This is a genomic window from Bacteroides sp. AM16-13, from assembly GCF_003602705.1.
Lineage (GTDB): Bacteria > Bacteroidota > Bacteroidia > Bacteroidales > Bacteroidaceae > Bacteroides > Bacteroides xylanisolvens.
Window position 1 is genome coordinate 1 of record NZ_QTLK01000026.1, and the last position, 57671, is coordinate 57671.

Genomic DNA, 57671 nt, shown 5'->3' on the forward strand with positions numbered 1-57671 from the left:
ACGTACAGTTCTTAATGGGGAATGCGGCGGTAACGCCGCAAACCTACATAACATTTAAAAACGAATCAAAGATGAATAAAATTGGTGTATTTTATGGTTCCACAACCGGAACAACAGAAGACCTTGCCCGTCGAATTGCAGAGAAATTAGATGTACCATCGGCAGATGTATTTGATGTATCCAAGCTAACAGAGGCATTAGTCAATGAATATGACGTATTGGTGCTCGGCTCTTCCACTTGGGGAGCAGGCGAACTTCAGGACGACTGGTACGATGGAGTAAAAGTTTTAAAGAAATGTGATTTATCTCATAAGTCTGTAGCCCTGTTCGGTTGTGGCGATTCTGACTCGTATAGCGACACCTTCTGTGACGCAATAGGCATTCTTTATGAAAACTTGAAAGATACCCATTGTAAATTCTGTGGAGCAACAGACACCGCAGGTTACACATTCGACTCTTCTATCGCTGTTGTAGATGGCAAGTTTGTAGGCCTTCCGCTTGACGAAGTCAACGAAGATAGCAAAACAGACGGACGTATCAACGCATGGGCTGAACAAGTGAAACAAGAAATTAGCTAATTTTACCTTAACATAAAAAGAATACTTTGCATCATGGCAACTGAAAGAATCATCCCCGGCGAAATCCGAATTTTTCTTAATCATATTTATGAGTTTAAGAAAGGCGTACGCAACATGGTACTTTACACAATGAGTAAAGAGCACGAAGAATTTGCCATCCGCCGATTGAAAAATCAAAAGATCAGTTATATGATACAGGAAGTAGGTACCAATAAAATCAACCTGTTTTTTGGAAAGGCAGAATGTATGGAAGCCATGCGGCACATCATCATCCATCCTTTAAATCAACTGACTGCCGAAGAAGATTTTATTTTAGGAGCCATGCTGGGATATGACCTATGCCAGCAATGCAAACGATATTGCAGTAAAAAAGAAGGTATAAAGATGGCAGTTTAAGCGATAACCTTAGCATAAGTTTAGCTTTGTTTGTATGTAGTTTGTCTTGAGTGGAATCGTTTCTTTAAAAATAGGTATCCATTAAAACATTTTCCAATGGAAACTTGTTGTATAAGAAACGATTCACTCAATTATAACAAAATCAAACATTGCAATGAAGCAGCAACAAGAACAACTTACCGCCTATACACTGGCCGGTATTTTCACCCTTTCATTACGACTTATTGTTGGTTGGACTTATTTTTCAGCCTTTTGGCGGAGACTCGTCCTCGAAAACAAACTTATCCCGGATTCTACCGGATACATTGGAGAGAAGTTCAATCATTTCCTACCTAATTCCATAGGAATCAAACCCATCATCGAATATCTCGTCAGCACCCCCGATTTACTTTGGTGGGCGATGGTTATCTTTACTATCATTGAAGGTGTTGTCGGATTACTCTATATGCTTGGTTTCTTTACCAGATTAATGAGTATCGGCGTATTCAGTCTTGCATTCGGCATTCTGTTGGGTTCCGGCTGGTTAGGAACAACCTGTCTTGATGAATGGCAAATAGGTATTTTAGGCGTATCCGCAGGATTCACCATTTTCCTGTCCGGCGGCGGAAAATACTCTTTGGATTATCTGCTACAGCCCCAACTATCCAAAAATAAATGGCTGGTATGGGTTACTTCCGGCGAACTTCCATTGTCTATCAAGCGATTCAGTAAAGTAGCAATCGGCGGTGCAGCCATATTGTTCATACTCACCCTATATACCAACCAGGTTTTTCATAATGGCGTATGGGGACCACTACATAACAAATCAGTAAAACCCAAAATTGAGATATCAGATGCAAATGTCAATAACGGAGCCCTGTCTTTTAAAGTATATCGTGTTGAGGGTGCCGATGTATACGGCTCATTTCTTATTGGCATTACTCTTAAAGACACAAGTGGAAAAGTGATACTTCAAAAGAATGGAGAAGACCTTGCATTATTCCCTCTCACTAATATAAAGAATGATTATATAGCTAAGGTAGTCCCTGGTAAACATAGCCTTATCATCCCATTGGGCAGCAAAGCTACTTTAGCAATTAGAGATAACAGTTTGCAAAATCTTCCCGAAGGCCAGTATGAATTAATATTGACCGACATTAGTGGAATTACTTGGAATAAAAACATCACAATCGAGTAAATCCGGCCTACTCTACAAACGGATCATAGACAAAGGTGTATATCAGCAAAATTTATTCGGCTGGCATACACCTTTATTCTTTCATTTTACCAAAATAACAGGTTTTATCTTCTCAAGCACTCAAAATTACCTACATATACTGAATTTTAGAAATTACTATGCCTAGTATTGGGTATTGCCATATCTTTTAACCTCATATAACTTTGCAGCCGATAAAATTATTAAAAAAATGAGAAAAATAACTGCAATCATTATTCTTTGTTTCCTACATTCTCTCACACTTCCGGCACAGGAAACTAAAGAAAAGTCTAAAAAACGTAAAACTTCTTCCACAGAAGAATATACTAAATTCCGTTTCGGAGGGTATGGAGAAATGGCGGCGAGCTATAAAGATTATAATTTCAATCGTTTTACTCCCAATGGTTCCGGTAAACTTAATCGTGGAGAGATTTCCATTCCACGTTTTGTATTAGCCTTTGATTATAAATTCTCCTCCAAATGGGTATTGAGTACCGAAATCGAATTTGAATACGGAGGTACGGGATCTGCTCGCGAAATTGAATGGTTTGAAGAGAACGGCGAATATGAAACAGAGATTGAAAAAGGCGGTGAAGTAGCTTTGGAACAATTTCATATCACCCGTCTCATTAATAAGCACATCAATCTGCGTTTCGGACACATGATTGTACCGGTAGGATTGACCAACAACCATCATGAGCCTATTAATTTCTTTGGAGTTTACCGCCCGGAAGGTGAAACAACGATATTGCCTTCCACCTGGCATGAAACAGGTATCGCCGTATTCGGTGAAATTGGACGGTTTGATTATGAACTTCAATTAGTCAATGGGCTTGATCCACAAGGATTCCGCAGCGAAGACTGGATAAAAAACGGCAGACAAGGAGCATTCGAAGTCAACAATTTCACCAGTCCGGCTTTTGTAGCCCGCGTAAACTACCATGGGGTAAAAGGATTAAGAGTAGGTGCTTCTTTCTATTATAACCAGACAGCAAAGAACGGAACTAAGCCTTGGAGAAATACAGGTTATAAATTTCCGGTAACCATTGTAACCGGTGATTTGCAATACAAAGGCTTTAATAACAACCTGATTGTACGCGGAAATGCCGTTTATGGAAACCTAGGAGCGAGCGGAGCTTTAACCACAATCAACAACAGTTCTTCAGCAGCTTCCGGTTACCCTAACACAACAGTAGCACAAAATGCAGTCAGCTACGGGGGTGAAGCAGGATATAATATAGGTTCTTTCTTCCATTCTAAAGCTCCCCGTATCTATCCTTTTATTCGTTATGAATATTACAATCCGATGGAAAAGACAGAAGCTAACACAGGTTTGTTGGCCGACAAACGTTTTCAGGTATCAGCCGTAACAGCTGGATTGAATTACTACGCTCTACCCAATCTAGTAATTAAAGCAGACTACACCCACCGCTCCATAGGAGGTGGAAAATATAATGACGAAAACTTAGTCTCTGTAGGCATAGCCTATATTGGTTGGTTTATCAAAAAATAAATATAATTTTTAATAGCAATGAAAATGAAAACATGGAAATTTCTGCCTATAATGGCAATGGGAGTATGTATGGCGATGACCTCTTGTAGTGAAGATTCTAAAAAAGAAGATGTTTCACCCAACCCATTTGCGGGTTTTAATACCCCGGACAGTGGCACTGCAACAGATGATGAATTAAAGGCTGCGGTTGCAACGTATGTAGATGATGTAGTGATTCCTACTTATCAAGATATGTACAATAAAGTAACCGCATTAAACACGGCAGTACAAAAGTTATCAACGTCCTCCAGTGATAATGATGTAGCCAATGCAGCAGACGCTTGGGTTGCAGCACGTAAACCCTGGGAAAAAAGTGAAGCTTTTCTATATGGTCCGGCAGATTTGAATAAGCTCGATCCTAGTCTGGATAGCTGGCCTTTGGATAAAGGAGGTATTGATGCAATTCTACAGTCCGGAAATTGGGAAGACGCTGTCGGAGGAGACGTAGACGACGGTGATGATGCACCAGCCGATGCACCACAGAACTTGCGTGGTTTCCATACTGCCGAATATTTATTGTTTGAGGATGGTGAAGCAAAAAAAATCACAGACCTGGATGCTAATAAAATAGGATACCTCAAGGCTGTTGTCGGACGTATGTCAAAAGACACAGAGCTTTTGTTAAAAGGTTGGACAGAAGGTAAAAATCTGGAGAACGGTGCCTATAAAGATGCAATGAAAGCACCTAACGGAACTTACTCTATAAGCAATATCAAACAATCTGTTGCAATGATACTAAACTCTGACAATGGTGCAGAAGGAATTGCCAATGAAGTAGGTGCAACGAAAATCGGAGATCCGGTAGATAAGTGGAACAGCGGAGATAAAGAAGGTGGTGTATTAGCCGTAGAATCCTGGTATAGCTGGAACTCTTTAGATGATTATACTGATAACATTTACAGCATCCGTAATGCTTACTATGGTAGTTTAGACGGAACTGTTGCCAGTGCAAGTCTGTGCTCTATCATGAAAAAAGTGAACCCGACATTGAACGACATGGTTGTTAAGCAGATTCAGGAAACAATCACAGCAATCAATGACATACCTCACCCCTTCCGTAACAATTTAGGCGCTACTACTGAAGTTAAGAATGCTCAAAACCAATGCGCATTTTTATGCAGTGGTCTGGCTTTAGTCCGCGGAAAATTAGCAGGAGAATAAACAATATTAATTATGATGACTAAGTTCTTTCTTTTAGGAAAGCCGGTTATCAAAGCATTACGAGGAGGACTCCCAAGGCGATTGGGAAGAATCCTCTTTGTTGCGATAAATATAGGCTTCCTGCAAGGTTGTGATCATGATGCTTTCGACGGCATTATTTATAAGCCAAACGGAGAAATAGCAAAACCGGAGGAATTATCAGCCGGTATTTCCACTATTTTTTCTACCGTAAGTGGCGCTTATGACACCAATGCAGACTGGGTCACCGGTGAATTATTAACACGTTTCAATCGTGGCGATGGTTTGTATGACAATTCTCGTGGAGTAGGTACAGGCAGCGGTAATGGATTAGGACCTATTTTTGGAGGCTATTCCTGCGGAGCTTGCCATAGAAACACAGGACGTACTACTCCGGCATGGGTCACAGGTGGTTCCGGTGCAGGCTTTTCATCTATGCTGGTTTATATTACACGCAAAACCGGAGGATATTTCCCCGAATATGGCCGTGTATTACATGACCAGTCCATTTATGGCGTAAAAGCCGAAGGCAAAATAAAGATAACCACTACTACCGAAAAGTTCAAGTTTCCCGATGGAGAAGAATATGAATTAATAACTCCTCATTATGAAATAACAGATTGGTATGATTATGAAATAAAGCCCGAAGATCTGATTATTTCGGTACGTGCCCCCTTGCGGCATGTCGGCATGGGTCAGATGATGGCACTTAACCACGATGAATTGAAACAGTTGGCAGCTCAAAGTAACTATCCCGAATACGGCATTAGCGGACGCCTGAATTATGTGACGGAAAAAGGAAAATATGACATTGGAATATCCGGCAACAAAGCCAACCATCAGGATTTAACAGTAGAACTGGGATTCTCTTCGGATCTGGGGGTAACCAATGACCGTTTTCCACATGAAGTGGGCGAAGGACAATCACAAATGATGGGATTTGCCAACCAAGGTGTAGAGATTTCGACCCGTGACATGGAAGATGTCGATTTATATATGCAGACATTGGGAGTTCCTGCACGCCGCAACGTGGATGACGAAACCATCAAACATGGAGAGCAAATGTTCTATCAAGCAAAATGCCATTTATGCCATACCGTTACTTTACATACCCGCCCGCGAGGCAGCGTATTACTGAACGGAACTCAACTACCCTGGCTGGGCAATCAGATCATTCATCCCTACTCCGACTTCTTATTACACGACATGGGACAAGGATTAGCTGACGATTACCCTAGCGGCCTGGCACGCGGTTGCGAATGGCGTACTACTCCATTATGGGGAATCGGCCTGCAGGAAATTGTCAACGGACATACCTATTTCCTGCATGACGGACGGGCACGTAACCTGACAGAAGCCATCATGTGGCATGACGGCGAGGGAGCCGCTTCACGTTCCATTTTCTCCCGCATGTCGAAAGAAGATCGCGCAGCCTTACTAACATTCTTGAACAGTTTATAATATAATCAGCAACAACAATGAAAAAAAAATATCTAGCACTCGCGCTCACTGCATTTCTGTGCAGCCACTCTTATGCTCAAGATTCAAATGCAAAAGAAATCGATGATAAATATGTAGAGAATGATGTTGTTTCGCTGGCAGGAAAGAAAGGTTTTTCTTTTTCTACCAAAGCCGGTGATTTCTTATTCAAGCCCTATGCCTTAGTTCAAACCAGCCTCTCTTTCAACCGATATGACGATCAAGGTTTGGAAAGCCTTTATGCACGTAACTGGGCAAACAGTGGTTTTGCTATTCCGAACGCAATACTCGGATTTACAGGCAAGGCATTCGGGAAAGTTACATTCAATTTATCACTGAATGCGGCAAAAAGCGGTGCCGCCTTATTGCAACAAGCCTGGTTTGATGTAGCGCTCAAAGAATCATTCCGTATTCGTGTCGGGAAGTTTAAAACGCCGTTTATGCATGCCTATCTGACCACACTGGGGGAAACATTATTTCCGGTGTTGCCCAGTTCCGTGGCAGGTGGCGTATTAATGCCCTATGACATCAATGCTGTGAAGCCGAGCATAGCTACCGGCTTCGACCTAGGTGTTCAGATACATGGTTTGATTAACGGAAAATGGAATTATCAGTTAGGTATTTTCAATGGCACAGGGATTGATGTCAATTCGGCAACCAAAGGAATGTGTGATGATCATAAATGGCTGCCCCAACTGCTTTACTCCGGTCGCCTGGTATATATGCCCAAAGGTGAAATGCCAGCCACACAAGGTAATCCGAACAATCTGAAAGAAGATAAAATGCAATTCGGTGTATCTACATCTTATAATGCCGAGGCCGAAGATCATAGTAGCAGCGATTGGCGTATAGGTGCAGAGTTTGCCATGGTAAAGAACCGTTTCTACTTTGCAGCCGAAGGTTATTACATGAATATGCATTTCACAGAAATCATGCATAAAGACAAAGACCTGAATTACTGGGGAGCTTATACACAGGCCGGTTATTTTGTAACTCCTAAATTACAGGCTGCTCTCCGTTATGATATATTCGATCGCAACGGGACAGACGAAGGCGGTTTGTTGAATATGCCTGCCATCGGAGCCAATTACTACTTTGTCGGTTCTAATTTAAAACTTCAGATGATGTACCAATATCTGGGCAGAACCGGTCATGACACGCAGACTGATCGTGATAATGATGGAGTGGGACTATCACGCCATAGCGTTACCGCTATGTTACAATTCACTTTCTAATGTATAGGAGGAGGAATCTGTCTATGAATAAAAGACTCAACTATTTATTGATAACCTGTGCCTGCCTAAACCTGTGTTCAGCTTGTGATGAAGGTAAAATCTATCCGGATGACACGATTGACAGTGGACGTACGGCTACTGTAACACTTCATTTCACCCATCTGGATGCTTGGCCGCAGAAAAACAATATGTCATTAATCTCCTTAGGTGAGGACGGAGTTACTCCCATATTGGTTAAGCGCATTCTGGAACCATCTAGCGAGGCAGAAGCTGTAACTGTAACATTAAACAACTTAAACGGAAACACGCGTAGTATTGCCGTAGCCGTTATCACGTCCGGAATGTCTTTGGTGCATGCGTATCAGTCATTTCCCGTAAATGCGTCGGATGAATCGCTGACTTTACCAGAGACAACAATCGAAGTGGCTTCATTCAGCCGCATCCAAACGCAAGTTTTCAATGCCAAATGTGTGATGTGTCATGGAGGAAGTACAACAACAGCCGGAGATTTGGATCTGACGGCAGCCAAAGCCTATCAATCACTGATTAATGTAAAAGCTCCCCATTCTGCGAAAGGAAAGAATTATGTCACTCCTGGAGATTTAAACAACAGTTATTTATTAGATGTATTAGAGCACGATAATCACATCGATATATTCAATGGAGCTGAACAACGTGAAGTTCGCGCTTTGATTCGGACATGGATCAAAGCAGGAGCCGAAAACAATTAACTTGTAACAGAAATTTTTGATATGAACAGCAAAAAACAACAACCCTTGAAATCAGAAAAGACTTTAGCAGAAATATTTAAATACGAAGTGGCAGACGGTGTTTCCGAGTATCATTTAATGATTCACGCAATCCAGCCGGAATCCACTTATGAAGAACAATTAAACGCCATTATAGATACATACTACCAATTACGGGAAAAAGAACTGCAAGGGACCGTCGCCATTTTCAAACGATACTTTTTGAGCGACGCTTCCAATCAGGCAGATACCTTGTTGGCACTTACTGCTGAAAGCTCGGATTGCGCACTTTCTATCGTAGAACAGCCACCATTGAATGGAACCAAAGTAGCAGTATGGATTTACCTTCAGACGAAAGTACAGACACAAATGCTGCATAATGGTCTTTTCGAAGTCAAGCATGGACCCTACCGTCACCTTTGGGGTGGCAGCTCTTTCAATCGGGCAGCCAACTCCGAATACCAAACCCGGCTACTATTAAACGACTATGTTATGCAGCTCATTGAACAAGGTTGCAAACTAGCCGCCAACTGTATTCGTACCTGGTTTTTCGTACAGAATGTGGATGTGAATTATGCCGGAGTAGTAAAGGCACGTAACGAAGTATTCGTTACCCAGAACCTGACGGAAAAGACACACTATATCTCCAGCACAGGTATCGGCGGACGCCATGCTGACCCCAAAGTACTTGTACAAATGGACACGTATGCCGTTGGCGGAATCAAACCCGAACAAATTCATTTCCTTTATGCGCCAACACATTTGAATCCCACCTATGAGTATGGTGTCAGTTTTGAACGTGGCACGTATGTAGATTATGGAGACCGGCGCCAAGTATTCATCTCCGGAACAGCAAGTATTAATAATAAAGGCGAGGTGGTATATCCGGGAGAGATCCGTAAACAGACAGAGCGGATGTGGGAAAATGTAGAGGCTTTACTGAAAGAAGCAGAATGTACATTTGATGATATGGGACAAATGATCGTGTATCTGCGTGACATAGCAGATTATACCATCGTCAAAGAAATGTACGACAAACGTTTTCCTTGTACCCCTAAGGTATTTGTACATGCGCCGGTATGCCGCCCGGGATGGTTGATCGAGATGGAATGTATGGGAGTAAAAACCTGTGAAAATAAGGAATACGCTCCCTATTAATATCATTAAAAAGATATGCCGTTGAAAAGATTACTTATCATTTTATACATCTGTCTGATAGGATTACTTGCCGCAGCCACTTTCATAGAGCAAGCATACGGGACAGAGTTTGTAGAAAGAAATATATATCACACAATCTGGTTTTGTTGTTTGTGGGGAGTTATTGCTGCAATAGGGGTTGTTGCCCTCATCCGACGTTCCTTATGGCGGCGACTTCCCGTTTTGCTGTTTCATGGCTCCCTCCTCGTTATCTTGGTGGGGGCCATGATTACATTTATCTATGGCGAACAAGGATATATGCATTTACGTCCGGATACAGTAAAAAGCAGCTTTCATTCGCCACAGGGCGACAAGAACATTCATCTGCCATTCACGATGAAGCTAGATAGTTTCCGGGTAGAGTATTATCCGGGGACAAAAGCTCCCGCCGATTATGTCAGTCATATCAGCTATTCACTTCCCGGTCAGAAAGATTCCGTGCACAACGAATGTATCTCAATGAACCGTATCTTTACTACACAAGGCTTCCGATTTTATCAGTCCTCATTTGACGAAGACGGTCAAGGAAGTTGGCTGACAGTAAATTATGATCCATGGGGTACAAGAGTGACCTATAGCGGCTACATTCTACTGGGCATCTCTATGATTTTACTACTATTTTGCCGTCAGGGAGAGTTTCGTAAGTTACTAAATCATCCCCTATTGAAAAAAGGAGGATTATTTATCTTATTCCTTTTCTACCTGACAGGAACAATGCAGGCACAGCAAACACCTCTTCGTGTATTAAACAAAATACAAGCAGACAGCTTGGCACAACAACAGGTTATTTACCATGACCGGGTAGTACCATTCAATACACTGGCAAGAGACTTCGTCAAAAAACTGACAGGAAAAATCTACTATAAAGGATTGACTCCCGAGCAAGTTATAAGCGGTTGGATTCTTTACCCGGATTCATGGAAGAATGAACCTATGATATACATCAAAAGTCCCGAACTGCATCATTTACTCGGTTTGGAATCTTCTTACGCACGCTTGACCGATTTATTTGACGGTCCAGTCTACCGTCTTCAGAAAACCTGGCAACAAGAACAGGGAAAAAGTAGCAAACTCGCCAAAGCCATCCAGGAAACGGATGAAAAAGTGGGACTGATCCTGATGGTGGAAAAAGGAACATTCATCCAGCCATTACCCACTGATGGTAGCGTGCAACCTCTCTCCGAACTGGAAGTGAAAGCCGAATTACTCTACAACCGGATTCCGTTCAGCAAGATTCTTTTTATGATAAATCTGTCATTGGGAGTGTTGTCTTTCATGCTTCTACTTCATAACAGCCTGCAAAGAAATACACCCTCGCCCAAAGCCAAAACGATTTCCCGCACAGCAGGAACGATCTTTTCTGTTGCACTCTATCTTGCTTTCATATTCCATTTAGCAGGATATTGCCTGCGCTGGTATATTGGCGGACGTGTTCCTCTTAGCAACGGTTATGAGACAATGCAGTTCATGGCACTCTGCATCCTCTTGATAGCCTGTCTGCTCCATCGAAGATTCTCATTTATACTTCCATTCGGATTCTTGCTCTCCGGCTTTGCGTTGTTAGTCTCTTATCTGGGACAGATGAATCCCCAGATCACCCCATTAATGCCGGTGCTCGTCTCTCCGTGGCTAAGTATTCATGTTTCATTGATTATGATGTCTTATGCCCTATTGGCATTCATCATGCTAAACGGAATACTGGCATTATGCCTCCGAAAAAAAGAATCGGAAAACAATGTCTCCGGAAACGACGCTGTACAAGACAACCGGATAGAACAGTTGACGCTAGTCAGCCGTTTGCTACTCTACCCTGCTACGTTCTTTTTAGGGGCAGGCATCTTTCTGGGAGCAGTTTGGGCAAACGTTTCCTGGGGAAGATACTGGGCGTGGGACCCGAAAGAAGTATGGGCGCTGATCACTTTCCTGGTATATGGAGTAGCATTCCATTCACAAAGCCTGCGCATTTTCCGCAAACCACTATTCTTCCATATCTATATGATTCTTGCTTTCCTGACTGTCTTAATGACCTATTTCGGAGTAAATTATGTTCTTGGGGGGATGCATAGTTATGCAAATTCCTAAACCACTATATATAGCTAGTAACCGATAGAAGAATACCCATTTTAGGGGATTGCGGGAAAAGCGGAAAGCCCCTATCTTTGCAGTATCAGAATTAAATTAATTAGTCATAATTATATTACGTAGCCACATTAAAAATACATAGAAATCGGCCGAAGTGATTCACCCGCATTTCTTTTATTTGGTTGTTAAGTTAGAAAAAACCATATAATGTATTCATTTTGGAATATGAATAGATGACATATTCTAAAAGAGGCAAGGACGTCCGGCTTGTGAAAGCCGGACGTTTTTTTATATCAGTAAGAGAATAAAGTAAGAGAGCTCATGCATTCATGAGCTCTTTCCAACCAGCCGTTTCGAAAACGATATACTCCGCTATAAATTTCTCCATCTCCTCCTTCTTCACAGGATGCAACACCAACTCTTCGAGTAAGGCAAACAACCATACCGTATTCAAGTGAATGAAAAAATTGGTTATTGCTATATTGATATGCGGATATTTCTGTTTCATTCCTTGAAAAAAGACAGAAATCGTACGCGTCATCAAATCCGTATATTCGGAACGGAAGTTCTCCAAAACAGAACCTTGTGCCTGAAAAAGCAGCAGCCGTAAACGGTCACGATGTTCAGAGACTAATCTGATATATTCCCGTACAGATGTTTTCTGGTAATCCGAATCCATAAAGACATCGATTGTCATCTGATCGGCATCATGATTATAAATCATAGCATACAGATCATTCAATACCGGTTTCAGAATCGTACGGAATATCTCATCTTTATTGGTGAAATAATGATAGATATTACTCACCGTCACCCCTGCCCTCGAAGCTATTTCACGCATAGAGGCATCCTTGTATCCCTTTTCCAGAAACACTTCTTCGGCTACCTTCAAGATTCGCTCTTGTATATCTCCCTTCAAAAACTGCATAGTATCACTGCTATTTATCCATTCATATTTGTAACCTGTCTGTTCACCATCCGGGCAAATATACCATTTTTCTTTTTCAATTCCTCCGGTGTTCCCATTTCAGCAACACTTCCATTCTCCAATACTACAATTTTGTCGGCATTGGCAACGGTTCGCATACGGTGCGCAATAATCAGTACTGTTTTGTTACGTACCAATTCCGATATGCCTGCCTGTATCTTGGTTTCATTTTCCACATCGAGCGAAGCAGTAGCCTCATCCAGCAAAACAATTGGAGCATCCTTCAACAAAGCGCGGGCGATGGAAATACGCTGCCGCTCACCACCTGACAATGTTTCCCCGTTCTCACCGATAATCGTCTGATATCCCTGCGGCATTTTAGTGACAAACTCATCACATTGTGCTAGGCGGGCAACTCTCCGGACTTCCTCATCCGTAGCATCCCGTTTGCCAATACGGATATTATCCATGATGGAAGCATTAAAAAGAACTACTTCCTGAAAAACAACGGAATAGTTCGTCAGTAACGTTTCAGGATCAATCCGGCTGATATCCTGTCCGCCGAGGGTAATCTTTCCCGACTGAATATCCCAAAAACGTGCTGCCAACCTGGCTGCCGTACTCTTGCCACTGCCCGAAGGACCCACCAAAGCTGTTTTTTCGCCTTGTCGGGCAGTAAAGGACAAGTTCTTCAATATTTGTTTTCCCTGCTCATAAGCAAAGTCTACCTGCTGAAACTCGATGTCATAGCCTTTAGGAGTAAAATCGGTAGTTCCATGCTGTACCGGCAATGCTTCCATCTCATTCATTCTGCTGATACGCACATCCAGATAGAACAAAGCGGCAATATTATTCATCACCTCGCTGATCGGAGCATATACACGCGAGCCGATCACCATAAATATAAGATAGGTAAACAAATCGATTGTCCCCGAAGCCAAGAGATTGGCACCGACGATAATGACGCTTGCCAAGCCGAGTTTCAATACACTTTGGGAACCGTTTACCAATATGCCGAGCACCAGTTCATTACGGGTCAGTACCTTTTCATAGGTATCGATGCTTGCATCCAATTTCTCCAGATAGTCCCTCTCCTGATTATAAGATTTTATCTCCTGAATAGTATCAAGTCCTTCTTGAATATGTTCAGTCACCATTCGCTTGTTCAGATAATTACTTTCATTGCTTTTCTGTATTTCCTTCTTCGAGAAAAGAAGAATTGCGGCGGCAAGCGGCACTACCCAGAACAAAGCAATCGTCAACTGCCAGTTATAAAATGCCATACCGACGGTAATAAGCAGAATGCTGATAATGGAAGCAAACAACTGGGGAACCGCATGCGAGAAAGTATGTTCGAGATCAGTGCAGTCATCCATAATCGTGGCGGTAAGGTCGGAAAGATTCTTTTCGCCGAAGAAAGCCAGAGGCAACTTGCGAAGTTTTTCCGCCAATGAGATACGCCGGTTCGCGCTCTCATCATAAACGGTGGTATAGGTGCTACGATATTGCAATACCGCAAATATATACATGACTATCATAAAGATAATACCGAGTATGCTATAGTAGAGAATACCATGCGTCACCGAAACCGAAGGCTGAAACACCGGACGAAGATATTCCTCAAGAAAGAGAAAAACAAATACCGCCGGCAACATCAATACAATATCTAGCAGTGTAGTGAAAAACACACCTTTACAGAAATCTTTTGCTCCTTTAGTTGAAAGGGCAAAACGTCTTTTTATTACTTCAATCATTAGAAACCTCCTTTCCTATTGTCCAGCGAACGGATTGCTGGTATTCATTCCACATATTATAATAGATACCTTGTTTTTCAAGCAGTTTGGCATGTGTGCCTTGTTCCGCAATCTTACCCTTGTCAATCACAAGAATATTATCGGCATCCGTGATGCTTGAAAGACGGTGGGCAATCATCAATACGGTTTTTCCTTTTGTCAGTTCTTTCAGGGCTTGCTGAATCAGATGCTCATTTTCGGGATCGGCAAAAGCAGTCGCTTCGTCCAGTACGATGATGGGGGCATTTTTCAGTATCGCACGTGCGAGCACGATTCGTTGTTGTTCCCCGCCGGAGAGATACGTTCCTTCTGTACCGATCTTTGTATTTAGTCCGAGCGGAAGTTTATTGATAATTTCCCGGCATTGTGCCATATCTACTGCCCGTTCCACTTCCTCCATTGTCGCGTTGGGATTACCATATTTGATATTTTCAAGCAAAGAAGTCTTAAATAGCTTTGTATTCTGAAACACAAAAGAAATATGTTTCATCAGTTCTTCAGGGGCGATTTCTCTTACATTGATGCCACCTATTAAAACCTTCCCTTCTGTTGCCTCCCAGAAACGGGGAACAAGACGGGCAATTGTCGTTTTCCCTCCGCCTGAAGCTCCGACAAGAGCTACTGTCCTTCCTTGCGTAATGGTGAAACTGATATCATCCACCGCCTTTTGATTAGCTCCCGGATAGCTGAAGGAAACCTTTTCGAACTGAATACTGAATTCCTTTACCGGTTGTGGATGCGCTACAACAGTCAGGTGCTCATAAGCAACCAGATTTTCAAGACGTCCGATGGCCTCACTCGCCTGCCCCAAAGCCTGATTGAGATACATACTTTTCATGATACTTTGGGAGAATACGGGAGTAATGAGAACAAATAGGAAGAAATTAAGTAATACCGATGCATAATTACCAGAATAACCGATCAGCAAAATAGCCAACGGAGCAAGGAAAAACACAAAGCCATTGATAATAACGGTATAGAGCGACATCGGCTTCTCCCACATTCGTGTATAGCCGAATACCATTTTATTATAATTCATGATACAGCGATGAAAGTTCTTGAAAGAGTAAATGGTCTGCTGGAAAACCTTCACTACGGGAATTCCTCTCACATACTCTACAGCTTCGGTATTCATTTCCTCCAGAGAAGTCATGTAGCTTTTCATAAACTGCCGTCCCTCCGCATTCATCATAAATCCCATAACCAGCATGGCAATAATTACAGGAACGATACATGCCAGACCGAGTATCCAGTCGAACATAAAAATCAGTATGACAGCTACCAACGGCACTAGAAAAGTAGCCGCAAGGTCGGGCAACTGATGTGCCAGAAAACTATGGGTAACCCCTGCATTGTCATCTATAATCTTACGGATACGTCCGCTCGTATTAATGTCAAAGAAACCGAGAGGCATACGCACTATCTGGCGCATGGCTTCTTTGCGCAAATTCGATTCAACCCGAAAAGCTGCAAGATGCGAAGACATCAAGGCGGCAAAATAAAGGACGATACTCGCCACGGCCATGCCTGCCGCCCACCAGGCATACGTCACCACATTACCGGAAGAGGTTATCTCTCCGTATTCAAGCAGTTCTCTCACAATCAGCCAAATAAGAATATAAGGCAACATGCCCGCCAGGGCACTTAGGGCAGACAGTAGCATTGCCGCAGGCAAAAGCACTTTCCGTTTACCCATGTAGTTCTGAAGTTTTTTCAATGTACTCATAACGTACGTTCAATCTATATTAAGTTCGACAATCATTTAACTTATCGCTTGTTTTCAAAAAAGAACAATATTCGAAATCGTTCAAAAAAAAAGAGAGCTTATATTTCTATAAGCTCTCTTCATCCCATTCAATCCGGTGCATGTGCACCTTTGATATATGATTAATCTCGACTCGTCTCTCACTGATTCGCATAAGTTTTCAATTATTTTCTGCAAAGGTACCGCTCACCGGCAAGACGAGCAATACCTAAAAATAATGAAATTTGCTATTCAGACTATAACGAATAAGTAATGATTAAAACAACAGAATAGTTATTCATGTTTCAGCCACGTACTTGGCAATACTTCTTTTTCACCTTTTTCATTCACCAGTTCCATCTGCAATACGCCTCCGTTACAATCGAAGTAACGCACCTCTATCGGATGAAGCCCGGCTTTCAATGCCTTCTGCACAATAATCTCCACCGGCGAATGTGCTCCATCATTATCTCCCAACAATTCACCGTCGAGCATCAATGTGCTACCGTCGTCCGAAAGAAGGGCAAATGTATAGATACCATCGGCAGGAACTTCCAGATAGCCGGTCAACACCAGACCGATATTTCCTTTCACCTCTTCGGGGATAGATACCGATTCCACCACATACTCCCCTTTGACAGGAGCTGCTTCAATATCCGCACAAAGATTACCACGAAAATCGTGCCATACTGCTTTCAAGCCGGACTGCAAAGCAGCCGGAGCAGTCACCGCCTCCGCATAAGGAGCCTTTACATACTTGGTACGCACCACATCCGATGGAGAACCATCCGGACGGAAAGTACGGAAAGCAAAATCGGTAGTCTCCTCCACTTCCAAAGCACCGTCATAAAGAGCTGATTCCTTGGTAGGCATACTTCCATCTGTCGTATAGCGTATTTCAGTGCCGGGCAACGGGCAAGTCAAGTCAACTGCTGTTTCATCAATAAATGCATTCACTTTATAGAATCCCTGCAAATCGGGCACACGATAATTTACCCTCATCACATCCATCCGTTTAAACTGCGGAACAAGCTGACGATAAAACTCTTCGAGACTTGGTTTAGCAGCCGGCTCTGCCCAAGCTATTTCGCTCAATGCAATCATGCGGGGAACAATCAGATATTCAATGCGTTTCATAGTCGGAATCCATTCAGCCCAGAGATTAGCCTGTACACCCCAGATGTATTTCTTCTCTTCCGGTGATAACCGTTCATCCGCACACGGATCATACGCCAGTATTTTCTTTACTGAATTCTGATCCTGCGCATAATCAAAATAGAAATGTTCATTCGGACAAGCAATCACTTTCTGCTTTTGTGCGGTCGCCGTAGGCAACGCGTCTTTCGCCCAACTTCTCCACCATGTAATAGCAGCATCGGAAGATAATCCGTCGGTTACCACTTCATCCCAACCAATAAGTTTCTTTCCGTTGGCAAGGAAGAATTTCTCCATGTCACGTACAAACCATGCCTGAAGCTCTTCTACTGAACCCAGTTTTTCCGTACGAATACGTTTCTGACAGAGAGGACATTTCTTCCAGTTGGCTTTCTCCACTTCATCACCACCCATGTGCACATATTCATAAGGGAAAAGCTCGAAAATTTCTTTGAACACATTCCTACAAAACTCCAGCGTTGTATCTTTACCCGGACAGATAGGAGAAGAGAATGTTTCCCCCCACCCGATTAATCCGTCGCACGCCAATTCCGGATATTGACCGATAGCCGCCAGGAAATGTCCCGGCATATCAATCTCGGGAATGACATCAATTCCTCTTTGTGCAGCATAGGCTACAATTTCTTTGATATCATCGTGAGTATAATAGCCTCCATACAGCGTATCTCCTTCCACAATGCGTATCTTATCTTCCGGAATCAGGAAATCGGTATTATCTTCCTCTTTCGCACGTGCCATACAGGTACGATCCTGCGTATTGAATTTACGCCAGGCCCCTTTTTCCGTAAGCAACGGGTACTTCTCGATCTCTATACGCCAACCTTGGTCGTCGGACAGGTGCCAGTGGAATTTATTGAGTTTATACAAAGACATCAGATCCAGTACATGCTTCACCTCATCTTTATTCCAGAAATGACGGGAAGCATCCAGCATAAATCCACGCCATTCAAAACGGGGGGCATCTTCTATTTGCACGGCAGGAATCGAATAAGTTTGTTTTTCTCCCTGTACTTCTATCGTTGCAGGAAGCAACTGGCGAATAGTAGTAATCGCAGAAATAAAGCCCGAATAGTCAGTTGCCTCTACCCGAACAGACTCCGGTGTAGACTCAAGTTTATAAGAGCCGGGCTTTCCACCGGTATCTTTCAACTGGAAATACATATCTACCTGATTCTGATCGGTAGTGACTTCAACAGAAGACGATATGACATTCCGAAGAATCTCCTGCAGATACCCGACAGCCGGAAACAAGGACTGATCGGAAACTCCAATCTTCATTCCGTCTTTTAAAACAAACGAGCCCGACTGCTCGGTCAGACTAACGGGGGTAGGTAGGATTGCAATCTCTTGCTTGACGGTGGGCGTACAAGAAGAAAAAACACAAGCTGATACAATGAGTAAAGAACTACTTAGTTTTTTGAACATGCGGTTAACTATTTAATAAATGATTTGTCCTGTCTTTAATTGACCATCTATATATAATACAACTAAAACATAGAAACTACTAAAAACCCGGAAAAAGTTTTTTTGCGACTTGACGTCACAGACTCCTATAAATGTTTATCTTTGCTAGCCAATCTCAATCAATTAATTATAAAGAGTCACTTCCAATGTCAAGAGAGAACATCTTAATCAAAACCTCATGGATTAGCACAATTGGCAATGCAATCCTATCCGCATCTAAAATCATCATCGGTTTATGGGCCGGTAGTCTGGCCGTAGTGGGCGACGGTATCGACTCGGCAACCGATGTCGTTATCTCTATCGTTATGATTTTTACGGCACGCCTCATCAACCGTCCTCCTTCAAAGAAATATGTATTCGGTTATGAGAAAGCGGAAGGCATCGCGACAAAGATTCTGTCACTGGTGATATTTTATGCCGGTATGCAAATGTTGATATCTTCCATTCAAAGCATCTTTTCAGATGAAGTGAAAGAGATACCATCGGCTATCGCTATCTATGTGACTATATTCTCTATTGTCGGCAAACTGATGCTGGCTTCGTACCAGTACAAACAGGGAAAGAAAATAGACAGTTCCATGCTGACGGCGAATGCGATAAATATGCGTAATGATGTTGTCATTTCGGCCGGAGTTTTATTAGGGTTGATTTTTACTTTTATATTCAAATTGCCGATACTCGATTCGATAACGGGATTGATAATCAGCCTCTTTATCATCAAGTCGTCCATCGGTATTTTTCTCGACTCGAATGTGGAGCTTATGGATGGCGTGAAGGATGTCAATGTGTATAATAAGATATTTGAAGCTGTCGAGAAAGTGCCGGGAGCAAGTAATCCGCACCGGGTCAGGTCGAGAATGATAGGAAACCGGTATATCATTACGCTCGATATAGAGGTGAATCCGCAGATAACGATTACACAAGCGCATGAGATTGCCGGGGCGGTGGAGAAAAGTATTGAAAGTTCGATAGATAATGTCTATGATATTTTGGTGCATGTGGAACCTGCCGGGGAGTGTCAGACGGATGAGAAATTCGGGGTAGACAAGGATATGGTGTGACACGTGAAAATCTTCGGCAACAAAGAAAGCTATTCCGCTTCTTTTTCTTAACTTTGCGTTCATCGTTCACATTTTAATAAAAATTTGATATGGAAGAAGGAACATTCAGGCGCTATCCTATCGGGATACAGGATTTTGAAGATTTGCGCAATAATAATTACATATATGTTGATAAGACTGCACTGATTTATCAACTCGTCAATACAAATAAGATTTATTTCCTGAGTCGTCCCCGTCGTTTCGGAAAGAGCCTGCTCATCTCTACGCTCGAAGCCTATTTTCTGGGAAAGAAAGAACTTTTCAACGGACTTGACATGGAGCAGTTAGAGAAAGACTGGACAGTGTATCCGGTGCTACATATCGACTTTAGCGGCAGTAAATATATGGAAGCAGAGTCACTTCGCGCATCTATCAATGTTCAGCTGTTACTTTGGGAAAACATCTACGGACGTCAGGAAGGCGAAGACACATTTAGTTTACGTCTGGAAGGTATCATTCGCCGCGCTTATGAGCAAACCGGGCAGCAGGTTGTCGTATTAGTGGACGAATATGATGCCCCGATGCTGGACAGTAACAATAACCATGAGTTGCAGCATGAGATTCGTGGTATCATGCGCGACTTCTTCAGCCCCTTAAAAAAGTCAGGTAAATATCTTCGCTTCCTCTTCCTGACGGGCATCAGCAAATTCAGCCAGATGAGCATTTTCAGCGAACTTAACAATCTTCAGAACGTCAGCATGAGCGACAATTACAGCACTATCTGCGGTATCACCGAACAGGAGCTGCTGACACAGATGAAAATTGATGTCGAACAGATGGCACAAGCCAACGATGAAACGTATGAAGAGGCGTGTGCCCACTTGAAGAAGCAATATGACGGATATCATTTCAGTAAATCCTGTGTGGATGTGTACAATCCTTTCAGCCTGATTAATGCTTTTGCCCAAAAGAGTTATGAGAACTACTGGTTTTCTACCGGTACCCCTACCTTTCTGATAGAACTCCTGCAACAAATGAACTTTGATATCCGTCTGCTCGACCGTATGGACGCCAAGCCGGAAGACTTCGACAAGGCTACGGATTGTCTCACCGACCCAATTCCGGTGCTCTACCAAAGCGGTTATCTCACAATCAAGTCGTACGATGCTTTCTTTCGTACCTATACATTAGGCTACCCGAACGAGGAAGTAAGAATCGGCTTTATCGAGTCGCTCATCCCTTCTTATCTTTACCAACCTACGCGCGAAAGCAACTTTTATGTAGTGTCCTTTGTGCGTGATTTAATGAAAGGAAACCTTGAATCTTGCCTTGAACGCACCCGGTCTTTCTTCGCCTCTATTCCGAACGACCTAAACAACAAAGAGGAAAAACATTATCAAACTATATTCTATCTTCTGTTCCGCTTGATGGGACAATATGTGGATACCGAAGTCAAAAGCGCTGTCGGACGGGCGGACGTGGTTATCAAAATGCAGGATGCTATTTATATACTTGAATTTAAAATGAACGGCACCGCAGAAGAGGCTTTAGCGCAGATTAACAGCAAAGGGTATGCGATTCCTTATGAGGCAGACCACCGGAAAGTGGTGAAGGTCGGCATCAACTTCGACAGTACCACGAGAACGATTGGAGACTGGAAAATCGAAACGGATTAACAGCGTACGCCACTTGCTTGAAGTAGACAAGGATATGATGTGACACATGAAAAAGGCAGCAGTTGCTCTCGTCTGTGAGTAACTGCTGCCTTTTTGCGTGTTCTGTGCTGTCGTAGCCGGGAAATTAGGGTGTATTGCCACAGCTTGCTGTGGTGCGTTTCCCTAACTTGTTGTGGCATGCTCCCCTTGCCTGCTGTGGCATGCTTCCCTAGCCTGCTGCGGCACGTCTCCCCAGCCTACTGCGGCACACATCCCTTTCCGCCGTTCCGGTTTTACGTATTCAATAGGCTGTTGCTTTGATACGCAGCTTGATGGCATTTTCGGCTGTATCCAGTACCAGTTCGCAGTTTTCAGAGGTTACAGAACTACCGGTGACGTCCATTTCCAATGAGGTGATTTTCTCAAGATCGAGTTGGGTTAAGGTGTATCCGTCTCCTTTCACCACCGTGAATCCACCTTCGGGAAAATGGGATGGCCGCATCTTCCATTGAGCCACAAACGTCAGTTTGTCCTTGTCAAGGGTGATTTTCTCTACCGGTGTAGAGTTGTCTTTGTCGTCGCCGCCACAGGCGGTTACCAACGTTGCTGCCACAAGGCAGAGGAAAAAGATTCTTAGTTGTTTCATGCGTCTTTCTGTTTTCTTTAAAAGGGTAAATTATGAAAGGCTGCCGCCTTTTTTGTTTGCCATGAGGGCGGATGCGCTGTCTGCAGCCGGACTGTCCGCCCTCATTCGTGACCTGCTTCTTTATGCAGCCGGGTCGGGGGCTTCACCTCCTCCGGGGATTTCAGGGTCGGGCGCTTCGCCGCCGCCACCGCCGCCACCCGCGTTTTCGTCACCCAGCAGAATCGGGAAACGGTAAGAGCGTGGCGTTTTCAATGCCTTGTTGCTTCCGCTATATTGTGTCGTGATGCTTAGCGCATAGAGCTTTCCGGCTTCTATGGCAGGTAGCATGATGGTGAGTTGTGACGGTGCGTTGTGAACGATGACGGACACTTTCAACGGGACGGCTCCCTCTTCGTCTTTGGTAAGATAGATGCCGACCGAAGGGTCGTCACCGAGGATTTTAATGTTGCTTCCGCTGATAACGGCAGGACCGCCGGAAGTGATGACCTGGCTGATACTCTTCGTCACGGAGTCGGTGATGGAGTTGATGACCGGCCCCGTCTGTGCCAGCCCGTTGCAGATTACTTTTACGGCTTTGAGCTGGTCGCGCAGCAGTTGTCCCGGTGTGTAGGACACGCCGAGCGAGTGCTTCGTGGCGTCAAATTGGGCGTTCTCCCCGAGGAACGAACCGCGTACGGTGACGATGTACTGTCCCACACCGTCTACCACGCTCTTCCCTTCGGCGATGGCTTCCACCTTCTTCTGGTCGGCAAGGTCGAGGATGTTCTCGATGGTCTCCTGCCGGTACTCGGTACGCTCCTTGATGATGCGTGCTGCGATTTCTTTGTTGTGCAGACTGCCTGTGATGCGTGCGCGTCCGGTGTAGTCGCCTTTTTGCTCGGTCATGATGTTGTCGTAAAGGTCAACATTGAGCGTGATTTTTTCGTTTGTTGCCATGATAATGATTGTTTTAAGGAAAGTGAATATCTATTTATTAGTTACGTTCTGTGCTGCTTGTCATTTCGCACGTATCTTGATAGCATTACCGTCCAGATAAAGTTCGAAATAACTGTCATAATATGTCATGCCCCCAGTAGTATTAGTCATCAGATGGAACTTCATAAGATCACTGTCAGTCAAGGTGTAGCTGTCGGTTCCCTTAACAACGGTTTCGGCTCCTGGCCGGACAGTGGAACTACTCAACACGTAATCATATAGATCTAATTTAAAATCAGAATCCGCCGGAAGTTCGTTTTCAACCGTAACGGTGGGGATGGTCACTTGATTGCCATTAATCGCAGCTTGCAGACAGAGGCTCCGTTCACTCATATACGTTCCCTCCTCCCTTGCTTTTATTTTTCCGCCTTTCAGTTGCAGTATTCCTGTAGGGGCAACAAGCACTTCCTGCCCCTTTATGCTTTTGGAGATTTCAGCATCGCCTTCCATAATGAGTGTGGCATTATCACCGACAGAGATACCAATTAGCTGGTCATTATCATTCCCATTGCCGGAATGTAATTCGAAACCGTTACCCAGCGTTAGTTCGCAAGACGCCCTAACAAATATGCAGGCGATATTAGTTGAATAGGTATCAGCATTTCCATAAATGTTGAGGTTGGTCAGCTTCAATGACGCGCCGTTTGTAAGCTCAAAAAGGCTTTTGTCGCTAGCGGTACGGGAAATATTATAATTATCGCCGCTGATAGGATTATTTCCGCCGTCGATAGCAATGTGTTTGCCGTCTATTGAAAAGGCAAAATGCTCTGCATCCGCAGCAACCTCAAAACCTTCACCGAGGATGATTTGTGTTGGTGCATCCGCAGTGCCGTCTGCCGTTTCAATAGCGGTTTTCAGTTCGGCTGCGGTAGTGACAAGCGTCTTGTTGCTGACCGTCACAAGGCAGGTGGCGGACTTTTCGCGTGCGGTGGCGGTGATGGTGGCTGTTCCTTCAGCTACGGCGGTCACCAGTCCGTCTTTACTTACGGTGGCTACGGAAGTTTTGTCACTGCTCCATACTACGGATTCGGCAGTCACCCGGTCGGGGACAATGGTGGGAACCAGCGTTTCGGTCGCTCCCGATTTCAGGGTCAGAGTCTCATGATTGAGGGTGATGCTCTCTACGGGCACGGAGTTGTCGTCATTGTTGTCGTCGCCACAGGCGGTTGCCAACGTTGCTGCCATAAGGCAGAGGAAAAAGATTCTTAGTTGTTTCATACTTCTTTTGTCTTTCTAAAAGGGTGAATAAATCGTGTTCTCTTTTCGGACAAAAGTAATATGCAACAACGAAAAGGTATAGCCAAAATCCTGCAGTGTATAGCCAAAATCCTGCAAATCTTGCAGGATTGCCGGAAATTCCATTGTTCGGAGAAACTTCTACCTATGCATTGATGGAAACAACAGCATTTGATGATAAAAGAGTATCGCCTTCTCCTTTAAAGTACAGACTTTTGTTGGCGGAACTCGGTAGGAGTCATTTTTACCAATTCGCGGAAATTGCGGTTGAAGGTGCGCATTGCCTTGAAGCCCGACGCTCCGGCAATGTCTTCGATTGTGTGGTTCGCGTAGTCCGGAAGCAGGAGCAAGTCCATGGCATGACGGATGCGCAGGCGGAGAAGATAATTTTGCAAGGTCAGTCCTGTGGCACGCCCCACAGCGGCGGAGAGATTACGCTCGTTTGTGCCAAGAGCTTTAATCAGGTCGTCACGCTTGAAGTTGTAGTCGAGGTACGGTTGTTCTTTCTGCAGATAGGCTTCGAGCTCTTCAAACAAGTGGTTGCTATCGCCGGATTGCAGGTAACAGATGAGGTCGCCCATATCGGCTTCGAGCGGTGGTTGGGTCAGTTTCCCATCCTGTTCGACGATAAAACGGCGTAGCATCTCGTAAGTGTAATGATAGTTAGTGTACAGCCATGCAAAAGCAGGATAGAAAACCACGATAAGGAAACTGAAACTAAACTCGGGTATCGGTCCCGGACAGACAAGTAAAACCCATGCGCCAATGCCGACACTCAACGCATAAAGGAAAGCGCGCATCGTCCACCGGAGTTCCAGTTTGGAGATACACTCTCCGGTCAATTCTTTTAAATGCGTGATGTAGTGGCGTTTTTTACGGAAAAAGAGGCGGATGTAAACGAACAGTTGTACGGTATAGGTGACACCGAACAAGGTCCGCACTGCCAACGGGAGATTGTGAACGACACACGCACGCCATTCTGCCAAAGAATATACACAGACGTCCGCTTCAATGCAGCAACTCACCACATACAGCAGAATGAAAACGAGCGAAGGCGCCGCATGCTTCATCACATTGGCAAAAGTGACGTATCTGCTGTCGAACAGCAATATCAACATAAACGTGAACATCAACGCCTGCGAAGAAGCAAGCACCAACACCAATATTGAAAATAAGTCCAACGACCGGTATACGCCGAACCCGTCAACCAGCAACTCCGCCAAATGACCGGCAGCGATAATGAGAGAAGCAGCGATGAAGAAATGGCATGCACGCCTGTATTTGGGATTAATGGCGTGCGCCATCTGCTTGAAGCAGACAAGACCGAAAGATATAGACAGACATATTCCGATAATAATGCCGTTTGTTAGTGTGTGTAAAGCCGGTATATCCATTGCTTAGCATTTATTTTCCCGACAAAGTTAATGAATCTTGACGAGAAACCGACTAGTTACACCCTGTAAAATTCGACAAGTCTGCAAAATCTGTTTAAACCGGTTAATAGCTAATCTTCACTCCGGCAAAGAAACTTCTCGGCAGAGAAGGCCCGTAAATATAGCCCGAATCCCGGTTAGCTCCTCTGTCAAAGTCCTTCTGATAAGACTCAAAGAGGTTCTGAACGCCTCCGTTTAGTTGCAAATCGACTGTTTTGTATAGCTTGAAGTCATAAGCCAGTTTCACTCCCAAATCGAAGAAACGGGGTGTACGGATGGCTTCCGCCTTTCGTTCGGGCATTGCGCCCAGTTCGGCGTTCTCGGCGGTGATATCCATGCGTTGCACTAACATTCTCCCGGTATAAGTTCCTGACAGGGCAATGGATAAAGGTTTGATGGGAGTATAAGTAGCTGTGAAGTAACCGTATGTATCGGGAGTACGGAAAATCTTCTTTTCTGCCGGTGCGTCGTCATGCCATTTATGAGGTTCATCATACCGGCTGCGTTGCAAAGTGAGTCCCGCTTGTATTTGCAGGATGGAAAGATAAGCCACTTTGCCCTCCAGCGTCAAGCCCATTACTTTTGCGCCCGGACCGTTGCTACGCGTTTTTACTAAAATACCGTCGCCACGGTCATAAGGTTCGCCCAACACGAAGACATCTGTCAGTCTTGTATAAAAGCCCTCGATCAAGAAATTCGTCTGGAATACTCCGAAACGGTGATACATATCTGCGGACGCACTGAAACTTTGGGATTTCTCTTCTTTCAAATTCTTCGCACGCTCAATCATTGCCACTGTTCCGCCCACATTTTCAATATGCATATCTTCATCAAAAGCCTGCGGAGCACGGAATCCGGATGAATAGCTCAAACGCAGGTTTATATTCTGTGTCGGGTTGAAACGCAAGTTGGCACGGGGGCTAAAGATGACATTATCTACCATGTTATGCTTATCCAGACGGCCGCCGATCAGAATACCCCAACGGTCGTTCTTCCACTCGTTCTGCAGAAAAGCACTGTAAATATTTACCGTCTGATCCGTGTGACGGTCATATCCCCACATATTATCTTTCAGACGGTCACGGTTATATTCAAGTCCTGCCGTGAGGTCAGAAGGCATAAAAAAACACTTATCAAACGTATGTACATACTGCGCGCCGCCCATAGCGGTTAAATCCGTTGTTTTTCCATAGGCTTTCAGAGGATCGTTACCCGGTCCGTAATAACTGTCCCGATCTGTATTGGCGGCTGACGCAAAGATACTTAGACGGTTCTTTTCATCTGGCGAGAAATAATCGAACTTCAAACTTCCACCATCAATCGAATGTTGCAACTGCTCTGCAATATGGGCTTCGTGAGGAGGACGGTCCAACATATCCCCTCCCCGACGGAATTCCTGCATGTGGTGATATTCGAAGGTTAGTTTGGAGTAAGTGCTTGTTTTCAGATAAGAGCGGAAGCCCACTGTCTGATTCTTCAATTTAGGTAGTTCGGTGAATCCGTCTCCGTCATAATCATATCCGGACCGGTGACGGTTCTGACCGAAGATATACAGTCCGGCACGATGATCGTCCGTCACTAATGAAGCATTCAGGGAGGTATTGTTATCGAATGAGGAGCCGCCCCCTAAAGCAGTAAGGGTGTGCGACAGCTGGCCGGAATTGCGCAAAGGCTCTTTGGTGATTATATTGATGGTTCCTGCAATGGCCGAAGAGCCGAACAAGGCGGAACCTCCCCCACGCATCACTTCTACGCGTTCAATCATGCTGGCGGGAATCTGTTCCAGGCCATACACTCCGGAAAGGGCACTGAATACGGGACGGGAATCTATCAAAATCTGCGTATACGGTCCGTCCAGTCCATTGATGCGGACTTGCTGGAAACCACAATTCTGGCAGTTTGTCTCTACACGTACACCGGGCTGAAAGTTCAGCCCTTGCGATAAAGTGGAAGAGTTAGTCGTTTCAAATAGCTTCAGATCGACGACATTTACCAAAGTAGGAGCCAAACGGCGCGTCGTTTCACTGCGGTTGGCGGAAACCACTACCCCATCCAAAGCAATCGCGTCCTCTTCTATTTCAAAATCCTCTTCCAGTGTCTTTCCTTTTTTCAGAGTCACGTTGCGGGTCACGGTCTTGTAGCCGACCGAGCTAACCTCCAGTATAAAGTTACCTTCCGGCAAATTCTTCAAAAAATAATGTCCGGTAGCGTCGGTCACGGTTCCTATCGTTGTTCCTTTCAGTGCAATGGTGATGTAAGGAAGGTGCTCTTTCGTTTTCTTATCCAGTACATGGCCTATGATGTTCGCATCGGATTTTTTCAGTTCAGGGTAGTCCGGATGTTCAGCCAATGCGTATGACAGGACACAATACAGGCCGGCCAGGACTAAAAGATATTTCTTCATTGTCGTTAGTCTTTTAATGTTTAAAATCAAAAATAATAATAAGGGAAAGGGAAGCAGCGATCATTAATCGTTGTTCCTAACTGATGAATACTGTTCCCGAAAAGATAGACTAAGCGACAGGAGGTGCTCTTAAAGATATGACGCCCGGACAAGAACGGTGATACGGATCAATTTGCGGGCGGATAAACAAGATACATAATAAAGATAAAGCAGCGACTGCGAATGTGGGTATTAATCCACTGTCTGTCACCAATGCATGATTCAACAGGTGAATGAGTTGGAATTCAACCGTCGTATGACTGTGATCGCTGCCTTTTTTAAAGGGATGCGAATGGACAATCGTTACCCCGTTTACTACATGGGAGTGAGTAAACAAAGTGATTCCTGCCATGTACGAGATAAACAGTACAGGCAAAAACCACTTCATTATATGTAGGTACAATTGTTTCATCCGGTAATCCTGCACATCTATTCTGCGCAGTAAAGTCAGGGTTTAGTTTGTTTTTTTGCAAAGATAAGGATTGTCTCCATGCAAAACAATCCCTATTTATAACGATTTTAAATCTTAACCGAATCTTAATAACTGATCTTCACCCCGGCAAAGAAGCTTCTCGGAAGTGACGGACCATAGATATAGCCGGAGTCACGGTCAGCTCCTTTATCGAAGTCGTCCTGATAGGCATTGAAAATATTCTGTATGCCGGCATTCAACTGGAGGTTCATCGACTTGTAAAGTTTGAAGTCATAAGCAGCTTTCAAACCGATATCGAAAAAGTCTTTGGTATTCACCGTTATCGGATTTTCAAGGAATCCCGGAACCGGCTCGTGGGGAACCAGCATCGAACCGGTATAGGTACCGGAAAGAGCGATAGATAACGGTTTTATCGGGGTGTAGGTTGCTGTAAAATAGCCGTAAGTATTTGGCGTACGCATCATTTTCTTCACCGCCGGAGCTTCTTTGTTCCAGATGTGCGGTTTGCTGTAATGGCTCTGTTGCAGAGTGACTCCCGCCTGAACTTGGATTTTATTCAGGTAAGCCATCTTTCCTTCCAGTGTCAATCCCAGAACTTGCGCTCCTGATGCATTGTGACGGGTACGTGTCAGGATTCCATCCACTACCTCTCCGTCGGTAAGGGCAAAAACATCCGACAACTTTGTATAGAATCCTTCTATCAGGAAGTTAACCTGAAACGCACCAAAACGATGATAAATATCTGCCGAAGCACTCAAGCTCTGTGATCTTTCTTCTTTCAGATTATCCGCCAGTTCAACCATCGCTACATTACCGCCTACATTCTCCACATGCAAATCTTCGTCGAAAGCCTGCGGAGCACGGAAGCCGGATGAGTAACTGAAACGAAGATTGATGTTTTCTGTCGGATTATAACGCAGGTTGGCACGCGGACTGAATATCACATGGTCAATCAGATTGTGTTTATCCAAACGACCGCCAATCAGGAATCCCCAATGCTCATTTTTCCATTCGTTCTGAAGGAAAGCACTACCGATATTCACTTTCTGGTCTACCGTACGATGGTAGCCCCACATGTTATCTTCCAGTTTATCCTGATTGAATTCTATTCCGGCAGTCAGGTCGGAAGGCATGAAGATACATTTTCCGAAACTATAAACATATTGCGATCCTGCCATCCAGTTCAAATCGGTGGTATTTCCGTAAGCATTCGGATCTTGTCCGCCACCATAATAGCTATCACGATTGATGTGTTGCGCAGATGCAAACACATTGAAACGATGTTTCTCGTTAGGTGAGAAATAATCGAACTTCAGTCCTCCTCCATTGATTGAGTGTTCGGTCTGCTCCGCCACATTCGCTTCGTGAGGCGGGCGGTTCAACAAGTCTCCTCCTCTGCGGAATTCTTCCATGTGATGATATTCAAAAGTAAGTTTTGAATAAGTCGTTGTTTTCAGGAACGAACGGAAACCAATTGTCTGACCGTGCAATTTAGGTATTTCGGAATATCCGTCACCGTCATGGTCATACGCAGAACGGTGGCGGTTCTGACCGAAGATATACAGACCTGCACGCTGGTCGTCCGTCACGAGAGACGCATTCAATGCCGTACTGTTGTCGAAAGCGTCGCCATCGCCAATTCCCGTAATCGTATGAGATAACATACCGGAGTTGCGCATCGGTTCTTTGGTGATGATATTGATTGTACCGGCAATGGCAGATGAGCCGAACAGTGCCGAGCCGCCTCCACGCATCACTTCCACACGTTCTATCATGCTGGCAGGAATCTGTTCGATACCATACACACCGGAAAGCGCACTAAAAATGGGACGGGAATCGAGCAGGATTTGCGTATAAGGGCCATCCAGTCCATTGATACGCACTTGCTGGAAACCGCAATTCTGACAATTGGACTCTACACGAACACCCGGCTGAAAGCTCAAGCCTTGCGCCAAAGTCGTAGAATTGGTATTCTCAAAGATTTTCAAATCTACTACATTCACCAGTGTCGGAGCCAGACGGCGGGTGGTTTCATTACGATTGGCAGATACGACTACGCCATCCAAAGCAACCGCATCTTCTTCTATCTCGAAATCTTCTTCCAATGTACGCCCTTTCTTCAGCGTCACATTCCGTCTGACGGTTTTATATCCCACCGAACTGACCTCCAGCACAAAATTACCTTCGGGAAGATTCTTCAAAAAATAATGCCCGGTAGCATCGGTCACAGTTCCGATGGTCGTACCTTTCAAGGCGACTGTAATATAGGGTAAATGCTCTTTTGTATTTTTATCAAGAATATGGCCAACGATATTGGCATCTGACTTACGTAATTCGGGATGATTAGGATATTCATGAGCTTGTCCTTCGAGGGCAGGCAACAATGTGCAGCACAAGCAGACAAGCGAAAAGATGTATTTCTTCATTTTTCGTTTGTTATTCGTTTTCGATAAGTATTCACATGGATAGACAGATAATGCCCTACCTCATGCAAGGTACGGTATCATCATTTAAAGAACAGAAAAACGAATAACCGGGGGTGCCCTAAGTCCCACTACCCCATGATACGGACAGTGATAGTGAGTGTGTTGCGAACGTCCGGGCAACAAGCATAATAAGAAAGGAATAAAAAGGGAAAGAGCAGAAACAACAGCCGCACCGTCTGCCGTTAAGTGAGACAGAAAATGAATCAGTTGCAGTTCAACTGTAGAATGTTTATGTGCCGCCCCTTTCTTAAACGGGTGTGAATGGACGATTGTCACGCCATTGACCACATGCACGTGGGCAAAGAATGTAAAGCTTACCAGATACGATACAAACAGTATCGGCAAGAAGTAGCGTGTAATATTCAATAACAATCGTTTCACCTCATTTTTTCTTTGAGGCGGCAAAGATACGAACTATTTATTTAACAATCAATTATTATATGAAATTCTGTTAATATACAGCCGAGGCTATTACTTGAATAAACAGAATTAAGAATACCATGGCAATCGGATAAACAGTTGCGTAAGCTACGCTCGGAATATTGCTATCCACCATCGAGTCGGCGGCAGCGAGTCCCGGAGTACTTGTCATCCCTCCCGTAATAGTTCCCAGCAAATCGAGCAGACTGATTTTAAATACGAAATGTCCGACAATAGCAGCAACAAGCATCGGCACCAATGTGATGGCAGCTCCTACTCCGAACATCAATAATCCGCTTTCCTGGAAAGTGGCTACGAGGTTCTTTCCGGCGGAAGTTCCTACTTCGGCAAGGAAAAGAAGCAGACCTAACTGGCGCAACAACTGGTTGGCAGGTCCGGACATAGACCAGATAATGGGTCCTGTCTTACCTATCGCACTCAACACAAGAGCTACCATCAAAACTCCCCCGGTCAGTCCCGGTGAGAATGACAGGCTATCAGAGAAAGAGATATTTATTTTGCCGAACAACACGCCCAATACAATACCCATTGCAATGGGGAAAAAGTCCGTATCAGATAGTTTCTTCGCATTGTTTCCCAACAGGCGGGCTACTCCTTTAAGTCCTTCTTTCTCACCGACTACCATCAGTTTATCACCAAACTTCAAGGCTAGATCGGGAGACGGAGATAAATCAATACCGCTTCGACGAACACGAGTCACTGTACAACCAAAGTTTTTCTGTAAGTTCAAATCACCCAGCTGTTTGTTTATCATGTCTTTTTTAGTCAACAACAAAGATTCTATTTCCTGTGTTTTATCCAAAGGCAGTTCACCTTCTTCTCTATTGCCTACCAACACAGCCAGTTGATCCAGTGACTCTTCGCTGCCTACGGCTTGTATGTAGTCTCCTTCATGCAACACCGTATGGGCGGTAGGAATGGATATTTCATCATTGTGTTTCAGACGTGAAATGACAGCACCTGTCATACCACGCGCATTAATTTGCACCAAGCTGCGATCGAACACATTCGCATTAGTGACGCGATAAATACAAGTAGTCAATTCCGGGAATTGTCCGCGACGTTCTATCTCCAGGCGACGGGCTTCTTTATCTAAATCCACCCGCATGATTTTAGGCAACAGCTTGACAAACAGAATCACGCCGATCACTCCAAACGGATATGCGATACCGTAAGCAATGGATGCCAGAGGAGAATTGGTACTGTCGATGGCAACAGCCAAACCCGGCGTACTAGTCAGCGCTCCGGCAATCAGACCGACAACACTCGGTGTATCGATATCAAATGCATATTTCAGTCCGACTGCAGTAAGACAGGCGGAACAAATAATAAGCATAGTGATGAGAATAAGCGTCTTTCCTTTGCTACGGAAAGAATCGAAGAATCCGGGCCCTGCCTGAATACCGATGGTAAAAATGAAGAGCACCAAGCCGAAGTTTCCTAATTCTTTAGGAATGATAACACCAAAATGCCCGAAAAGAAGGGCAATGAAAATAACTGCCGACACATCGAGAGATAACCCCTTAATTTTAATTCTTCCCAGCATAAATCCCAATGCGACAATCAGGAAAAGGGAAAAATAAGAGGAATGCAATAAGTCAGTAAACATAAAAAATAAAGGTTAGTTAGTTTAAGGGCGCGAAGGTACGGATTTTATTTAATCCTCACAACATTCCTTGCAGCAAGTAGCCCTTTCGTCTTCAAACTCCAAAGTGGCATGATGGATGCCTGCCTCTTCGAGTGCTTCTTTTATATGATGTTTCACTTCTTCCAACTGTGTGATATTATCAATGACAATATGGGCAGTCAAAGCGGTTTCCGTTGTGCTTAACGCCCAGATATGCAGGTGATGGCAATTCTCCACGCCGGGTTGTTCCATGATAATTTGCTGTATCTTTTGAGCGTCTATCCCCACCGGTACTCCATCCAACGACAACCGGAGACTATCGTGAAGCAATCCCCAAGTAGAGACAATAATGATAACAGCAATGCCAAGTCCGATAATCGGGTCAATAATACTCCATCCTGTATAGGTGATAATAATGCCGGAAACAACTACACCGACAGACACCAATGCATCTGCTGCCATGTGCAGATAAGCTCCTTTCACATTCAGATCCTTATCTTTATCTTTCATAAAGAGCCAGGCAGTCAGTGCGTTGATGACCACTCCCACCCCGGCTGTCCATGCGATGGCAGAACCATCTACGGAAACCGGGTGGAAGAATTTATCTACACTCTCGGCAATAATAATGCCCACGGCAACCAATAATATAACTGCATTTAATAAAGAGACAAGAATCGTACTCTTCTTATATCCATACGTGTAACGGCTATTGGGATGAACTTTCTGCAACCGGAAAGCCAACATAGCAAGCACCAGACTGGCTACATCACCCAAGTTATGCCCGGCATCAGAAAGCAATCCCAGAGAATTATAATAAAACCCTACTCCGAATTCTACGATAACAAAAGCAATATTCAGAGTGATGCCTATAATAAAAGCCTTATTAAGCGATGTCAACTGATGATTATGTTCGTGATGATGAGATTCCATATTATATATTGTTATTACATCTACTACCTAAAAAACATCTTATTGGGAGATTGGTTCATCCCCATTCCACTTTCGGCAATAGTAACGGCTCCCCTCCAGAAAAAACAAGCCACCGAAATGAATGAATCATCCCGATGGCTTATCCCCTTTAAACACCTTTAAACAAAATGAAAATATGCCTCATATACTAACTAAACTAACTAACCCTCGAGGCATATTTTAAAGAGGCTGTCGCATCAACCTCTTTTTATTATAGACAGCTTTCGCTCTCTAATCTTATTTACGAGCTTCGGCAATATAACCGAGAGCTTCTTCACATTTTGCAGTTACATAAGCCCAGTCTTCTGCTGCCACTTTATCTTTCGGGAACAACTTAGAGCCCATACCTACGCAGAATACACCAGCTTTAATCCATGCAGTCAGGTTTTCTTTAGTAGGTTCTACCCCACCTGTTACCATCAGCTTAGACCATGGCATCGGAGCCATCAAGCCTTTCACGAAGTTAGTTCCGTAAACATCACCCGGGAATACTTTGCAAAGATCGCAACCTACTTCCTGCGCAAAACCTACTTCTGATACAGAACCGCATCCCGGAGTATAAGCTACCGAACGACGGTTACATACCTTAGCAATTTCAGGATTAAACAACGGACCTACTACGAAGTTAGCACCCAGCTGCAAGTACATAGCAGCAGTAGCCGGATCAACGATAGAACCGATACCGATTGCCATTTCAGGACATTCTTTTGCTGCGAACTTAACGATTTCAGCAAATACTTCCTGTGCGAAGTCACCACGGTTTGTGAATTCGAAAGCACGAACACCACCGTCATAACAAGCCTTTACTACTTTCTTTGCAACTTCTGCATCTTTGTGATAGAATACAGGAACCATTCCTGTAGAGCCGATCTTATTCAATACGGCTATTTTATCGAATTTTGCCATCTTAATTTCTTATTTTAAATGAATTGATTTTTCAAACTCTCAACTCTCCATTCTCAACTCTCAACTTATTTACCTCTGTACGCGACCGCTTGCGTCACCACCAGCCAATGCTTCTACTTCTTCTATAGAAACAAGGTTGAAGTCACCATTGATAGTATGTTTCAATGCAGATGCAGCAACAGCGAATTCAAGAGCAGCACCCTGATTAGGTTTAGTCATCAAACCATGGATGATACCGCCAGAGAAAGAGTCACCACCACCTACACGGTCGATAATCGGATCGATATCATAACGTTTTGAAGTATAGAATTCTTCTCCGTTGTAGATCATAGCTTTCCAACCGTTGTGAGTAGCAGAGAAAGATTCGCGCAAAGTAGAAACTACATATTTGAATCCGAATTCTTTCATCATCTGCTGGAAGATGCCCTTGTAGCCTTCAGCATCTGTGTGGCCAGCCTCAACGTCAGCATCCGGTTTGAAGCCCAAGCAAAGTTCTGCATCTTCTTCGTTACCGATACATACGTCTACAAACTGCATCAACGGTTTCATGATAGACTGTGCTTTTTCTTTCGTCCACAGTTTCTTACGGAAGTTCAAGTCAACAGAAACAGTTACGCCGTGACGTTTTGCAGCTTCACAAGCCAGACGAGTCAACTCGGCAGCCTTGTCAGAAATAGCCGGAGTGATACCAGACCAGTGGAACCAGTCAGCACCTTCCATGATAGCATCAAAGTCGAAATCAGTAGCGTCAGCTTCAGCAATTGCAGAATGAGCACGGTCATAAATAACTTTGCTAGGACGCATAGAAGCACCTGTTTCCAAGTAGTAGATACCTACACGGTCGCCACCACGGGCAATAAAGTCTGTCTTTACGCCATATTTACGCAATGCGTTAACAGCAGACTGTCCAATTTCGTGTTTCGGTAATTTAGTTACGAAATAGGCGTCATGTCCGTAGTTGGCACAGCTCACTGCAACGTTAGCTTCTCCACCACCATATACTACATCAAAAGAGTCAGATTGAACAAAACGAGTATTACCCGGAGTTGATAATCTAAGCATGATTTCGCCTAATGTAACGACTTTCTTTCCCATAATCTTATGTTTTAAATTCTAAGTTATTAATATTATGAACTTTCAATTTATCATTCCAGCCCTATTTTAGGGGTTAATACACTGATAACATGACTATTAATCTATAAAAAGACTAACACCACATACCTTTCGTGTGCGGGCACAAAGATACAACAATTTTCGTAATTACAAAAATTGTTATATATTTGTATCGAAAATATTAAGATTATTATTGTGTGCGAGCACAAAAACCTATATAAATAAAGGTTATCGTATGAATAAATTGCCCGAAAGGATCAGAATCAAAGACATCGCCCGTCTGGCAGATGTATCAGTGGGAACAGTAGACCGCGTTATTCATGGACGTAGCGGAGTGTCGGAAGCCAGCAAGAAACGCGTAGAAGAAATTCTGAAGCAGCTTGACTACCAGCCCAACATGTACGCCAGCGCTTTGGCTTCTAATAAGAAGTATACGTTTATCTGTCTGCTGCCGGAGCATCTGGAAGGCGAATACTGGACAGCGGTAGAAACCGGTATCCACGAAGCCATTGCCACTTATTCGGATTTCAATACTTCGGTGAAAATCAACTATTACGATCCGTACGACTACCATTCATTCGAGAATGCCAGCGAAGCCATTCTGGCTTTACAGCCGGACGGAGTGATGGTAGCTCCTACCGCTCCGCAATATACGAAAGGTTTCACCGATCAGTTGCAGGCATTGGATATACCTTATATATATATAGACTCCAATATCAAAGACGTTCCTCCTCTTGCCTTCTTCGGTCAGAACTCACGCCAAAGCGGATATTTCGCTGCCAGAATGATGATGTTACTGGCACGGGATGAAAAGGAAATCGTTATTTTCCGCAAAATACATGAAGGAATTGTGGGTTCTAACCAGCAAGAGAACAGAGAAATCGGTTTCAGGCAGTACATGAAAGAACATCATCCGTCTTGTACTATACTGGAGCTCGACTTGCATGCCGAACGCAACGACGAAGACAATGAGATGCTGGATGAATTCTTCCGTACCTATCCGACAGTGAAAAACGGAATCACATTCAACTCTAAAGCCTATATCGTCGGCGAATACCTGCAAAGTCGCGGAAAGAAAGATTTCAATCTGATAGGTTATGACCTTCTGGAGCGGAATGTCACCTGCCTGAAAAAAGGAAGCATCTCTTTCCTCATTGCCCAGCAACCGGAACTACAAGGCGCCAATGGCATCAAAGCTCTTTGCGATCACCTTATTTTCAAGAAAGAAGTGACCTGCATCAACTATATGCCCATCGACTTGTTAACGGTAGAAACAATAGACTATTACCATAGCAAATAACAACAAAGTACAACTTTACAAGTACATTACATGGAAACAAAGTATTTAAGAATTAATCCTGCCGACAACGTTGCTGTTGCCATTGTTAACCTCCCGGCAGGAGAGCATCTTTCTGTAGATGGCATTGATATTACATTGAACGAAGACATTCCCGCCGGACATAAATTCGCATTGAAGAATTTTGCTGAAGGCGAAAATGTAATCAAGTACGGTTATCCTATCGGACATGCACGAATGGCAAAGAAACAGGGTGACTGGATGAACGAAACGAACATCAAAACCAACCTCGCCGGATTGTTGGATTACACTTACAACCCGATTCAGGTTTCTTTGGATATTCCTCATAAAGATCTTACATTCAAAGGTTATCGTCGCAAAAACGGTGATGTAGGGGTAAGAAACGAAATATGGATTATCCCGACAGTAGGTTGTGTAAACGGTATCATCGGTCAACTGGCTGAAGGACTGCGTCGCGAAACCGAAGGCAAAGGAGTGGATGCCATTGTCGCTTTCCCACACAACTACGGTTGCTCACAACTTGGTGACGACCACGAAAATACGAAAAAGATTCTTCGTGACATGGTGCTTCACCCCAATGCAGGTGCTGTATTGGTAGTAGGCTTGGGATGCGAAAACAATCAGCCGGACGTGTTCCGTGAGTTCCTGGGCGAGTTTGATGAAGACCGCGTGAAGTTCATGGTTACCCAAAAGGTAGGTGACGAATATGAAGAAGGAATGGAAATCCTACGTGATTTATATGCAAAGGCTTCTAAAGATGAACGTACCGATGTTCCTCTGTCCGAATTGCGTGTGGGATTGAAATGCGGTGGCTCCGATGGTTTCTCCGGCATTACAGCAAACCCGCTATTGGGTATGTTCTCCGATTTCCTGATTGCACAGGGAGGTACAAGCGTATTGACCGAAGTACCGGAAATGTTCGGTGCAGAAACCATCCTAATGAACCGTTGCAAAAACGAGGAACTGTTTGAACAGACCGTCCATCTGATTAATGACTTCAAAGAATACTTCCTGTCACACGGAGAGCCTGTCGGTGAAAATCCTTCTCCGGGAAACAAAGCCGGCGGTATCTCCACCCTGGAAGAAAAAGCACTGGGATGTACCCAGAAGTGCGGAAAGAGCTATGTATCCGGCGTGATGCCTTACGGCGAACGTTTACAGAAAAAAGGTCTTAATCTGCTTTCTGCTCCGGGCAATGATCTGGTTGCAGCCACCACCCTTGCTGCAAGCGGATGTCACATGGTACTTTTCACCACCGGACGTGGTACTCCTTTCGGTACTTTTGTTCCAACCATGAAGATTTCCACCAACTCGACGCTGGCTAAAAACAAACCGGGATGGATTGACTTCAACGCTGGTGTGATTGTAGAAAACGAACCGATGGAAAAGACTTGCGAACGTTTCATTGATTATATCATCAAAGTGGCAAGCGGTGAATTCGTAAATAACGAAAAGAAAGGTTATCGCGAAATTGCTATCTTTAAAACAGGCGTAACCTTGTAAATTGTTTTTTTGATACAGTAACTTATACGAAGTTAAAAGACACCATAGAATTGCTATCCCCTACTCAACAAGAAGTTGAACGGGACAGCAATTCTTTTTTGTATAATACCATATCAAAGCCTCATCATACCATTGAACTCTTTATTATCAAAATATTCAAGCAAAAAGTTTGTTCATCTGAAATCTTTTATTTTACTTTGCATCACAAAGTACTTTTTATATGAATAAAAATAAAGCATTAGAATCGGTAAATGAGATAAAAGAGTTGATGGAAAAGTCTTCAAAGTTTATCTCTCTAAGTGGTCTCGCTGCAATCATGGCGGGCATTTACGCATTAGTTGGCGCATATATCGCCACACAAGTTATTACACCGGGCACTCATTTAATTGTTGCCCTTGAATTAATGGCTATAATAGCCTCGCTCGTATTGGTAGCCGCTGCGGTCACTGCCTGCATCCTGTCCTATTACAAATCCAAGAAGACAGGGCAAAAATTTTTCAGCCGCCTCACATACCGGGCATTGTGGAATTTCTCTCTTCCGATGCTGACCGGAGGTGTTTTATGTATTTCCATCCTTATGCACGAGTATTATGACATTCTGGCTTCTGTCATGCTTCTATTTTACGGGCTGGCACTAGTCAACGTTTCCAAGTTTACTTATTCCAGCATCATATGGTTAGGTTATGCTTTCATCTGTTTGGGCGTCGTAGACTGTTTTTGGGAAGGTCATTCATTATTGTTTTGGACCATCGGTTTCGGCGGTTTCCATATCCTCTATGGTATATTGTTCTATTTACACTACGAAAGAAAGAGATCATAAATGATAGAAGCATTCCAATATATTAATAAAGCATTCGAAAGCAAGGTCCGACTGGGCATCATGGCTATTCTGATGGTAAATGAGGAAGCTGATTTCAATTTTCTGAAAGAGCAGCTCTCTCTGACCGACGGCAATCTTGCCAGCCATACCCGTGCCCTAGAAGAACTGGGATATATCGTATGCAACAAAAGTTTTGTCGGACGAAAACCACGGACTGTTTTTCAGGCAACCCCGCAAGGCAGAGAAGCTTTCAAATCGCATATTGAAGCCTTAGAGAAATTTCTAAAATCAAAATAAATAATTCATCAAAACACTACTGGCTTATGGACGCTTTCAATGAAAATTTAAATGAGCAACAGGCGCAGCAACCTATGGGATGCCTCCACCGTTTCTCCAAAACAATCAAGGTTGTCATCATCGGATTATTAATCCTTCTCCTGATGATACCCATGTTTATGATTGAGAATCTTATTTCCGAACGGGGACGAACCCAGGAAGAAGCTATCGACGAGGTAAGCGAAAAATGGAGTCTTGCACAGACCATCACTGGCCCTTACCTGAATCTCCAGTATCCGGTTGTCACTGAAAACAACGGTGAGAAGAAGGTTTCCATCAAAGACCTGATACTTTTTCCTGACGAGCTTATGGTCAACGGACAACTGAAGACTGAAATCCTGAAAAGAAGTATCTATGAGGTCAATGTATATCAATCGGAACTAACATTGAAAGGGTCATTCAGTTCGGAAGAATTGAAAAAGAGCAGAATAGACATGGACCAGTTGCAGTTTGATAGGGCAGCTATTTGCTTGAACCTGACCGACATGCGGGGTATCAGCGAACAAATCAGCATCACCTTGGGAGATTCTGTTTATATATTCGAACCGGGTATGGACAACAGAGGAATAGCTAACACCGGAGTTCATGCGATCGCTAATTTGTGGGAGTTGAAGCTGAACAAAAAACTGCCATACGAAATAAAAATCAAACTGAAAGGTTCACAGTCACTCAACTTTATTCCATTGGGTAAAACAACCCGTGTAGATCTGAAAGCCAACTGGAATACACCGAGCTTTACCGGAAACTATCTGCCTAACAACCGGAATATTACGGAGAAGGAATTTTCCGCACAATGGCAAGTTTTAAACTTGAACCGAAATTACTCACAAGTGATGGTTGACTTCAACACCTCAAATATCAAGGATATTGAGAGTTCCAGTTTCGGTGTGAACTTCAAAATTCCGGTGGAACAGTACCAACAGTCTATGCGTTCCGCAAAGTATGCTATTCTGATTATCCTACTGACTTTCGGAGTTATCTTCTTCACTGAAATCATGAACAAGACCCGCATTCATGCCTTGCAGTATTTATTGGTAGGACTGGCTCTCTGTCTATTCTACAGCCTGCTCCTCTCCTTCTCCGAACACGTCGGTTTCAACCCGGCCTATTTGTTATCTTCTGCACTGACTATTATACTGGTAGGCGGATACATGTTCGGAATCACCAAGAAAAAGAAACCGTCATTAATCATGTCCGGACTATTAGGTATACTTTATCTTTATATATTTGTTCTTATTCAGCTAGAAACTTTTGCGTTACTGGCAGGCAGCTTGGGATTATTTATTATCCTTGCAATGGTAATGTATTTTTCAAAGAAAATAGACTGGTTTAATGAATAATCGGCTTTTCTTCTGAAACACTTGACAAATGGCTTTTTATTTTGTATCTTTGAGGAAACAAAAGTAATAAGAGGAATGAAAAATATAAGAAAAACAGAGACATAAAAAGCCTTTAAACTGATACATTTCAGTATTAGCACAGATATATTATAGGGCAATGATCTAACGTTCATTGCCCTATTTCGTTTATATTTTTACTTAATCCATTCTATCGAATCTCTAAAAACGCTCAAAATAGTTTTTAATAAACTCTGATACCGTTTATAATAAACTATCACAAAGTTTATTATAAACAGAAAGTACGTTTATTAAAAGTGAAGTCTTTAATTGTAAAAATTGAGAAACACGGTTTCATACAATAGGAGGCTATAAATAAACCGTTCATTCATACAGTAACATAAACGAACAAAATCCTTCATTCCACCCAAACGATTGAACTTCCTTCACTCACTACACACTAAAATGTTTTCTTCAAATATATCATATCCACCAACTGCACACCATCCTCATACATCGGATGATCATAGTTGTCAGTAAAAAAATTCTTTATTCGGTGAGAAATCACAAAACCACAATGTTCATAGAAAGATCTGGAAGAAGGTACATCTCCTGTGCCCACCAACATTTCAGAGCACTTTCCCTGATAATATTCAAATAAAAACTCTATTAAACGTTTTCCGTACCCCTGTCGTTGGAAGAAAGGAACAGTAGCAATATTCTTGATTTCATAAACACCTTCCCCCTCACGTGTCACCACACAAAGAGCTTTCAGCCCGTCATCATAAAGAACAAACATATCACCGCGTTCCAAATATCGGTCAATCATACTTTCTTGTTCATCAGCCAAGAGTAATAAATCAAGGAATTCTTTTTTATCTGAAGTTACTAGTTTTATCTCCATATTTTCTATTTTGTCACAAAATAAAAATGTTACCGACTCATTTTCCTATGGTCCAAAATAATATTCATATTCTCCAAAGCCCATCCCACCAGTCCTTCAATATGAGGAATCAAGGTACCACCTGTATCTGTCAGGCAATACTCCACACGAGGAGGTACTTCAGCATATACTTTCCGTTCAACCAATCCATCTGATTCCAAAGTACGCAATGTAACAGTCAACATTCTTTGAGAGACGTCTTCTATCGTTTTATGGATATCACTAAAACGCATAGTTCCATTTGCGTTCAGCGTAATAAGCACCAACATCGACCACTTATCTCCCAAGCGGCTAAGCACATCTCTTATCGGACAATTCCCCGTCGGATGAAAGTTTTTCATTCTTTAACGTTTTGTATTTTATTGAGTTTCAGCAATAGTTACCTCTATGTAACTTCCTTATTTTCAAGTACGTTATTGCATTTCTCAAACAAGAAAGATACATTTGCATCACAAAAGTAATAAACTTACTAATAATAACTATTGTTTCATTTAAATAATTATGATTATGGCAAAGAAAGTTGCAGTTTTAGCAGTGAATCCGGTAAATGGTTGTGGATTATTCCAATATTTGGAAGCATTTTTCGAGAATGGCATTTCATATAAAGTATTTGCCGTATCGGATACGAAGGAGATTAAAACAAATTCAGGAATCAACCTAACAGTGGATGATGTGATTGCTAATTTGAAGGGACACGAAGATGAGTTTGACGCACTCGTTTTCTCTTGTGGCGATGCAGTGCCTGTATTTCAGCAGAATGCCGATAAGCCTTATAATGTAGATTTGATGCAAGTCATTAAAACGTTCGGGGATAAAGGGAAAATGATGATCGGACATTGTGCCGGTGCAATGATGTTTGACTTTACCGGTATAACCAAAGGAAAAAAAGTAGCAGTTCACCCATTAGCCAAGTCAGCTATTCAAAACGGAACAGCTACCGATGAGAAATCAGAGATAGATGGTAACTTCTTCACCGCTCAAAATGAAAATACTATTTGGACAATGATGCCGCAGGTTACCGAAGCATTAAAATAATGCCGGCTGCGCAGATATAAAACAATAAATATAAACATTATTATTTAAATTCACGTATCCGAAGATGAAAAAGCACGTTCGTTTAAAAGGAACGGTGTGTTTCTCGGTGTGCAACGGGTCGTTTCTTTTAAAGGAGCGACCCATTGGTTTTAAAGGAAAAACACACCATTTATTATGCATTAGTAATCAATTACTTACAAGTTCGAAAAATTCTAAGACTGACTAACTTCCCCAAACAACGTTTTATTTAATAAATCCGTACAATTCTACCTCTTTATTTCTCAAAATACTGTTGTTAGTTAACTAAAATCCAACGGAAATATCATATATTACATTATCTTTTCGCACCAAGAAAAAGAAAAACGGAACATTACAAAAATCCGAAACAGCGTTCATCATTTTTAAAAAAGTCCGTATATTAGCAGCTTGAAGATTTGAAAGAGATAAACAGCATACTCCTTTCGAATTTAAATAACCAAACAAGATGCCTAAAACAATATGACCAGAGAGAAAGAAAATTACAATGCATTTTTACTTCATTTTTTAGAAAGGTTGAATGGCTGTGAATCTATTGAAAACAAAATCACAGAATCACTGACAGATATTTGCGAATACTACGGTTTTAAAAGAGGATTCATTTACCAAACTGATGGATTTCGCTACTTTTATCTAAAGGAAACTGTCGGAAATAGCGACAACATCCTGCGACAACGTTTTGAAATCAGCGAAATGACCAATCAACATGCTGCGCGTATAAATGGAAAAAACAAACCTTTTTATGCTTGCAGAAACCAAAATACTTCTTGGAATGATGTAGACATCGTGGATTTTTATAAAGTCGACTCATTACTAATCCGGCAAATTCAAGACTCCGAAGGGAAAATTATCGGATTCATCGGATTTGGAGACAGAGAACATGCAATATCCTTCACCGATGAAGAACTTCAAGTGATTCATCTCATTTTAGGCTCCCTCTCCAAGGAAATAGCAGTGCGGGAATATAAAGAAAGAGAAGTGCGGGCAAGCAAGACATTAAGCAGCATCATGAATAATATGGGAGTTGACATTTATGTGAACTCTTTTGATTCTCATGATATGCTATATGTCAATGAATCTATGGCCGCTCCTTATGGAGGCATCGAACATTTTGAAGGAAAAAAATGCTGGCAGGCTCTTTATAAAGATAAAACCGGAGAATGTGAATTTTGTCCTAAAAAACATTTGATTGACGAAAACGGGCAACCTACCAAAGTCTACTCCTGGGACTACCAACGCCCGTTTGACAAATGTTGGTTCCGGGTATTCAGCGCAGCATTTGCCTGGATTGACGGACAAATAGCACATGTTATAACCAGTGTCGATATCAACCATCAAAAAACGATTGAAGAAGAACTAAGAGTAGCCAAAGAAAAAGCAGAAAATCTGGACCGCTTAAAATCAGCCTTTCTCGCTAACATGAGTCACGAAATCCGCACTCCGCTAAATGCGATTGTTGGTTTTGCAAGTCTGTTGGTTGAATCGGACGACAAAAAAGAACGTCAGGATTATGTTGACATTATGCAGGAAAACACGGAACTTCTTTTGCAGTTGATTTCCGATATTCTCGATTTATCGAAAATAGAAGCCGGAACACTCGACTTCACCATGGATCACCTGGATATCAAGAGCTTCTGCGAAGATATAATGCGCAATTATGATATAAAAGAAGATAAACCCGTACCCGTTTTGCTGGCTCCGGATTTACCTGAATATTATATTTACACAGACAAAAAACGTTTAATGCAGGTTATTACCAATTTCATAAATAATGCTCTCAAATTTACGAATGAAGGGCAGATTATGTTGGAATATCGCCATAAAGCAGAAAGTAATGAGATAGAATTCGCTGTCACAGACACAGGTATGGGGATTGCGCCCGATAAAGTAGATCAGGTGTTCGACCGATTTGTAAAACTCAACTCTTTTTCAAAAGGCACGGGCTTAGGTCTATCTATTTGCAGAAGTATCATCGAACATCTTGGCGGCACTATCGGTGTCGAATCCGAAATGGGAGTCGGCAGCCGTTTCTGGTTCACACATCCCTTGCGCTTAAATCAATAAGAAATAATAAAAAGAACCTGCCCTACTTATCAATAGTAGGAACAGGTTATACTTTTTTTCTATGGAGTGTCTCCCTCATCTATAGAAAGATCAATGAAATAATGCCTTCTTTCGACTTCCTTTTTGCCACTTCCTGTGAAAAACACTACTTTTGCATCGCTATTTTGATTTTAGAATAAAACAAATACCCAACGTTCATTTATGACTGAAGAAAAAATACATAAAGACCGTCCCGGAAACTGGTGGGCATTAAGCCCGTTACTCGTATTCCTTTGCCTCTATCTGGTAACTTCCATCCTCGTCAACGACTTTTATAAAGTACCTATCACAGTGGCTTTCCTCGTCTCTTCCTGTTATGCCATCGCCATTACACGCGGCTTGAAACTGGACCAGCGTATCTATCAATTCTCGGTAGGAGCTGCCAATAAGAATATCCTCCTGATGATATGGATATTCATCCTTGCCGGAGCTTTTGCCCAAAGCGCAAAGCAAATGGGTGCAATTGATGCCACCGTCAATCTGACGCTGCATATTCTTCCTGACAATTTATTGCTGGCAGGTATCTTTATTGCCGCCTGTTTCATCTCTTTATCCATCGGAACCAGTGTGGGAACTATTGTCGCCCTTACTCCCGTTGCCGTAGGACTGGCAGAAAAAACTGAAATAGCTCTCCCCTTTATGGTAGCCGTCGTAGTAGGCGGTTCTTTTTTCGGAGACAACTTATCTTTTATCTCCGACACCACCATCGCTTCGACAAAAACCCAAGAATGTGTAATGCGTGATAAATTCCGTGTAAATTCTATGATTGTCGTCCCGGCAGCCATCATTGTGTTGGGAATTTACATATTTCAGGGACTATCCATTACAGCTCCCACCCAAACACAGACCATTGAATGGATCAAAGTTATACCTTATATAATAGTATTAGGAACAGCCATTGCCGGAATGAACGTGATGCTCGTACTCATAATAGGTATATTGACAAGTGGCATCATTGGCATCGCGACCGGCAGCTTCGGAATCTTCGACTGGTTTGGTGCCATGGGAACAGGAATTACAGGAATGGGAGAACTGATTATTATCACCCTGTTGGCCGGAGGGATGCTCGAAACAATCCGTTATAACGGTGGTATCGATTTCATTATCCAGAAACTCACCCGCCACGTCAATGGTAAAAGAGGAGCCGAATTAAGCATCGCAGCCCTGGTAAGTATCGCCAACTTATGTACTGCCAACAACACGATTGCCATTATTACAACAGGACCGATTGCCAAAGATATTGCCGTGAAATTCCATCTTGACCGAAGAAAAACAGCCAGTATCCTCGATACTTTCTCCTGCCTGATACAAGGGATTATTCCATACGGAGCGCAGATGCTGATTGCAGCGGGACTTGCCAGCATCTCCCCCATCAGTATCATCGGCAATCTCTATTATCCGTTTACAATGGGAGCATGCGCCCTGCTCGCGATTTTGTTCCGCTATCCAAAACGGTATTCGTAAAAAAGATACGAAATGTTTGTCAATCAAAAGAAAAGCCGTATCTTTGTGCCCGCTATTACGAGATAATAGCATAATTCAAATCAATCATTAAAAACAATTATTTAAAATGGCAACTAGAATCAGATTGCAAAGACACGGACGTAAAAGTTACGCGTTCTATTCAATTGTAATTGCAGACAGCAGAGCACCACGTGATGGTAAATTTATTGAGAAGATTGGTACTTACAACCCTAACACCAATCCTGCTACAGTAGATTTGAATTTCGACGCTGCATTGGCATGGGTACTGAAAGGTGCACAACCAAGTGACACTGTACGTAACATCCTTTCTCGTGAAGGAGTTTACATGAAGAAACATCTTCTGGGCGGTGTAGCAAAAGGCGCATTCGGAGAAGCAGAAGCAGAAGCTAAATTCGAAGCTTGGAAAAACAACAAACAGTCAGGTTTGGCTACTTTGAAAGCTAAACAAGACGAAGCTAAGAAAGCTGAAGCTAAAGCACGTCTGGAAGCAGAAAAGAAAATCAACGAAGTGAAGGCAAAAGCACTCGCTGAAAAGAAAGCTGCTGAAGCTGCTGAAAAAGCTGCTGCTGAAGCACCTGCAGAAGAAGCTGCCGCAGCTCCGGCTGAAGAAGCTCCTGCAACAGAAGCTGCTGCTGAATAATTTTCAGCAGATTCCGAACAAGAAATTAGGAAAAAGCAATAAATCCTCTCCGGTCCGCCGGAGGGGATTTTTTTATTACTTTCTGCTATAAAACATATCAAATTATTTATTCCGTTCAGAATAAAATGCCTTTCTTTGCATCAGCATAGTTCAGCATAGTATTACTTATTTTTCGAATATGAAACGAACTGATAAAAAGGCAACATTCGGACAACAGGCAAGCAAGGTTACGCAACTAGCGGACGCACTTAGCCAGGCGATTTCCAGGAAAGAATTTCTTGAAGGAGATTCTTTGCCTTCCATCAATCAGTTAAGCGCTCAATACGGAGTATCACGTGATACAGTTTTCAAGGCTTTCCTTGATTTACGCGAACGAGGCTTGATTGACTCCACTCCCGGCAAGGGTTATTATGTGACGAGCCAGGTGACCAATGTCTTATTGCTGCTCGACCAATATACTCCTTTCAAAGAAGCCTTATATAACAGTTTCGTCAGACATCTGCCTATCAACTATAAGGTAGACTTATTGTTTCATCAATACAACGAACGGTTGTTCAATACGATCCTCCGGGAATCCATCGGAAAATACAACAAATACATCGTGATGAATTTCGATAACGAGAAATTCAGCACTGTTCTCAATAAAATTAATCCTTCAAGATTATTACTTCTCGATTTCGGCAAATTTGAAAAAGAAAAGTATTCATATATCTGCCAGGATTTTGATGATTCTTTCTATCAGGCATTGAATCTGCTCAAGGAAAGGTTAAGGAACTATCACCAGCTCGTTTTTCTGTTTCCCAAAAGCCTGAAACACCCTCAAAGCAGTAAGGTATATTTTACCCGTTTCTGCCAGGAACAGGGATTTCTCTGTGAAATACAGGAGGATATTGAGAACCTGATTGTACGTAAGGGAGTTGCCTATATCGCTATCAAACAACAAGACGTAGTAAAGGTGGTGAAACAAGGAAGATTGGAAGGGCTGAAATGCGGAAAAGATTTTGGCCTATTGGCTTACAATGATATTCCTTCCTATGAAGTGATTGACGAAGGAATAACCTCATTGAGTATTAATTGGGAAATGATGGGAAATGAAGCGGCCAATTTTGTTCTCAATAATGTACCGGTGCAGAAGTTCTTGCCGACGGAAGTAAGACTTCGAAAGTCGCTTTAATTTTTTTTGCGAAGACATCAGCACAGTTCAGCACAGATATTAATTAATCCTTTAATAGATAGAAACCATGAAAAAGTATCCGAAAATCGGGATTCGTCCCACAATCGATGGTCGCCAGGGTGGCGTTCGCGAAAGCCTTGAAGAGAAAACAATGAATTTGGCAAAAGCAGTAGCCGAGTTAATCAGCAGCAACCTGAAAAACGGTGATGGCAGTCCGGTGGAATGTGTTATAGCCGATAGCACGATCGGACGCGTAGCCGAAAGTGCCGCTTGTGCGGAAAAGTTTGAAAGAGAAGGGGTCGGTTCTACCATTACTGTTACTTCCTGCTGGTGCTACGGTGCAGAAACAATGGATATGAATCCACATTATCCGAAAGCTGTCTGGGGATTCAACGGCACAGAACGTCCGGGAGCTGTATACCTTGCTGCCGTACTTGCCGGACACGCACAAAAAGGCCTTCCCGCATTCGGTATCTACGGACGCGACGTTCAAGATTTGGACGACAACACAATCCCTGAAGATGTATCGGAAAAGATTCTTCGCTTTGCACGTGCTGCACAGGCAGTAGCTACGATGAGAGGCAAATCTTACCTATCAATGGGTAGTGTATCTATGGGTATCGCCGGTTCTATCGTTAATCCTGATTTCTTCCAAGAGTATTTGGGAATGCGTAATGAGTCAATAGACCTCACAGAAATCATCCGTCGAATGGACGAAGGCATCTATGACCACGAAGAATACGCCAAAGCCATGGCCTGGACTGAAAAAAATTGCAAGACAAACGAAGGTGAAGACTTCAAGAACCGTCCTGAAAAACGTAAAACCCGTGAACAGAAAGATGCTGATTGGGAATTCATTGTAAAGATGACGATTATCATGCGCGACTTGATGACCGGAAATCCCAAATTGAAAGAAATGGGATTCAAGGAAGAAGCCTTGGGACACAATGCCATTGCAGCCGGTTTCCAAGGACAACGCCAATGGACAGACTTCTATCCTAACGGTGACTATCCGGAAGCTCTGCTCAATACTTCTTTTGACTGGAACGGTATTCGTGAAGCATTTGTCGTAGCTACCGAGAACGATGCCTGCAACGGCGTAGCTATGCTGTTCGGACATTTATTGACCAACCGCGCCCAAATATTCTCTGACGTACGTACTTACTGGAGTCCTGAAGCCGTGAAACGTGTAACCGGCAAAGAATTGAGCGGATTGGCAGCAAATGGTATCATTCATCTTATCAATTCCGGCGCAACAACTCTCGACGGTTCCGGCCAATCATTAGACGCGGCAGGCAATCCGGTTATGAAAGAACCATGGAACCTGACAGACGCTGATGTAGAAAACTGCCTGAAAGCAACTACCTGGTATCCGGCAGACCGTGACTACTTCCGTGGCGGCGGTTTCTCTTCCAACTTCCTGTCAAAAGGTGGCATGCCCGTAACCATGATGCGCCTCAACCTGATTAAAGGCTTAGGCCCTGTCCTGCAAATCGCAGAAGGATGGACAGTAGAAATAGACCCGGAAATCCACCAGAAACTCAATATGCGTACAGATCCGACATGGCCTACCACCTGGTTTGTACCGCGTCTGTGTGAAAAACCTGCTTTCAAAGATGTATATTCAGTAATGAATAACTGGGGAGCCAATCATGGAGCCATCAGCTATGGACACATCGGTCAGGACTTAATCACTCTTGCTTCCATGCTCCGCATCCCGGTATGCATGCACAATGTAGAAGACAACGAAATATTCCGTCCGGCAGCTTGGAACGCCTTCGGCATGGATAAGGAAGGAGCGGATTACAGAGCTTGTACCACTTACGGTCCTATCTACAAATAATTTTAATTCAGACAAAAGAACATAAGGACAAAAGATAAAACAACTTCAATAAATAGCTATAAATAATTCTATTAGCGCAGACCTTATGTTCTTTTGTTCTTATGTCTAAATAAAAGCAATTTCGACTCACTTAATTCTAATTTTTTTATCTTTGCAATTATGATTACCAACGAACATATCGAACAGTTCATCGAACAAGCACACCGTTACGGAGATGCAAAGTTAATGCTTTGCAGCAGCGGTAACCTTTCCTGGAGAATCGGCGAAGAAGCATTGATTTCCGGTACGGGTTCCTGGGTTCCCACACTTGGCAAAGAGAAAGTATCTATCTGCCATATTGCCAACGGCACTCCTACCAATGGTGTAAAACCTTCTATGGAAAGTACATTCCATTTAGGGATTCTCCGCGAACGTCCGGACGTCAATGTTGTTCTCCACTTTCAATCGAAATATGCCACGGCTGTCTCCTGCATGAAGAACAAACCGACAAACTTCAATGTAACAGCAGAAATTCCCGGTCATGTAGGTTCGGAAATACCTGTGATTCCGTATTATCGTCCCGGCTCACCGGAACTGGCAAAAGCCGTGGTAGAAGCCATGCTAAAGCATAACTCGGTTTTACTGACCAACCACGGGCAAGTGGTATGCGGAAAAGACTTCGATCAAGTATACGAACGGGCTACCTTCTTTGAAATGGCTTGCCGCATCATCGTTCAATCCGGCGGTGATTATTCAGTACTCACACCGGCAGAAATTGAAGACCTGGAAATCTACGTATTAGGAAAGAAAACCAACTAATATCCGGGCAATATACCATGAAAGATACCATCAAACACACTTATTTAGCAGCAGACTTCGGAGGCGGAAGTGGACGGATTATCGCCGGCTTCCTTCACCATGGCAAACTGGAGTTGGAAGAGGTATACCGTTTCTCCAATCGACAGGTCAAACTAGGAAATCATATCTACTGGGATTTCCCGGCCCTGTTCGAAGATATGAAAACCGGACTGAAACTGGCTGCACAAAAAGGATATGCCGTAAAAAGTATTGGTATTGACACCTGGGGAGTGGATTTCGGACTGATTGACAAACATGGAAACCTGTTAGGAAATCCAGTCTGTTATCGGGATGCAAGAACAGAAGGAATACCGGAAGAAGTATTCAAGCTATTGGATGAACGCCAACACTATGCCGACACCGGTATTCAGGTGATGGCTATCAATACGCTGTTTCAACTTTACAGCATGAAACAGCATCAAGATGCACAGTTGAAAGTTGCCCGGCAACTGTTATTCATGCCCGACCTCTTCAGCTATTTCCTGACAGGAGTAGCCAATAATGAATATTGCATTGCCTCCACCTCCGAATTACTCGATGCCCAATCGCGGAACTGGTCAGTGGATACCATACGCGCCTTAGGTATTCCCGAACATCTGTTCGGTGAGATTATTCTCCCCGGAACAATCAGGGGTACTCTGAAAGAGGATATTGCCCGCGAAACAGGACTGGGTACCGTAGACGTTATTGCTGTCGGCTCACACGACACAGCCAGTGCCGTCGCCGCTGTTCCTGCCGTAGAAAGTCCTATCGCTTTCCTTAGTTCCGGCACTTGGTCACTACTGGGAGTGGAAGTGGATGAACCCATATTGACGGAAGAAGCAAGAAAAGCTCAATTCACCAATGAAGGAGGCGTAGACGGCAAAATCCGTTTCCTACAGAATATAACAGGACTATGGATTTTGCAACGCTTGATGAGTGAATGGAAAGCATGTGGCGAAGAACAAAATTATGATATAATCATCCCGCAAGCTGCCGAAGCACAGATTGCGACCATTATCCCTGTGGATGACGCAACATTCATGAATCCGGAAAATATGGAAAACGCTCTTATTCATTATTGTCGGCATCATGCTTTGCAAGTGCCGAAAAACAAAGCAGAAACCGTGCGATGTGTACTCCAGTCATTAGCTTTCAAATATCGGCAGGCGGTGGAACAGCTCAACCGTTGTCTCCCCTCTCCGATCCGTCAGCTAAACATCATCGGCGGAGGATCACAAAACCAATTACTCAACCAACTGACAGCTGACGAACTCGGTATTCCCGTTTATGCAGGTCCGGTAGAAGCTACTGCAATGGGAAACATTCTGACACAGGCTATGGCAAAAGGAGAAATAGCCGATCTCCGTGAATTGAGAGAGATTGTAACTCGTAGCGTTACCCCACAAGTATATTACCCTAAAAAATAAAAGTATATGGAAACACCCAAAACCGGTTATCAGGTTCAATCTTATGACGTTCCCGTCAAACGATATTGCCAAACCCTCGATTTACGCGATTCTCCGGAACTGATCGCTGAATATCGGAAAAGACATAGCCAGGCGGAAGCATGGCCCGAAATCCTAGCCGGGATCCGGGAAGTCGGTATTCTGGAAATGGAAATTTATATCTTGGGAACACGACTGTTTATGATTGTCGAAACTCCCCTTGATTTTGACTGGGACACAGCAATGGAACGCCTGAACACGCTTCCCCGCCAACAGGAGTGGGAAGAATATATGGCCATCTTCCAACAAGCCGCTCCCGGAATGAGTTCCGCAGAGAAATGGAAACCGATGGAGAGAATGTTCCATTTGTATAACACTTAAAAAATACCAGAAACAACCATGAAACACCCCAAACAGTCCATCCTCTCGAAAGATGGCATCAGTTATCTTATACCTTTTGTTCTCATTACCTCATGTTTTGCATTATGGGGATTTGCCAATGATATTACCAATCCGATGGTAAAGGCATTCTCCAAGATTTTCCGGATGAGTGCTACCGACGGAGCATTGGTACAGGTTGCCTTCTATGGAGGGTACTTTGCAATGGCTTTCCCGGCTGCCATATTCATCCGCAAATATTCCTACAAAGCCGGTGTTTTGTTAGGACTGGGAATGTATGCTTTCGGAGCATTTTTATTCTTCCCCGCCAAAATGACGGGAGAATATTATCCGTTTTTGATTGCCTATTTCATCCTGACCTGCGGATTGTCCTTCCTCGAGACAAGCTGTAACCCGTATATTCTTTCTATGGGAACGGAAGAAACAGCTACCCGGCGTTTGAACCTTGCACAGTCTTTCAATCCGATGGGGTCACTTCTCGGAATGTATGTAGCCATGCAATTCATTCAAGCGAAATTGCATCCGATGTGTACTGAAGACCGCGCATTGCTTAACGACAGTGAATTTCAGGCGATCAAAGAAAGCGACCTTAGTGTTCTGATTGCTCCTTATCTTATCATCGGACTGGTTATCGTAGCGATGTTGCTTCTGATACGATTCGTCAAGATGCCGAAAAACGGAGATCAGAATCATAGAATAGATTTCTTTCCTACACTGAAACGCATTTTTACCCAAACACGTTATCGTGAAGGGGTAATTGCTCAATTCTTCTATGTAGGCGCGCAAATTATGTGCTGGACATTTATCATTCAGTATGGAACCCGTTTATTCATGTCGCAAGGTATGGACGAGAAAAGTGCGGAAGTGTTATCACAGCAATATAATATTGTGGCAATGGTGATATTCTGTATCAGCCGTTTCATCTGTACATTCATTCTGCGCTATCTCAATGCAGGCAAATTATTGATGATTCTCGCTATCTTCGGAGGTGTTTTCACTCTAGGAACTATCTTCCTCCAGAATATCTTCGGACTTTACTGTCTAGTAGCAGTTTCCGCCTGTATGTCACTAATGTTCCCCACCATCTACGGTATTGCCTTGAAAGGCATGGGAGATGATGCTAAGTTTGGAGCTGCAGGCCTTATTATGGCTATCTTGGGAGGCTCTGTTCTTCCACCGCTACAGGCAAGTATCATTGACCTGAAACAAATAGCCTGGTTGCCGGCTGTCAATGTTTCATTCATTCTACCCTTCATCTGCTTCCTTGTAATCATCGGTTATGGTTACCGTACAGTGAAAAGAAACTGGTAAAAAACAAACTTAAAAATAGTGACGCTATCCCATCATGATACCGTCACCATCCCACCCATATAGTGACGGTATCCGCAGCGGATAGCGTCACTATTTTTATTTATCTTTTTTTCATAAACAATTCCCATTTTCTTCGCGTCTTAATTTTATTTGCCTACATTTGCCATTCGATTTCCAATAATTTGTTAACTCAATGACCACAAGCCAAGACAACATATTACTAGCAAAACAATTCGGAATGATATTCACAGAGTATTATTCGGTAGTAAAATATTTCGCTTTTATGTTGCTTAAATCCGAAGAAGACGCAGAAGATATTGCTCAAGACGTTTTCACGAAATTATGGACCCAGCCCGAAATATGGACAAAAGTACCCAATTTAAAACCCTATGTCTATACTCTTACCAAAAGCACGACCCTCAATTTTATCAAACACAAAAAGATAGAATTAGCCTATCAGGAGAAAGTGATAGAAAAAAGCCTTATTGAGGAACTTTCTCAAACAGAAGATCCTCTCAATGCCATATACTATAAAGAAGTTAAACTTATCATCCAATTAACCCTCGACCGTCTTCCCGAACAACGCAGAAAGATTTTTGAGATGAGCCGTTTCGAAAATATGAGCAATAACGAAATCGCTGAAAAGCTGAACATTTCAGTCCGAACAGTAGAGCATCATATCTATTTAACTCTACTTGAAATGAAAAAAATATCTTTTTTGTTTTTTTTCGCACTTTTCCTTAAGTAGTCTGTCTTAGTTAATTGAGGTATTAATGTAACAGATCTAATTAATATCTCAAAATGAAGAATTATTTTCAGAAAATACTAGCCTTATTTACCGGAAATGACTATCCGGGATCTACCCGACAGGAATTCTACAAATGGTTGGTAGACGAAGAACATGTTTCCGAAAAGGATGAAGCATTACAAACTCTGTGGGAAGAAGGATACAAATCAGGAACAGCTCCTAACTTGCATCAATCATACGAGCTATTAAGAAGAAATGCAGGCATTCCTTCCGTACGAGAAGAACGGAGAATCCGCCCGATCCATATCTGGCAAATAGCCGCTGCCGTATTCTTTATAGTAGCAGCTTCTTCCATCTATCTTTCTACCATAGGAAAAAAGGTGGAACCCAATTTATTGCAGCAATATATTCCGACAGCAGAGGTACATACTCTCACCTTGCCTGACGGAACCAAAGTACAACTGAACTCACAAAGCACCCTTTTATATCCACAGGAATTTACTGGTAAAGACCGTAGCGTATTTCTGATTGGTGAAGCCAATTTCAAAGTGAAACCGAACAAGAAGCATCCGTTTATCGTCAAGTCGAACGATTTTCAGGTAACAGCACTCGGAACGGAATTTAACGTAGCTGCATACCCCGAGAATCCGATCATAGCGGCAACCTTGATTTCAGGAAGTGTACTCGTTGAATATAATGATTTGAATTCTCAAATGATTCTGAAACCAAACGAGCAATTGGCCTATCATAAACACACCCGACAATACCATCTGGACACTCCCGATATGAATGACATCACAGCCTGGCAACGTGGCGAACTGGTATTCAGAGAAATGAATGTAAAAGAGATTATAACTATATTAGAACGTAAATATCCATATACCTTTGAGTATCGCCTGAAGAATCTGAAAGAAGATAAATACAGCTTCCGTTTTAAAGATAAAGCACCGCTGTCCGAAGTTATGGATGTAATAGTAAATGTAGTAGGTCAGATGGATTATAAAATACAAGGTGACTGCTGCTATTTAATCCCCAAATAGAAAAATATCCTGATAACAGGAAAAGAACAGATAACAATATTACTCATTTAGTTAACCTTATACGCCCATGCAAAAAAGTATCCGGAACAGAGGGCGAACTCTATCCCGGATATGAAATCAAATTTCTCAATATTAGAGTTCTACTCTATTAATCACCGTGAAATAATTTAGTTTATAACCTAATACTAAGAAAATGCTACAAATTTATGAATTTATAGTAGACCATACAGCAAAGGGAAGAAGTTTTTTACTTTTTTTCTGCTTGTTGCTCATTACAACAAGCTCCTTTGCGCAAACAGATGCCTCAATCACCATTCAAAAGAAAAATATATCTGTCATTGAAGCACTTAAAGAAGTAGAAAAACAATCCGGCCTATCTGTAGGTTACAACGACTCCCAATTAAAGAACAAGCCTGTATTAAATCTTGATCTTAGAGCTGTAACAGTAGAGAACGCCCTTACACAAATTCTCAAAGACAGTGGATTCACTTATGAGTTCAAAGGGAAATATATAATGATTGTTCCTGACAAAAAAACAGAAGTAAATCCAATTAAGAATGTGACTGGAAAAGTTGTTGATGAGAATAATGAACCTCTAATTGGAGTTAATATCAAAGTGGAAGGAAACTCCGAAGGAGCTATCACCGACATAGATGGCAATTTCACAATCGTGGTCCGCCAAGGTAATATATTAAGCTTTACCTATGTGGGATATACGTCCAAAACTGTGAGAATAACAGATAAAAACATCTATGCAGTAAAATTAGTAAGCGACACGAAACAACTCAACGAAGTAGTCGTGACTGCCCTCGGTATCAAGCGCGAGCAGAAAGCTTTGAGCTACAATGTGCAACAGGTGAAATCGGATCAACTGACAGAAATTAAAGACGCTAACTTCATCAACAGCCTGAATGGCAAAGTGGCAGGTGTCAATATCAACAGCAGTTCTTCCGGTGTAGGTGGAGCCAGCAAAGTGATAATGCGCGGTACGAAGTCTATTGAGCAATCCAGCAATGCCCTGTATGTGATTGACGGCATCCCGATGTTTAATTTCGGTGGTGGCGGCGGTACGGAAAACGGTTCCCAGGGAGTTACCGAAAGCATTGCCGACATCAACCCGGACGATATTGAAAGCATCTCGGTCTTGACAGGAGCGGCAGCCGCCGCACTATACGGAAGTAACGCT

At 43.1% G+C, this 57671-nt stretch carries 48 protein-coding genes (1 of these 48 running past the window's edge); 30 read left to right on the top strand and 18 right to left on the bottom strand.

Annotation, left to right across the window (positions count from 1 at the left end):
- The first annotated feature begins 71 nt into the window (after positions 1 to 71).
- The 10 genes from fldA (at position 72) to ccsA (ending at position 11642) form a co-directional block, all read left to right on the top strand.
- The gene (fldA, locus tag DW173_RS18550) at positions 72 to 578 is read left to right on the top strand and encodes a flavodoxin FldA (protein WP_120144995.1); all 507 of its coding nucleotides are present in this window, start codon (positions 72 to 74) and stop codon (positions 576 to 578) included.
- A gap of 33 nt (positions 579 to 611) precedes the next feature.
- Positions 612 to 974, top strand: coding sequence for a DUF2023 family protein (locus tag DW173_RS18555; RefSeq protein ID WP_004312525.1), 363 nt, complete (start codon positions 612 to 614; stop codon positions 972 to 974).
- 154 nt (positions 975 to 1128) lie between these two features.
- Positions 1129 to 2151: a TQO small subunit DoxD gene (locus tag DW173_RS18560; protein ID WP_004312526.1), complete on the top strand. Its 1023-nt coding sequence runs from the start codon at positions 1129 to 1131 to the stop codon at positions 2149 to 2151.
- 229 nt (positions 2152 to 2380) lie between these two features.
- On the top strand, positions 2381 to 3682 hold the full coding sequence (locus tag DW173_RS18565; protein WP_120144977.1) for a porin: 1302 nt from the start codon (positions 2381 to 2383) through the stop codon (positions 3680 to 3682).
- Between the two features lie 24 nt (positions 3683 to 3706).
- On the top strand, positions 3707 to 4882 hold the full coding sequence (locus tag DW173_RS18570) for an imelysin family protein (protein WP_004312528.1): 1176 nt from the start codon (positions 3707 to 3709) through the stop codon (positions 4880 to 4882).
- Between the two features lie 12 nt (positions 4883 to 4894).
- Entirely contained in the window at positions 4895 to 6361 is a 1467-nt protein-coding gene (locus tag DW173_RS18575) for a di-heme oxidoredictase family protein (protein ID WP_004312529.1), read from the top strand.
- 17 nt (positions 6362 to 6378) lie between these two features.
- Positions 6379 to 7614, top strand: a complete 1236-nt coding sequence (locus DW173_RS18580; RefSeq protein WP_004312530.1) for a porin — start codon at positions 6379 to 6381, stop codon at positions 7612 to 7614.
- A gap of 23 nt (positions 7615 to 7637) precedes the next feature.
- Positions 7638 to 8345, top strand: coding sequence for a hypothetical protein (locus tag DW173_RS18585; protein ID WP_004312531.1), 708 nt, complete (start codon positions 7638 to 7640; stop codon positions 8343 to 8345).
- A gap of 21 nt (positions 8346 to 8366) precedes the next feature.
- Positions 8367 to 9521 carry a Rid family hydrolase gene (locus DW173_RS18590; RefSeq protein ID WP_049702559.1) on the top strand — a complete coding sequence of 385 codons (1155 nt, stop codon included), beginning with the start codon at positions 8367 to 8369 and terminating at the stop codon, positions 9519 to 9521.
- Positions 9522 to 9536: 15 nt separating this feature from the next.
- The gene (gene ccsA / locus DW173_RS18595) at positions 9537 to 11642 is read left to right on the top strand and encodes a cytochrome c biogenesis protein CcsA (RefSeq protein WP_004312533.1); all 2106 of its coding nucleotides are present in this window, start codon (positions 9537 to 9539) and stop codon (positions 11640 to 11642) included.
- A 319-nt stretch (positions 11643 to 11961) separates the two neighbouring features.
- Here the strand turns inward: ccsA and DW173_RS18600 are convergent, their stop codons facing one another.
- The 4 genes from DW173_RS18600 to DW173_RS18615 all read right to left on the bottom strand — a co-directional run bounded on the left by DW173_RS18600 (position 11962) and on the right by DW173_RS18615 (position 18708).
- Positions 11962 to 12570, bottom strand: a complete 609-nt coding sequence (locus tag DW173_RS18600; protein WP_004312534.1) for a TetR/AcrR family transcriptional regulator — start codon at positions 12568 to 12570, stop codon at positions 11962 to 11964.
- A 14-nt stretch (positions 12571 to 12584) separates the two neighbouring features.
- Positions 12585 to 14324, bottom strand: coding sequence for an ABC transporter ATP-binding protein (locus tag DW173_RS18605; RefSeq protein WP_009040477.1), 1740 nt, complete (start codon positions 14322 to 14324; stop codon positions 12585 to 12587).
- Positions 14317 to 16089, bottom strand: a complete 1773-nt coding sequence (locus DW173_RS18610) for an ABC transporter ATP-binding protein (RefSeq protein ID WP_008019731.1) — start codon at positions 16087 to 16089, stop codon at positions 14317 to 14319. Before DW173_RS18610 ends, DW173_RS18605 begins: the two co-directional genes overlap by 8 nt.
- A 312-nt stretch (positions 16090 to 16401) precedes the next feature.
- On the bottom strand, positions 16402 to 18708 hold the full coding sequence (locus DW173_RS18615) for a family 20 glycosylhydrolase (protein ID WP_087318812.1): 2307 nt from the start codon (positions 18706 to 18708) through the stop codon (positions 16402 to 16404).
- A gap of 185 nt (positions 18709 to 18893) precedes the next feature.
- On the opposite strand from DW173_RS18615, the gene DW173_RS18620 reads away from it, so the two are divergent.
- Both DW173_RS18620 and DW173_RS18625 read left to right on the top strand, forming a co-directional pair.
- Positions 18894 to 19808, top strand: coding sequence for a cation diffusion facilitator family transporter (locus DW173_RS18620; RefSeq protein WP_008022898.1), 915 nt, complete (start codon positions 18894 to 18896; stop codon positions 19806 to 19808).
- Positions 19809 to 19897: 89 nt separating this feature from the next.
- On the top strand, positions 19898 to 21463 hold the full coding sequence (locus tag DW173_RS18625; protein ID WP_120070636.1) for an ATP-binding protein: 1566 nt from the start codon (positions 19898 to 19900) through the stop codon (positions 21461 to 21463).
- A 280-nt stretch (positions 21464 to 21743) separates the two neighbouring features.
- Here DW173_RS18625 and DW173_RS18630 read toward each other — a convergent pair whose 3' ends face one another.
- The 12 genes from DW173_RS18630 to DW173_RS18685 all read right to left on the bottom strand — a co-directional run bounded on the left by DW173_RS18630 (position 21744) and on the right by DW173_RS18685 (position 36132).
- Entirely contained in the window at positions 21744 to 22088 is a 345-nt protein-coding gene (locus DW173_RS18630; RefSeq protein WP_004312540.1) for a hypothetical protein, read from the bottom strand.
- Positions 22089 to 22208: 120 nt separating this feature from the next.
- Positions 22209 to 23024: a DNA-binding domain-containing protein gene (locus tag DW173_RS18635; protein ID WP_004312541.1), complete on the bottom strand. Its 816-nt coding sequence runs from the start codon at positions 23022 to 23024 to the stop codon at positions 22209 to 22211.
- Between the two features lie 60 nt (positions 23025 to 23084).
- On the bottom strand, positions 23085 to 24281 hold the full coding sequence (locus DW173_RS18640; RefSeq protein ID WP_120144978.1) for an Ig-like domain-containing protein: 1197 nt from the start codon (positions 24279 to 24281) through the stop codon (positions 23085 to 23087).
- Between the two features lie 218 nt (positions 24282 to 24499).
- Positions 24500 to 25693: an AraC family transcriptional regulator gene (locus DW173_RS18645; protein ID WP_120144979.1), complete on the bottom strand. Its 1194-nt coding sequence runs from the start codon at positions 25691 to 25693 to the stop codon at positions 24500 to 24502.
- Positions 25694 to 25796: 103 nt separating this feature from the next.
- Entirely contained in the window at positions 25797 to 28136 is a 2340-nt protein-coding gene (locus tag DW173_RS18650) for a TonB-dependent receptor (RefSeq protein ID WP_004312544.1), read from the bottom strand.
- A gap of 109 nt (positions 28137 to 28245) precedes the next feature.
- Positions 28246 to 28587: a hypothetical protein gene (locus DW173_RS18655; RefSeq protein ID WP_120144980.1), complete on the bottom strand. Its 342-nt coding sequence runs from the start codon at positions 28585 to 28587 to the stop codon at positions 28246 to 28248.
- A 125-nt stretch (positions 28588 to 28712) separates the two neighbouring features.
- Entirely contained in the window at positions 28713 to 31034 is a 2322-nt protein-coding gene (locus DW173_RS18660) for a TonB-dependent receptor (RefSeq protein WP_120144981.1), read from the bottom strand.
- Between the two features lie 84 nt (positions 31035 to 31118).
- Complete coding sequence (locus DW173_RS18665) at positions 31119 to 31499, bottom strand: hypothetical protein (RefSeq protein ID WP_074708316.1); 381 nt, start codon at positions 31497 to 31499, stop codon at positions 31119 to 31121.
- A 46-nt stretch (positions 31500 to 31545) separates the two neighbouring features.
- Positions 31546 to 33144, bottom strand: coding sequence for an aspartate:alanine exchanger family transporter (locus DW173_RS18670; protein ID WP_009040471.1), 1599 nt, complete (start codon positions 33142 to 33144; stop codon positions 31546 to 31548).
- A gap of 48 nt (positions 33145 to 33192) precedes the next feature.
- Positions 33193 to 34092 (bottom strand): cation diffusion facilitator family transporter, encoded by a 900-nt coding sequence (locus tag DW173_RS18675; RefSeq protein ID WP_120144982.1) that lies wholly within the window; start codon positions 34090 to 34092, stop codon positions 33193 to 33195.
- 276 nt (positions 34093 to 34368) lie between these two features.
- Complete coding sequence (locus DW173_RS18680; RefSeq protein ID WP_004300153.1) at positions 34369 to 35037, bottom strand: bifunctional 4-hydroxy-2-oxoglutarate aldolase/2-dehydro-3-deoxy-phosphogluconate aldolase; 669 nt, start codon at positions 35035 to 35037, stop codon at positions 34369 to 34371.
- A gap of 69 nt (positions 35038 to 35106) precedes the next feature.
- Positions 35107 to 36132: a sugar kinase gene (locus DW173_RS18685; RefSeq protein ID WP_015530936.1), complete on the bottom strand. Its 1026-nt coding sequence runs from the start codon at positions 36130 to 36132 to the stop codon at positions 35107 to 35109.
- Positions 36133 to 36385: 253 nt separating this feature from the next.
- Between DW173_RS18685 and DW173_RS18690 the strand changes: the two genes are divergently transcribed.
- The 5 genes from DW173_RS18690 (at position 36386) to creD (ending at position 41467) form a co-directional block, all read left to right on the top strand.
- Complete coding sequence (locus DW173_RS18690) at positions 36386 to 37450, top strand: LacI family DNA-binding transcriptional regulator (RefSeq protein WP_120144996.1); 1065 nt, start codon at positions 36386 to 36388, stop codon at positions 37448 to 37450.
- Between the two features lie 30 nt (positions 37451 to 37480).
- Positions 37481 to 38971: a UxaA family hydrolase gene (locus DW173_RS18695; RefSeq protein ID WP_120144983.1), complete on the top strand. Its 1491-nt coding sequence runs from the start codon at positions 37481 to 37483 to the stop codon at positions 38969 to 38971.
- A gap of 220 nt (positions 38972 to 39191) precedes the next feature.
- Positions 39192 to 39791, top strand: a complete 600-nt coding sequence (locus tag DW173_RS18700) for a hypothetical protein (RefSeq protein ID WP_199722851.1) — start codon at positions 39192 to 39194, stop codon at positions 39789 to 39791.
- Positions 39792 to 40088 carry a winged helix-turn-helix domain-containing protein gene (locus DW173_RS18705; protein WP_004313179.1) on the top strand — a complete coding sequence of 99 codons (297 nt, stop codon included), beginning with the start codon at positions 39792 to 39794 and terminating at the stop codon, positions 40086 to 40088.
- Positions 40089 to 40114: 26 nt separating this feature from the next.
- Entirely contained in the window at positions 40115 to 41467 is a 1353-nt protein-coding gene (gene creD, locus DW173_RS18710; protein ID WP_120144984.1) for a cell envelope integrity protein CreD, read from the top strand.
- A 457-nt stretch (positions 41468 to 41924) separates the two neighbouring features.
- Here the strand turns inward: creD and DW173_RS18720 are convergent, their stop codons facing one another.
- Together DW173_RS18720 and DW173_RS18725 are read right to left on the bottom strand one after the other, a co-directional pair.
- On the bottom strand, positions 41925 to 42368 hold the full coding sequence (locus DW173_RS18720) for a GNAT family N-acetyltransferase (RefSeq protein WP_120144986.1): 444 nt from the start codon (positions 42366 to 42368) through the stop codon (positions 41925 to 41927).
- Positions 42369 to 42397: 29 nt separating this feature from the next.
- Positions 42398 to 42748, bottom strand: a complete 351-nt coding sequence (locus DW173_RS18725) for a winged helix-turn-helix transcriptional regulator (RefSeq protein ID WP_004313186.1) — start codon at positions 42746 to 42748, stop codon at positions 42398 to 42400.
- Positions 42749 to 42914: 166 nt separating this feature from the next.
- On the opposite strand from DW173_RS18725, the gene DW173_RS18730 reads away from it, so the two are divergent.
- From DW173_RS18730 to DW173_RS18790, 13 genes are all read left to right on the top strand, one after another.
- The gene (locus tag DW173_RS18730; protein WP_008022937.1) at positions 42915 to 43442 is read left to right on the top strand and encodes a DJ-1/PfpI family protein; all 528 of its coding nucleotides are present in this window, start codon (positions 42915 to 42917) and stop codon (positions 43440 to 43442) included.
- A 498-nt stretch (positions 43443 to 43940) separates the two neighbouring features.
- Positions 43941 to 45542: a GAF domain-containing sensor histidine kinase gene (locus tag DW173_RS18735; RefSeq protein ID WP_055236261.1), complete on the top strand. Its 1602-nt coding sequence runs from the start codon at positions 43941 to 43943 to the stop codon at positions 45540 to 45542.
- Between the two features lie 201 nt (positions 45543 to 45743).
- Positions 45744 to 47045, top strand: a complete 1302-nt coding sequence (locus DW173_RS18740; RefSeq protein ID WP_004313189.1) for a Na+/H+ antiporter NhaC family protein — start codon at positions 45744 to 45746, stop codon at positions 47043 to 47045.
- Positions 47046 to 47151: 106 nt separating this feature from the next.
- Complete coding sequence (locus DW173_RS18745) at positions 47152 to 47706, top strand: 30S ribosomal protein S16 (RefSeq protein ID WP_004300172.1); 555 nt, start codon at positions 47152 to 47154, stop codon at positions 47704 to 47706.
- A gap of 178 nt (positions 47707 to 47884) precedes the next feature.
- Positions 47885 to 48880: a GntR family transcriptional regulator gene (locus tag DW173_RS18750; RefSeq protein WP_120144987.1), complete on the top strand. Its 996-nt coding sequence runs from the start codon at positions 47885 to 47887 to the stop codon at positions 48878 to 48880.
- A gap of 67 nt (positions 48881 to 48947) precedes the next feature.
- Positions 48948 to 50723, top strand: coding sequence for an L-fucose isomerase (fucI, locus tag DW173_RS18755; RefSeq protein ID WP_008640667.1), 1776 nt, complete (start codon positions 48948 to 48950; stop codon positions 50721 to 50723).
- A 159-nt stretch (positions 50724 to 50882) separates the two neighbouring features.
- Positions 50883 to 51521: a class II aldolase/adducin family protein gene (locus tag DW173_RS18760; RefSeq protein ID WP_120144997.1), complete on the top strand. Its 639-nt coding sequence runs from the start codon at positions 50883 to 50885 to the stop codon at positions 51519 to 51521.
- A gap of 17 nt (positions 51522 to 51538) precedes the next feature.
- Positions 51539 to 52969 carry a rhamnulokinase gene (locus tag DW173_RS18765; RefSeq protein ID WP_120144988.1) on the top strand — a complete coding sequence of 477 codons (1431 nt, stop codon included), beginning with the start codon at positions 51539 to 51541 and terminating at the stop codon, positions 52967 to 52969.
- A gap of 6 nt (positions 52970 to 52975) precedes the next feature.
- Positions 52976 to 53368, top strand: coding sequence for an L-rhamnose mutarotase (locus tag DW173_RS18770; protein ID WP_004313194.1), 393 nt, complete (start codon positions 52976 to 52978; stop codon positions 53366 to 53368).
- Between the two features lie 18 nt (positions 53369 to 53386).
- On the top strand, positions 53387 to 54697 hold the full coding sequence (fucP, locus tag DW173_RS18775; RefSeq protein WP_049702544.1) for an L-fucose:H+ symporter permease: 1311 nt from the start codon (positions 53387 to 53389) through the stop codon (positions 54695 to 54697).
- 193 nt (positions 54698 to 54890) lie between these two features.
- Positions 54891 to 55445, top strand: coding sequence for an RNA polymerase sigma-70 factor (locus tag DW173_RS18780; RefSeq protein WP_049702543.1), 555 nt, complete (start codon positions 54891 to 54893; stop codon positions 55443 to 55445).
- Positions 55446 to 55498: 53 nt separating this feature from the next.
- Positions 55499 to 56485 carry a FecR family protein gene (locus DW173_RS18785; RefSeq protein WP_049702542.1) on the top strand — a complete coding sequence of 329 codons (987 nt, stop codon included), beginning with the start codon at positions 55499 to 55501 and terminating at the stop codon, positions 56483 to 56485.
- A gap of 193 nt (positions 56486 to 56678) precedes the next feature.
- Positions 56679 to 57671, top strand: partial view of a TonB-dependent receptor gene (locus DW173_RS18790; RefSeq protein WP_117684279.1) — the 5' portion only. 2352 nt of this gene lie beyond the right edge of the window; 993 of the gene's 3345 nt are visible here — the first part of the coding sequence; it begins with the start codon at positions 56679 to 56681; its stop codon lies beyond the right edge, outside the window.

Coding starts and splice junctions, on each gene's coding strand:
- fldA (WP_120144995.1), top strand. CDS start 72: ATGAATAAAATTGGTGTATTTTATGGTTCCACAACCGGAACAACAGAA.
- DW173_RS18555 (WP_004312525.1), top strand. CDS start 612: ATGGCAACTGAAAGAATCATCCCCGGCGAAATCCGAATTTTTCTTAAT.
- DW173_RS18560 (WP_004312526.1), top strand. CDS start 1,129: ATGAAGCAGCAACAAGAACAACTTACCGCCTATACACTGGCCGGTATT.
- DW173_RS18565 (WP_120144977.1), top strand. CDS start 2,381: ATGAGAAAAATAACTGCAATCATTATTCTTTGTTTCCTACATTCTCTC.
- DW173_RS18570 (WP_004312528.1), top strand. CDS start 3,707: ATGAAAACATGGAAATTTCTGCCTATAATGGCAATGGGAGTATGTATG.
- DW173_RS18575 (WP_004312529.1), top strand. CDS start 4,895: ATGATGACTAAGTTCTTTCTTTTAGGAAAGCCGGTTATCAAAGCATTA.
- DW173_RS18580 (WP_004312530.1), top strand. CDS start 6,379: ATGAAAAAAAAATATCTAGCACTCGCGCTCACTGCATTTCTGTGCAGC.
- DW173_RS18585 (WP_004312531.1), top strand. CDS start 7,638: ATGAATAAAAGACTCAACTATTTATTGATAACCTGTGCCTGCCTAAAC.
- DW173_RS18590 (WP_049702559.1), top strand. CDS start 8,367: ATGAACAGCAAAAAACAACAACCCTTGAAATCAGAAAAGACTTTAGCA.
- ccsA (WP_004312533.1), top strand. CDS start 9,537: ATGCCGTTGAAAAGATTACTTATCATTTTATACATCTGTCTGATAGGA.
- DW173_RS18600 (WP_004312534.1), bottom strand. CDS start 12,570: ATGCAGTTTTTGAAGGGAGATATACAAGAGCGAATCTTGAAGGTAGCC.
- DW173_RS18605 (WP_009040477.1), bottom strand. CDS start 14,324: ATGATTGAAGTAATAAAAAGACGTTTTGCCCTTTCAACTAAAGGAGCA.
- DW173_RS18610 (WP_008019731.1), bottom strand. CDS start 16,089: ATGAGTACATTGAAAAAACTTCAGAACTACATGGGTAAACGGAAAGTG.
- DW173_RS18615 (WP_087318812.1), bottom strand. CDS start 18,708: ATGTTCAAAAAACTAAGTAGTTCTTTACTCATTGTATCAGCTTGTGTT.
- DW173_RS18620 (WP_008022898.1), top strand. CDS start 18,894: ATGTCAAGAGAGAACATCTTAATCAAAACCTCATGGATTAGCACAATT.
- DW173_RS18625 (WP_120070636.1), top strand. CDS start 19,898: ATGGAAGAAGGAACATTCAGGCGCTATCCTATCGGGATACAGGATTTT.
- DW173_RS18630 (WP_004312540.1), bottom strand. CDS start 22,088: ATGAAACAACTAAGAATCTTTTTCCTCTGCCTTGTGGCAGCAACGTTG.
- DW173_RS18635 (WP_004312541.1), bottom strand. CDS start 23,024: ATGGCAACAAACGAAAAAATCACGCTCAATGTTGACCTTTACGACAAC.
- DW173_RS18640 (WP_120144978.1), bottom strand. CDS start 24,281: ATGAAACAACTAAGAATCTTTTTCCTCTGCCTTATGGCAGCAACGTTG.
- DW173_RS18645 (WP_120144979.1), bottom strand. CDS start 25,693: ATGGATATACCGGCTTTACACACACTAACAAACGGCATTATTATCGGA.
- DW173_RS18650 (WP_004312544.1), bottom strand. CDS start 28,136: ATGAAGAAATATCTTTTAGTCCTGGCCGGCCTGTATTGTGTCCTGTCA.
- DW173_RS18655 (WP_120144980.1), bottom strand. CDS start 28,587: ATGAAACAATTGTACCTACATATAATGAAGTGGTTTTTGCCTGTACTG.
- DW173_RS18660 (WP_120144981.1), bottom strand. CDS start 31,034: ATGAAGAAATACATCTTTTCGCTTGTCTGCTTGTGCTGCACATTGTTG.
- DW173_RS18670 (WP_009040471.1), bottom strand. CDS start 33,144: ATGTTTACTGACTTATTGCATTCCTCTTATTTTTCCCTTTTCCTGATT.
- DW173_RS18675 (WP_120144982.1), bottom strand. CDS start 34,092: ATGGAATCTCATCATCACGAACATAATCATCAGTTGACATCGCTTAAT.
- DW173_RS18680 (WP_004300153.1), bottom strand. CDS start 35,037: ATGGCAAAATTCGATAAAATAGCCGTATTGAATAAGATCGGCTCTACA.
- DW173_RS18685 (WP_015530936.1), bottom strand. CDS start 36,132: ATGGGAAAGAAAGTCGTTACATTAGGCGAAATCATGCTTAGATTATCA.
- DW173_RS18690 (WP_120144996.1), top strand. CDS start 36,386: ATGAATAAATTGCCCGAAAGGATCAGAATCAAAGACATCGCCCGTCTG.
- DW173_RS18695 (WP_120144983.1), top strand. CDS start 37,481: ATGGAAACAAAGTATTTAAGAATTAATCCTGCCGACAACGTTGCTGTT.
- DW173_RS18700 (WP_199722851.1), top strand. CDS start 39,192: ATGAATAAAAATAAAGCATTAGAATCGGTAAATGAGATAAAAGAGTTG.
- DW173_RS18705 (WP_004313179.1), top strand. CDS start 39,792: ATGATAGAAGCATTCCAATATATTAATAAAGCATTCGAAAGCAAGGTC.
- creD (WP_120144984.1), top strand. CDS start 40,115: ATGGACGCTTTCAATGAAAATTTAAATGAGCAACAGGCGCAGCAACCT.
- DW173_RS18720 (WP_120144986.1), bottom strand. CDS start 42,368: ATGGAGATAAAACTAGTAACTTCAGATAAAAAAGAATTCCTTGATTTA.
- DW173_RS18725 (WP_004313186.1), bottom strand. CDS start 42,748: ATGAAAAACTTTCATCCGACGGGGAATTGTCCGATAAGAGATGTGCTT.
- DW173_RS18730 (WP_008022937.1), top strand. CDS start 42,915: ATGGCAAAGAAAGTTGCAGTTTTAGCAGTGAATCCGGTAAATGGTTGT.
- DW173_RS18735 (WP_055236261.1), top strand. CDS start 43,941: ATGACCAGAGAGAAAGAAAATTACAATGCATTTTTACTTCATTTTTTA.
- DW173_RS18740 (WP_004313189.1), top strand. CDS start 45,744: ATGACTGAAGAAAAAATACATAAAGACCGTCCCGGAAACTGGTGGGCA.
- DW173_RS18745 (WP_004300172.1), top strand. CDS start 47,152: ATGGCAACTAGAATCAGATTGCAAAGACACGGACGTAAAAGTTACGCG.
- DW173_RS18750 (WP_120144987.1), top strand. CDS start 47,885: ATGAAACGAACTGATAAAAAGGCAACATTCGGACAACAGGCAAGCAAG.
- fucI (WP_008640667.1), top strand. CDS start 48,948: ATGAAAAAGTATCCGAAAATCGGGATTCGTCCCACAATCGATGGTCGC.
- DW173_RS18760 (WP_120144997.1), top strand. CDS start 50,883: ATGATTACCAACGAACATATCGAACAGTTCATCGAACAAGCACACCGT.
- DW173_RS18765 (WP_120144988.1), top strand. CDS start 51,539: ATGAAAGATACCATCAAACACACTTATTTAGCAGCAGACTTCGGAGGC.
- DW173_RS18770 (WP_004313194.1), top strand. CDS start 52,976: ATGGAAACACCCAAAACCGGTTATCAGGTTCAATCTTATGACGTTCCC.
- fucP (WP_049702544.1), top strand. CDS start 53,387: ATGAAACACCCCAAACAGTCCATCCTCTCGAAAGATGGCATCAGTTAT.
- DW173_RS18780 (WP_049702543.1), top strand. CDS start 54,891: ATGACCACAAGCCAAGACAACATATTACTAGCAAAACAATTCGGAATG.
- DW173_RS18785 (WP_049702542.1), top strand. CDS start 55,499: ATGAAGAATTATTTTCAGAAAATACTAGCCTTATTTACCGGAAATGAC.